Consider the following 57,671-nt stretch of genomic DNA (forward strand, 5'->3'; position numbering starts at 1 on the left):
CCGTCACGGTTGAGCAGGCACAACTGCAGATCGCTCCAGCCGTTCAAATGCTGGGCGGCGGCGCTGACCACGGCCTGGCGGTCGGTGGCGGCGGTGAGTTTGCGCGACAGGTCGAGCAGTTCGCTGGTTTCTTCCTGAGTGTCGCGCAGGGCCTCCAGTTGCCGGCGTTGCCGCGCCGCGAGATTGCCGGTGAGCGCCGCCATCAGCAGGAAAAACAGCAAGGTCAGGACGTCTTCTTCGCGCTGGATGGCGAACGAGAAGTTGGGCGGGATGAACAGAAAGTCGTAGGTCAGAAACGACAACGCCGCACAGGCCAGCGCCGGGCCAAGGCTGCTGCGCACCGCCACCAGCAACACGGCGGCGAGGAACACCAGGGAGATATTGGGCAGCGGCAAGACACTGGCCACTGCCCAGGCCAAAGCACTGGCCAAAACGGTTGCCACCAAGGCCAGCGCGTAGTCGAACCAGACCAATGAATGCGCCGAACGCTGACGGGTTGCGGGCACTTCATGGTCACTGTCGAGGACGTTGATTTCCAGCCCGCGGGCATCGCGCAACAAGCGTGACGCCAGACCTCCGCCGAACAGGCGCCGACGCAAACGCTGACGGGACTGACCGACCAACACCAGGCTGGCGCGGCGTTCGGCGGCGTGCTGGATCAAGGTTTTCGCCACCTCGCCGGCCCGCAGCAATACCACTTCGCCGCCAAGGCGCTCGGCCAGTTGCTGGGCGCTTTGCAGGCGCAGGCGCGATTGCTCATCGCGCACGCTGCCGTTGTCCACATGCACCAGGCTCCACGGTAAATGCCGACGCTGGGCAACGCGGCTGGCGTGACGCACCAGACGTTCGGCCTGAGCATCGCCATCGACCCCGACCAACAAGCGACCGCGCACCGCTGGCGCAGCCTGGCCGAGCTGGCGATAACCCTGGGCCAGATCATCATCGACCTGGGCCGCAGCGGTTTGCATGGCCATTTCACGCAGGGCGGTGAGGTTGGTTTGCGTGAAGAACGCATCGATGGCCGCACGCGCCTGCTCCGGTACGTAGACCTTGCCATCGCGCAAACGCTCCAGCAGTTCGCGTGGCGGCAGGTCGATCAGCAGTAGTTCGTAGGCTTCTTGCAGGACCCAGTCCGGCAGGGTTTCGCGGACCTGGACGCCGGTGATGCCGCGCACCTGGTCGTTGAGACTTTCCAGGTGCTGGACGTTGACGGTGGTGTACACGTCGATGCCAGCGGCCAGCAGTTCCTGGATGTCTTGCCAGCGCTTGGCGTGGCGACTGCCGGGGGCGTTGCTGTGGGCCAGCTCATCGACCAGCACCAGTTTCGGCTTGGCTTTGAGCAGGCCGTCGAGGTCCATCTCTTCAAGCATGACGCCGCGGTATTCCGTGCGCACCAATGGTTGTTGTGGCAAGCCACCGAGCAGCGCTTCGGTTTCGGCGCGGCCATGGGTTTCGACCACGCCAGCAATGACTTTCACGCCCTGGCGCAGTTGGGTGTGGGCCGCTTGCAGCATGGCGTAGGTCTTGCCGACACCCGGCGCGGCACCGAGGAAAACCTTGAGCCGTCCACGGCCATCCCGAGGCAGGTCTGCTAACAACGCATCGGCGCGGCCGGAGTCACTCATCTGTTATTGCCTTGTTCGACTTGGAATTGGGGTGTTGCGTTAAAAGATCGCAGCCTTCGGCAGCTCCTACGGAGATCGCGGCGTCGACACGGTCTGTGCAGGAGCTGGCGAAGCCTGCGATCTTTTGATCTGTAGGAGCTGCCGCAGGCTGCGATCTTTTGATCTACAGCTTTTCCAGCGCCACATTCAACTCAAACACATTCACCACCGGCGGCCCCACCAGCGGCCGCTCAATGTTCGCATTCATCAACTGCTCAAGCGTAGACACCGGCAGATTACGCGCCGCTGCAACACGCGCCAGTTGATAGGCAATCGCTGCCGGTGGCAAGTGTGGATCGAGGCCGCTGCCGGAGGTGGTCAGCATGGCCAATGGCACCGGACCCTGGCCGGGCACAATCAGTTTGTTGGCATCGTCGATCACCCGAGTGGCCAGGGCCGGGTTGCTCGGCGAGAGGTTGCTGGCGCTGCTCGACACGGTGGCAAACGCACCGGCCGATGGCCGTGGATGGAACCAGGCATCGCCGACGAAATCCTGGGCAATCAGCGATGAGCCACGGACCTTGCCGTCGGCGTCGTGCACCAGGCTGCCGTTGGCTTGATCCGGAAAGGCAACCTGGGCTACGCCAGTGACGACCAAAGGATAGGCGACGCCGGTGATCAGGGTCATCAGCACAAGCAAGCTCAAGGCCGGACGTATTATTGTGGACATTTCAAAATCCTCGAATTCGGTAAGCAAATACAGTGTTCAGTCAGGTGGACCGTGTCGGGCTCATCGCGAGCAGGCTCGCTCCCACAGGGAATGCATTTCAAATTGTGGGAGCGAGCCTGCTCGCGAAGGCGGTGTGACGGGCACACCGCGCAAGGTCAAACCAAATGCAACGCCGTCAACACCATGTCGATCGCCTTGATGCCCACGAACGGCACCAGAAGCCCGCCCAGGCCGTAGATCAGCAGGTTGCGACGCAGCAACGCCGCCGCACTCGCCGCCTGCACCCGCACACCGCGCAGGGCCAGGGGAATCAACACGACGATGATCAAGGCGTTGAACACGATCGCCGAGAGGATCGCGCTCTGCGGGCTGGTCAAATGCATGACGTTCAGCACACCCAATTGCGGGTAGATCGAGGCGAAAAGCGCCGGCAGGATCGCGAAGTATTTGGCCACGTCGTTGGCGATGGAAAAGGTCGTCAGCGCGCCGCGGGTGACCAGCAACTCTTTACCGATCTGCACCACGTCCAGCAGCTTGGTCGGGTCGCTGTCGAGGTCGACCATGTTCGCCGCCTCGCGTGCCGCTTGCGTGCCGTCGTTCATCGCCATGCCGACGTCTGCCTGGGCCAGGGCCGGGGCATCGTTGGCGCCGTCGCCGCACATGGCGACCAGACGACCGTCGTTTTGCTCGTGACGAATGCGCGCTAGCTTCTTCTCCGGCGTGGCTTCGGCCAGCACGTCATCGACGCCCGCTTCAGCCGCAATTGCCGCAGCGGTCAGCGGGTTGTCGCCGGTCACCATGACGGTGCGGATGCCCAGCTTGCGCAGCTCGGCAAAACGCTCGCGAATGCCAGGCTTGACCACGTCCTTGAGGTGGATTGCACCCAACAACTTACCGTCGGCGCAGACCAGCAACGGGGTGCCGCCGCTCTGAGCGATCTTGTCGATTTCCGGGACAGGGAGGGTGCCAGGTCCGCGCGTTTCAGGCCGACAAAGGCCAGCAGCGAATCCACCGCGCCTTTGCGGTACACGCGCCCCTGATAGTCGACACCGGACAGGCGAGTCTCGGCACTGAACGGTACGGCGGTCAGCAGTTCAGGGCTTGGTTCTGGCTGCGGATGCAGACCGCGCAGGAATTCGACGATGGATTTACCTTCAGCGGTGTCGTCGGCCAGCGAAGCAAACAACGCACCTTCAGACAGCTCTTTTGCGCTGACGCCCGGTGCCGCATACACAGCGGTGCAGCGACGGTTACCAAAGGTGATGGTGCCGGTCTTGTCCAGCAGCAGGACGTGCACGTCCCCCGCCGCTTCCACGGCGCGACCGGATTTGGCGATCACATTGAGCCGAACCAGGCGATCCATCCCGGCGATACCGATGGCCGACAACAAACCGCCGATGGTGGTCGGAATCAGCGTGACCAACAACGCCACCAGGAACACCAGCGGCAGGCTGCCGTTGGCGAAGTGGGCGAACGGTTGCAGGGTCACGACCACCAGCAGGAAAATCAGCGTCAGGCCGATCAGCAGGATGTCGAGCGCCACTTCGTTCGGGGTTTTCTGGCGTTTGGCGCCTTCGACCAGAGCGATCATGCGGTCCAGCGTCGACTCGCCCGGTTGGCGGTGATGCGCACCAGCAGCCAGTCGGAGACCAGGCGAGTGTTGCCGGTGACGGCCGAGCGGTCGCCGCCGGATTCGCGAATCACCGGCGCGGATTCGCCGGTAATCGCCGCTTCGTTGACCGCCGCGATACCTTCAATCACCTCGCCGTCGCCGGGGATCATTTCCCCGGCTTCGACGCGTACCACATCATCCTTGCGCAGGCTGGTGGCGGGCACCATCTGAAAGGTGCCATTGGACGTTTTGCGCCGGGCGCTCAAGCCTTCGCTGCCGGCCTTGAGGCTGTCGGCACGGGCCTTGCCGCGACCTTCAGCCAAGGCTTCGGCGAAGTTGGCGAACAGCACGGTGAACCACAGCCACAGCGCAATTTGCGCCGCGACGAAAGTCGGCACACTGCCGTCGGGAATGAAGCACAGCACGGTGGTCAGGATGGCGGTCAGTTCGACCACCAGCATCACCGGCGCACGTTGCAATTGCCGTGGGTCGAGTTTGACGAAGGCTTGCACCAACGCCGGACGCCACAGGGCCGAGATCGCGGTTTTCGGTTGTTCCGGTGCCTTGATGAGCACCGGCTTGTTTACGGGCATATTCATCATCTGCTCCTTAGAAGCCCATGCTCAAATGTTCAGCGATAGGACCCAACGCCAGGGTTGGCAGGAAAGTCAGGCCGCCCACCAGCAAGATGGTCACGGTCAGCAAGGTCACGAACAGCGGGCCGTGAGTCGGGAAGCTGTTCTGGCCGATCGGTGCGGTTTTCTTCATCGCCAGGCTGCCGGCCAACGCCAGAACCGGGAGGATGTAACCGAAGCGACCGATCAACATGCCAAGGCCGAGCATCAGGTTGTGGAACGGGGTGTTGGCACTCAGGCCGCCGAACGCCGAACCGTTGTTGGCACTGGCCGAGGTGTAGGCGTACAGCAACTGACTAAAACCATGCGGGCCAGGGTTACTGATGGCGCCGGCAGGACCAGGCAGACTGGCAGCAATCGCGCCCAGCACCAGCACGCCAACTGGCATCACCAGCAAGGTCACCACCAACAGTTGCACTTCCTTGGCTTGCAGTTTCTTGCCGAGGTATTCCGGGGTGCGGCCGATCATCAGGCCGGCGAGGAATACCGCGATCAACACGTTCAACAACATGCCGTAGAGCCCGGCACCGACGCCGCCGAAGATCACTTCGCCGACCATCATGTTGACCAGTGCAACCATGCCGCTCAGCGGGTTAAGGCTGTCGTGCATGCCGTTGACCGAACCGTTGGACGCCGCAGTGGTGGTCACCGACCAGAGCACGGTGGCAGTGGTGCCAAAACGCGCTTCCTTGCCTTCCAGCGGTGCGGTCTGTTCGACGGCAGCGTTGGCCAGGGCAGGATTGGGTTGGTACTCGGCCCACAGCGAGGTCGCGCCGCCGATCAGGAACAGTGCCAGCATGCAGGCGATGATCGCGCGGCTCTGACGCAGGTCTTTCACGTAATGACCGAAGGTGAACACCAGGGCGACCGGGATCAAAATGATCGAGCTCATTTCGAACAGGTTGCTCCACGCGGTCGGGTTCTCGAACGGATGCGCTGAGTTCACGCCGAAGAAACCACCACCGTTGGTGCCCAGTTGCTTGATCGCTATCTGGCTGGCAGCCGGACCGAGCGGGATCACTTGATCGACGCCTTGCAGGGTCACCGCATTCACGTAGTGCGCGAAGGTTTGCGGCACGCCCTGCCAGACCAGGTACAGCGCCAGCAGCAGACACAACGGCAGCAGGCCGTAGAGGGTGGCGCGGGTCATGTCGACCCAAAAGTTGCCCAGGGTCTTGGTGGACTTGCGACCGATACCACGGCACAAGGCAACCAGCACGGCGAGGCCGGTGGCGGCGCTGACGAAGTTCTGTACGGTGAGGCCAGCCATCTGACTCAGGTAGCTCAGGGACGCTTCACCGCTGTAGGACTGCCAGTTGGTGTTGGTCATGAAGCTGATGGCGGTGTTGAATGCCAACGTCCACTCCTGGCCCGGCAGGTTTTGCGGGTTGAGCGGCAAGTGGTCCTGGAACAACAGGATCGTGAACAACAGCAAAAAGCCCGCGAGGTTGAAGGCTAGCAAGGCCAGGGTGTATTTCTGCCAGCTCTGTTCGGCATGCGGGTCAACGCCAGCCACCCGATAGCAACCGCGCTCTACCGGGCCGAGGATCGGCGAAAGCCAGGTGCGCTGGCCTTCCATGACCTTGTAATAGAAACGCCCCAGGAACGGTGCCGGAATCAGCACCAGGGCGAAGAAGGCCAGGATCAGCCAATAGTCATAACTGTGCATAGCCGCTCCTAATTCCGATCCGCGCGCAACAGCGCAACCAACAGATAAATGAACAGCCCCACTGCCAGTAGCAGTGACACCCCGTCCAGAACGCTCATGGAAGTTCTCCGTGTTACGGCGTATTGCCGCGTGTGGAGTCATTGTCGGCAGGGGGGCTGTAAAGGAACGAGACCGAGGGGTATGGCAGGGCATAAAGAAAGCGTAAAGAGTGGCTTTATGCCGGCGTTACTGCGGGGTTGTGTGGTGTTTTTGCGGGCCTCATCGCAAGCAGGCTCGCTCCCACAGGGGATCGGGGTTGCATGAACGACTGCAGACCAAATGTGGGAGCGAGCCTGCTCGCGATGGCGGCATGACTGACAATGCTGCTCTCGTCTGGCGCACAAAACGCTGACATCGCGCAATGATCATCCCCGATACGACAGCTTTCCGCGCTTTACGACGCACAAATACAAAATGGCACGCCCACTGCAAAGCCCTCCGCGAGCTTTCAAACCGTTCAGGGAGCAACGCATGAACACACAACTCAAACCCACGCTGGGCACGCTGCACTTGTGGGGCATCGCTGTCGGGCTGGTGATTTCCGGTGAGTACTTCGGCTGGAGTTACGGCTGGGGCGTAGCCGGGACGCTGGGCTTTCTGGTGACTTCCTTTATGGTCGCCACCATGTACACCTGCTTTATCTTCAGCTTCACCGAACTGACCACGGCAATTCCCCATGCCGGCGGTCCCTTTGCCTACAGCCGCCGCGCCTTTGGCGAGAAAGGCGGATTGATCGCCGGGATGGCGACACTGATCGAATTCGTCTTCGCCCCGCCCGCGATCGCTTTGGCAATTGGTGCTTATCTGAATGTGCAGTTCCCGGCGCTTGATCCGAAACACGCGGCCGTCGGTGCCTACATCGTGTTCATGGGCCTCAACATTCTAGGAGTGAAACTTGCGGCGACCTTCGAATTGATCGTCTGTGTATTGGCCGTGGCCGAACTGCTGGTGTTCATGGGCGTGGTCGCCCCGGCGTTCAGCTTCAGCAACTTTGCGCTTAACGGATGGGCCGGCTCTGATGTGTTCAGCATGCCGGCGATTGCCGGGATGTTTGCGGCAATCCCGTTTGCGATCTGGTTTTTCCTGGCCATCGAAGGCGCGGCCATGGTGGCCGAAGAAGCCAAGGACCCGAAACGCACGATTCCGAAGGCTTACATCAGCGGCATCCTGACCCTGGTGCTGCTGGCCATGGGCGTGATGTTCTTTGCCGGCGGCGTCGGCGACTGGCGCACCCTGTCGAACATCAACGACCCGCTGCCGCAAGCGATGAAAGCGGTAGTTGGCGAAAGCTCCGGCTGGTTGCACATGCTGGTGTGGATCGGCCTGTTCGGGCTGGTGGCGAGTTTCCACGGGATCATTCTTGGCTATTCGCGGCAGTTTTTTGCACTTGCCCGGGCCGGTTACTTGCCGAAATCCCTGGCCAAGCTGTCGCGTTTTCAAACCCCGCACCGGGCTATCATTGCCGGCGGCCTGATCGGCATCGCAGCCATTTACAGCGACGGCTTGATCAACCTCGGCGGCATGACGCTGACGGCGGCGATGATCACCATGGCGGTGTTCGGTGCAATTGTGATGTACATCATGAGCATGCTCAGCCTGTTCAAATTGCGTAAAACCGAGCCGAACCTGGAACGGACTTTCCGCGCGCCATGCTATCCGCTGGTACCGATGATAGCGCTGGTGCTGGCGGTGGTGTGCCTGGTCGCGATGGCCTGGTTCAACGCGTTGATCGGGGTGATCTTCCTCGGCTTCATGGCAGTGGGGTTCGTGTACTTCATGCTCACTGCGCAATTGCGTGCCGATGCGCCGGCGGATGCGATGCTCACCGGGCTGTAACGACACAACCCACGTAGGAGCTGCCGAAGGCTGCGATCTTTTGATCTTCAGCGGTCGTAATGACGCCAAGATCAAAAGATCGCAGCCTTCGGCAGCTCCTACGGGGGTGTTTCGAGCGGCCGTGACATGAGGCAGGTTTACGAGGCTTAACAGGCATAGAATGGAACCACTGCGATTTCCCATCGCTCAAAGTGGTATGCACGATCGGTTGGCGAACACCGCCAACCGGCCTGCCCCTCAAGGAGAGCCCTATGCCCTGGTATGCCTGGTTGATTCTGGTCGTTGCAATCGGCTCGATCGTTGGTGGTTTGATGATGTTGCGCGACACCGCCACCAAGGTCGACATGACCGAAGAGCAACGTAAACGCGTCGCCGAACGCAATGCGCAAATGGATGCCAAGGAAGCGCAGGACCGCTAGATCACAAAAGGTCAAAAGATCGTCCGAACGCGGCCCGAGCCTTCGGCAGCTCCTACGCGCCCGTGGGCGCCGCCGAAGTCTCGGGCCGCGTTCGGACGATCTTTTTGCTGTTACTTTTCCCAATCGGCCTTGGCGATGTGCAAGCCATGCAGACCTTTGTACGCAGCACGCTCAGGCTGGCTCCAGCCTTCGAGCAACGAGTCTTCCAACCGATAAATCTCAACCCCAAGCGGTCGACACACGCTCAGCGGATCCTGTGCGTCCGGCCCCCACATGGCCAACGACAGATCGCCACCCGGGCAGGTCGACAGCGCACATAGCAAATCGATTTCCGCGAAGAACTCCAGGTAGTCGCCCTTCTGCGCCGGGCAAGCCTTCATGAAATACATGTCGTCATGGTTCAGCCCAGTGCACTGGAAAATGTTCAGCACGTCATGCACGTCAAATTCGGTCAGCCCATGGGGCAGCACGGCGCGGGTCAGATTGGAGTGGCAGTGATGATGGAAGTCCTCGCCCGTAAGCATTTTGTTCACGTAAGGATCGCAACGCGTGCCCAGCAAGTCGTGCAAGCGACCACCGTGTTCGTCGATGCCATAACCGGCCAGGCTGTCATCAGTGATGGTCACCAGCGGCCGCAAAAACGGCAGGTTCGACCAGAGCCGGTCATGGGTGCTGACGTGAGCGCCTTGCAACTGGCGAGTGCGCGCGGCCCATAGGCGTTCCCGTGGATCATGGGCATTCCAGACGTTGAAATCCCCGACCTGCGGGCCGACCGGCGTGGTCACCCGAAACACATGCCCGGCCGGCACATGCCAGGCGCGGCCGGTGCGGATCGGCACGTCGAATTGCTCGATCAGCGTGCGCCCGTCCTTCGCATCGCGGACCCGCTCATAGAACGCCTTGTCCACCTGCAATGCCGAACCTTTGCTAACTTGATAAGCCGCCGGATAGTCTTTGTACATGGCACAAATCCTCAATCAGTGATGGGAAACAGGGGTCAGCATCTGCAACAGCAGTTGCTCGGAATCGTCGAGATACAGGCTCATTTCCTCCAGAGCCAGCGCTTTATTACCGTCTGCCAGCAAGTCATGGACCAGACGGTCGCGGGCCAGCCACGGCGCTTGAAAACGCGATTCATCGGGGGCGCTGCAAAACACCAGCCGCAGCTGAGCGACGACGTTGGTGAAGAACTCATCGAACAAGGGGCTGCGCAACAACCCGACGATGTGTTGATGAAAGGCCAGGCTGTGGGTACCGACGGCGCGCCAGTCTTCACGATCCCGGGCCAGTTCGGTGGCCTCCAGGGCTTCGAGCATCCGGTCAGACTGGTACTCACGCAGCGGTTGGCTGGCGCTGATGGCTTGCAATTCCAGGGTGCGGCGCACGTTGAACAGATCCCGCACATCTTCGACGCCGACCCTGCGCACCATCACGCCTTTGTTGCGCACATAGCGGGTCAGGCCCTCCTGCCCCAGACGGTGCAGCGCTTCGCGAATGGTATTGCGCGATGCGTTGTAGGCCGACACCAGATCGTTTTCCACCAGCGCCATGCCCGGCAGCAAGCGACCGCCAATGATGTCGGCGCGCAACTCCCGGGTGATGTGGTCGGCCAGGGACAGTCCACTGTTCATATTCATCGCCTCATGATTGTTCAACAATCGTTGACGAGAAAGTAATCACTATTCATGCCAGGTAGCTGAGCAGCTCTGGACCGAGTCAGACGCATCTGCATGCTTTTTAGAAGTAGAAGTACAGTCACCATTCAACATTCATTGGTTAATATGGCGCATTGTTGTGGAGAATAAAGATGCGTTACTCGCAGGACCATAAAGCCCAGACCCACCAACGCATCATCAAGGAAGCATCAGCACGCTTTCGCCGCGACGGTATCGGCGCGACCGGCTTGCAACCGCTGATGAAAGCGCTGGGCCTTACCCATGGCGGCTTTTACTCACACTTCAAATCCAAGGATGAGCTGGTTGAAAAGGCCTTGGTGGCCGCTGGCGAAGAAGTCGAGGGATTGTGCGCCGAGCTGTTCGCATCGGAGCATCCGCTAGACGCGTTCATCGACACTTATTTGTCCGAATGGCACCAGACATCGCCCCATCAAGGGTGCCCGCTGCCAACCATGTCGTCGGAACTCGGGCTGCGCGGGCAGCCGAGCCCGACCAGCGATACGGTGCTCAATGCACGACTCGAACAGGTGCAAGGCACCCTTGAAGGCGAAGATGCCGCCGAGCGCAGCATCGTCATCATGTCGACTCTGATTGGCGCACTGCTGCTCTCACGCAGTGTCGAGAACCCCGAGCTCGCTCAGCGGATTCTCGACGTCACACGCGATCACCTCAAGCAGTCCAAGGACTAGCCCTGCCAGCGCCTGAACAACACGCTGGCATTGACCCCACCAAAGCCGAAGCCGTTGGACAGCGCGTATTCGACAGGCATCGAACGTGCCTGGCCATGGACGATGTCCACCCCTTGCGCCGCCGGATCCGGGTTATCGAAATTGAGCGTGGCCGGTACGATCTGATCGCGGATAGCCAATAGCGTGAAGATCGCCTCGATCCCGCCGGCCGCACCCAGCAGATGCCCGGTGGCCGACTTGGTCGATGTCACTGCGATCTTGTTATCCGTCCCGAACAACGACTTGATCGCTGCCAACTCACCCAAATCACCGACCGGTGTCGAGGTGGCGTGGGCGTTCAGATGCTGGACCTGCGCCGGCGAAATACCTGCCTGCGCCAATGCCAACGACATCGCCCGACGCGCTCCGCTGCCATCCTCCGGGCCGGCGGTCAGGTGATAGGCATCAGCGCTGGTGCCGTAGCCGACCAGTTCTGCGATGGGCCGGGCACCACGGGCCAACGCGTGCTCAAGGGATTCGATCACTAGAACACCGGAGCCCTCCCCCATCACAAAGCCATCGCGACCACTGTCGAACGGCCGCGAGGCGCGCTCCGGGGTTTCGTTGTAGCCGCTGGACAAGGCTCGAGCCGCAGCAAAACCGGCCAGGCTGACGCGATCGATTGCCGCTTCCGCCCCACCGCACACCGCAATATCCGCCTCACCACAACGAATCAGCCGCGCCGCATCACCGATCGCCTGAACACCCGCCGCACAGGCGGTGACCGGTGCACCCAACGGACCTTTGAACCCATGCTGGATCGATACATGGCCGGCCGCGAGATTGACCAGAAACGATGGAATGGTAAACGGCGACAAACGTCGCGGCCCGCGACTGTCAGTGGTGCGCACCGCATCGGCGATCGCGCCGAAACCGCCCACACCGGAGCCGATGATGGTCGCCGTGCGTTCCTGAGCGTTGGCGTCCAGGGCTTGCCAATCGGCTTGCTCCAGCGCCTGGCGCGCGGCTTCCATGGCAAACAGGATGAAACGATCCATCTTCTTCTGTTCTTTGGGCAGTGTGGCCCGATCCGGGTCGAAACCCGCTTCGGCATCTTCAGCCAGGGTCGGCACCGGACCGCCGACCCTGGCCGGCAGATCGACGACCACTTCTTCCGGCAACGCCCGTATCCCCGACCGTCCGGCCAACAGACGCGCCCAGACCGCTTCGACACCACTACCCAGCGGCGACACCAGGCCCATCCCCGTTACAACCACTCGACGATCACTCATACCGCATTCACCTCAAGCCGATTCATGGCGCCTCACTTATAGCGTGCGGCAGCTTTATCTCGGGACAAGTTCGGCGCCATCACATGACGGGCCGCAACGAAGGCTTCCCATTCGGACGTTTCCGGCAACGAAGGAATGGTGACCAACTCACCCTGATCCAGGCCAGCCAAAGCAGCGTCGACCATTTCCCCTGCTTCCATGATCATTTGCGCTGGGATGCCACTGGCGTCGATACCGGAACGTTCCCAGATTTCGGTGCGTGTTACCCCTGGCAACACCGCCTGAACCTGGACCCCGGTGCCATTGAGCTCAGTGTTCAACGACTGGGTCAGACTCAGAACATACGCCTTGCTCGCGCTGTAAGTCGCGTTGAACCGTTCAGGGAACAAGGCGACTACCGACGCGATATTGATGATCGTCCCCCGCCCGGCCTTGGTAAAACTGGCCGCGGCGGCCGAAGCCAGGCGCGTGACGGTGATGACATTGAGCTGAATCAGGCGCTCCAGTTGCTCCATATCGGCGTTGGCCAGTAAACCATCGGCCGCAACGCCGGCGTTGTTGAGCAGCAGGTTGATACTGGAGTCACTGCGCAGGCGCTGCTCGAGTTTGAGCACTTCATCCTTTTGCGTCAGGTCTGCCTTGAGTACTTCGACCTGAACGCCATACTCGGCGCGCAACTTGCTCGCCGCGGCTTCCAGTCGCTGCTCGTCGCGAGCGACCAACAACAAATCAAAACCACGGGCCGCCAACCGCTCGGCGTAAATCGCCCCGATACCGGACGAAGCACCGGTGATGAGGGCCGTACCTTGGGACTGGGTGGAAGTCATGACTGTGCTCCTGAGTAAGGCTTGAGAATGGCGAGCGTCAGAGCGCTTCGGTTTTTATTATAGGCATAATCAAAACAACATATGATAGTCGTAATTTTTTAAATTCGGACGAAAGGAGCAGGTTTACGCTTTCGCCAGAATGCAAAAAGGCCGGTCAATGACCGGCCTCTTGGCGTTGATCTACAAGCTTAGTTCACCTGAAGCTTTTCACGATTTCTGTCCAGAATCTCCTTGCCGATCCCCTTCACTTCCAACAACTCATCCACAGATGCAAACGGCCCATTTGTCTCACGATACGCAACAATCGCCTTAGCCTTGGCTTCACCGACGCCGGCCAGTTCGCGCTGCAACGTCGGGGCATCGGCACCATTGAGATCGACTTTCGCCGTCGGGGCCTTGGCCGCAACGTCTCCCACCAAGGGTGCAACAACAGCCTCAGGCTTAGCTGCCGGAGCCGCAATGGCGGCAATAGAGGCGCTGCTGAGCAGGGCAAAAACCAAGGAATAAAAATAGCCTGTACGCATAAGTGACGCTCCATGACATCAATGGGAAGAAGCAGCTTTTCCGAAGCTGCCTTCCAAACTTAGGCGATGTCGCGGAGCTGTCAAAAGTGTGTCAGTTACAGGATGTGAAACAATCAGGGTTCGAGTCGGCGTTGCTGGTAGATCCAGTGTAAGTGAACGGGGGAGCCAGCCAAGACATCAACCTTACGCTCGGCCGGCTGGACCGGTCTTCCTAGACAGCACCGGTCCGCGCTATCTCAGCGTCTATCAGAGCATGATCGTGCTGGTTGAGCACGTAGAGCGGGGCGCAGACTCGACAATGACAGTAGGCTGCCAGCCTTCAATTGCCAGGCAACCAGCCAAAGAAGTTTTTCGTCAAAAGGCGCGCCATTCGTGGTATATTTGCGTGCAAATGACAGCCAGCAGACTTATTCATAGCTTTTGCTAGCATGGCTGTTGCTTTCCAAGACTCATTTCGCTGGATCAGAGCAAATCTGGTCAGTACTCAGAGAATAGATCCCGTGGCTACCTCATCGGCCCCTCCCGTTTTCGAACTCGACGGAACCTTGCAGCGCCCTGATCTGCCGCTAGACACTGGAGTGCTGCATGTTACGGTACTGATGTGTTCCTATAATGGCAATGGCGAACGCTTTCTTACTGAGCAACTTAACTCATTTGAGCGGCAAACCCATCATAACTGGACACTGGTAGTTTCTGACGACGACTCTCAAGATGGGACGTTGAAGCTTGTGCAGGCATACAGTAGAAGTTGGGGGGCAGACCGTCTTAAGGTGGTGCTAGGCCCACAGCGAGACTTCGTTACCAACTTTCCCTCCCTGACTGTCCGAACAGACATACAGGCAGACTTCTATGGTTGGTCAGATCAGGACGATATCTGGTGCGAGAACAATCTTCATACAGCTTTAGCCTGGTTACGAACAATCCCCAAACATATTCCCGCGCTTTACTGTGGTCGGACCAAACTGATTTATGAGTCAGGCATTACTGTCGGGTACTCACCAAGGTTCTGCCCTCTGCCTTACTCCTCCAATGCCTTGGTTCAAAATATTGGTGGTGATAACACCATGCTTTTTAACCAAGCTGCACGTGATCTTCTGCAAGAAGCTGGCGATAACCTGATTGCTCCATCCCACGACTGGTGGGTATATCAGCTGATCTCCGGCGCAGGAGGTGCAATCCATTACGACCCTCAGCCCAGAGTGCCATACCGCCAGCACGATGGAAATCTGGTCGGTAGTAACTCCAACTGGTCCGCGCGCTTCCAGCGGTTACGCACGGTTTTTAAAGGGCGCTTTTATCATTGGAGGCTCAACGACATTATGACTACCCGACCGACATTGTCGGCTAAAGACCTATCAGTACCTTTATTTCTAGACGCAGAGAGATTTTCATGAATCCGCATGCCCTGAGCTCAACATCGCCCATCTATTTATTACACCGGCTCCAGCAGCATTGGCAGCTCATTATTCAGATGACCAAGCGTGATGTGGTAGGGCGCTACAAAGGCTCAACAATGGGATTGTTGTGGTCATTCCTCAACCCCCTATTTATGCTGATAGTGTACACATTCGTTTTTTCGGTTGTGTTTAAAGCCAGATGGGCAGGGAATGGCGAAGAAACCAGAAGTGAATTTGCCGTAGTTCTATTTACAGGAATGATCGTCCATAGTCTGTTTGCTGAAATAATTAACAAAGCCCCGCTAATAATATTGAACAACGCAAGCTATGTAAAACGCGTCGTATTTCCGCTGGAAATTCTGCCTGTCATCACTGCAGGAGGGGCGTTGTTCCATACGCTTATTAGCCTGATAGTATTGATCGGAGCGATTTTTTTCGCGGGAGGTACGCTTCACCTGACAATACTTTTAGTTCCTGTAGTCATATTCCCCCTACTCGTATTCACTTTAGGTTTGGCTTGGTTCTTTTCCTCGCTGGGCGTTTATCTTCGAGACGTAGGGCAAACCGTGGGAATTTTTACGACTATTATGCTTTTTCTGTCGCCTGTGTTTTTTCCAGTTTCTGCACTCCCTGACTACATGCAACCCTATATGATATTTAATCCGTTAACTTTCATTATTGAGCAATCAAGGGCTGTCTTAATTCTCGGAAAGCTTCCAGACTGGCAAGGGTTAGGAATATATATGGTGATTGCTTTGATTGTTGCGTGGCTTGGATTTGCCTGGTTTCAGAAAACCCGCAGAGGATTTGCCGATGTCCTCTGAAAAAATTGCAATCTCAGTCCGGTCTGTTAGTAAGTGCTACAGAACCTATGCAAATCCGAGAGATCGCTTGAAGCAAGTGTTCATTCCACGAGTCCAGCGCTTGGTCGGCACCCCCCCCTCGCAGTATGGTCAAGAGTATTGGGCATTAAATGACATTAGCTTTGACATATATAAGGGCGAGACTGTCGGCATTGTCGGTCGTAATGGTTCTGGAAAATCTACGTTACTCCAAATGATTTGCGGCACACTGACCCCGACCCTAGGTGAAATCCAGACCAATGGACGTGTCGGAGCGTTGCTCGAGTTAGGATCTGGATTCAATCCTGAGTTCACAGGTCGTGAGAACGTTTATTTAAATGGGGCTGTTCTAGGCTTAACTCGAAACGAAATTGACGCCCGTTTTGATAGTATTGCGGCGTTTGCCGACATCGGAAAATTTCTGGATCAACCAGTAAAGAACTATTCTAGCGGGATGGGTGTCAGGCTTGCGTTTGCAGTGCAAGCCCAGATAGATCCCGACATCCTAATTGTAGATGAAGCATTGGCGGTTGGTGACGCGCGCTTCCAGGCGAAGTGCTTTGAGCGACTTAGGCAGCTGAAAGAAAACGGGACCAGCATATTGCTCGTCACGCACTCAGGTGAGCAAGTTGTTACGCACTGTTCTCGCGCATTACTGCTGGATGCTAGTGAGCTAAAAATGGTTGGAGAACCGCGCAAAGTGGTAAACCACTATATGGATCTGTTGTTCGGTAGAGAGAAGAAAGCCACTTCCAACAACGGGATTGACGCTCCCGTCAAGGACGCAGTTGAAGATGACGAAAACACCTTTACTAGTAGTAAGGACGCAGATCTTTATCACACCAGAGCCCATTACAACTCTAACGAATATCGTTGGGGCGATGGTGCAGCTACGATTCTCGACTTTGATATCAGAAGCAATGGAAAGCGATTCAGTTCTGCTAGTGACTCATCGTCCGTTATTACAATCGACCTCTCAATTAAATTCAACAAGCTTATAATTTCTCCAATTCTTGGTTTCAATATAAAAACTAAAGAAGGCGTTACTATATTCGGATCCAACTCTGCTCTTCTAGAATGTTCAAACTTTGAAACTAAAGGGGAAGCAGGCTCCGTAATCTCCGCAAGGCTGAAATTTGATAATTTCCTCGCGAGCGGAGATTATTTTATCTCCATAGGTGTAGCGTCAAAAAACGGAGATGAAGTCGTACCCCATGATCGCAGGTATGATTCAATCCATCTAACGGTGACTCCTACAAATCATCTTTTTGGACTCGTAGACCTTAAACTATCCATGGATATAGAGCAGGTGGCCACTTATGTTCCAGCTTGAAAAATATGGCTATAGCTTTGACGATTATAATAAAATTTGGATACGATCTGATTTTTCGGGAATTGCCTATAATGATGGTGATGCATCGGAGCAAAAGCTTGCAAAGATTATAGAAGATACAGACGATGTATCTGTTTTTTCCGTAGATCTCCGCCGCCAATGTACTGAATGGGCGATCCATTATCATTTAAGCTCTCAGCGCGGGAACATACTCCGTCCATTCGAACACCTTCTTCAAGGCTCCGTGCTAGAAATTGGTGCGGGCTGTGGTGCAGTCAGCAGATATTTAGGAGAGTCGGGCGGCCAAATCCTATCGCTAGAGGGTAGTCCCAGACGAGCTAGTATTGCGGCGAGCCGCACGCGAGATTTGAAAAATGTTACAGTCCTTGCGGAACGTTTTGATGATTTCGAATATCATGAACAGTTCGACGCGATTACGTTAATTGGCGTGCTCGAATATGCCAGTATGTTTAGCGATGGTGAATCTCCCGCGCTTAATATGTTGACAAAAATCAGAAAAATGCTGAAGCCTGATGGGCACCTATTCATCGCTATTGAAAACCAGCTTGGACTAAAATATTTTGCTGGCGCACCTGAAGACCATATCGGGGAAGCGATGTATGGCATTGAAGGTCGCTATCAGAAAACTGGTCCCGCCACGTTTGGCAGACAGGCGTTAGAGCAACTTATAAATAATGCAGGGTACGAGGGCGTTGAGTTTCTGGCCCCGTTCCCCGATTATAAAATGCCTCGTTCGATACTAACTGAGGAAGGCTGCCAGTCGGGAAGCTTCGATGGCGCTGCGTTTGCTTGGCAAAGTGTGAAGGCGGACCCACAGTTACCGAAGTCTGTAAATTTTGATCTAGGACTGGCATGGCCAGTCATTTTTAAAAACGGCTTAGGCATGGAATTATCTAACTCATTTCTAGTAGTCGCTAGTCTAAGTCGCGATAAAGCCGTGGATGAAAATTCGTTAGCCTTTCACTACAGTACCGAACGTACAACCGCCTACTGCAAAGAAACCAGCTTTCTTAAAGTGGGTGAAGAGAAGATAGCAGTTAAATACCGACTTTTTGCCGGTGATGCTGCTCTCTCAACATCACAATATATACTCAGCCTACAGCCCCAAGATAAGTACTATCATGGCCATGTACTAAGCCAGTCATTTATAGAGTTACTATCATCTAAAAACTGGTGCATCCAAGACGTCGCTGACTATCTAAGTGTATATTTGGTGCACCTATCAAATATGTTAAAAGCGCGGGGCCACGACCTTAGCCCCACCCTTCGTATTGACTCAAAAATCCCTGGGGATTTTATTGACGCCGTACCACAAAATATCATTATTGACGAGTTCGGCAACCCCAATTTAATCGACATGGAATGGTGTTCGCTAGAAGATGTTCATCTAGGACATTTGATTTTTCGTAGCTTACTACTACTCCTGAACCAAACATCCAACCTTCAGATCACGAAAGAAAATCCTGCACTCACTCGCAAAGAGTTTTTATCTACCCTTTATTCCCTGTTGGGGATGCCAGTAACTGATGAAGATTTAGATAGATTTAACGCGAGCGAAGTAAACTTTCAAGAAATAGTAACCGGGCTACCATTGGAATCGCTAATCAATTGGTTCCCCTACCATCCGCTGGTTACAACCTACCTCTCCGCAAGTATTTTCTACGCATTCAATGGCGAAGATTTTTCAGAAGATCGAGCAATGCATCAACCTCTGCAGGTTGGCAGACAGAAAATCACTTTCCCATTATTATTAGCCGAACTTGACTCTTCCTTGACGGTCCGATGCGATCCTGTAGATCAATCGCAGTGGTTCAATCTATACGAACTGACTATCAGTGACAGTTCCGGATCCATTATATGGGCCAATGTGAGTGATGACAGCGACACGATAAAACCTGGACTTTTAGAGATTACGACCGACGGGCAAGGCATTCTTTATTACGCCTATAACGACGACCCACAATTTATTACTCCAGAGTTGAAGCTACAAACTTCCAGGGAACTGTATATTACTCTGGACATTGAGATACTCGACGGACTGCAAACCACCCACGAAGTTCTGCGTCTAGGCGAGTCTTTTTCACAGCTACATCAGCAAGCCAATTTAAGCAAGGCAGAAAACCACCAACTACACAAACAGTTGGATTTTGCTAAGCAAGAAAATATATCTTATCGAGACAATCTGCATCTGTTACAGAACTCGATAAATTCGCTGACAAATGCGATAGAGCTTTCAAACGTCAATCTCGATCTTCGCGACTCAGAGATTCGGTCTTTGCACGAAAGCACAGATGCATACCGGGCTGAAGCGATCTCGTTAAGCAATACTGTTGCAGCACAAAACGATCAGATAGCTGACCTGCTGACGACAATATCAAGTAAAGATTCCAGCATCTCTGATTTGAATGCTATAATTTATACCAAAACTGATACTACGGAAAATTTAAATGGAATATTGTCTGGGCTCGGCAATCAGCTGTCCGAGTTAACGGCAATTATTTTAGAACGAGACAATGAGATATCCAAGCTTCAATCAGCTATAACTGAACTGCTCAACTCTAATAGTTGGGCAGTCACCCGTCCGCTGAGAAAAATGAAACGCATTAAAGGAAATATGCGCAACATGACGAGCATGAAACACTCCCTGGGCCGATTTGCAAAGCGTGTTTATGATAATTTGCCCTTTAGCCAACGAAATAAACTACGCGTAAAGTCTGCCCTGTTCACAACCATGACGCCTCTGCTCAAGCAAACAAATAGCTACAAAGCTTGGGCAAGAAACCACGTCAATGATTCACCCGCCGTCGCTATTTCAGAAGAGTTTCAAACATCGAGCACTGAGGCAGGATTGACGGGCAGCGATGTAGCTGCGCGTTATATTCAAAACATGATGAATATGCCTGGCCCTGCTGATCAGGATTACTGTGCGATCTCAGAGGCCCCAATCGATCATTCGGCGCTACGCGCCCGAGCAATCGCATATTATCTGCCGCAGTTTCATCCGACGCCCGAAAATGATGAGTGGTGGGGCAAGGGCTTCACGGAGTGGACTAATGTTTCCAAAGCTGTCCCACAGTTCATCGGCCACTACCAGCCTCATCTACCGGGAGAGTTGGGATTTTATGACCTGAGGCTCGTTGAGGTCATGGAACGGCAAGCTGAGCTTGCCAAGCTGTATGGCGTGGAGGGCTTTTGCTTCCATTATTATTGGTTCGGAGGCAAGCGGATACTGGAACGGCCGCTTGAACAGCTTGTTAAGTCCAACATTGATATGCCTTTCTGCATCTGCTGGGCTAATGAAAATTGGACCCGCCGTTGGGATGGTCTGGATAATGAAGTTCTCTTGGCACAAAATTACAGTGCTGAAGATGATCTTGCGTTCATAAAATCTTTAGAACCATTACTGAAAGACAAGCGTTATATACGCGTTGATGGCCAGCCTTTGATCATTTTATACAGGCCTTCGCTATTACCTGATGCCGCTGCGACTTTGGTACGCTGGCGTGAATACTGCCGCGAAGTCGGTATTGGTGAACTCTTTTTGTGCATGGTTCAATTTGATAAATTGGATCCGCGCGAGTATGGATTTGATGCGGCGGTAGAATTCCCCCCTCATAAAGTAGCTGCGAATCTCCCTTGTATAAATGACAGCTTAGAGATTGCCAATGCTAATTATGCAGGCTATGTCGTTGACTATCAGGATGTGGTGGACCGCGCCGCGGTGGAACCTGTTTCGGAATTCCCACTCATCCGAGGCGTCTTCCCGTCATGGGATAATGATGCGCGGAAGCCTGGACGCGGATATACCGTAGCAAATTCGACTCCGGCGAAATACAGAACTTGGCTTCGCTCATCGATAGAATATGCACGTGCGAACCCAGTCAAAGGTGAAAGCCTCGTATTCATCAACGCGTGGAATGAGTGGGCAGAGGGCGCGCACCTGGAACCAGATCGCCGTTACGGCTATGCGTATCTAGAAGCTACAAAGCAAGCGCTCAAAACGCCACCCTCCATGTTGCCAAGTCCCCTGGCGAGTAAAGTTTGTGTAGTTGTGCACGCGTTTTACCCTGAGTTGCTTGCTGAAATTTTTGATTATCTTAAGCAATGGTCAACGCCTTATCGCTTGGTCATCACCACTATCCCAGAAAAATCTCAAGCCGTTCATGTCGAATTGGATAAGCATTCAATGAAGGCGGACGTTTTGGTGCAGGAAAATCGCGGCCGCGATATCCTCCCGTTCATCAAAGCACTGCAGACTGCTGTCAAGGACGAACACCTGATATTGAAGCTGCATACCAAGAAATCTCTGCATAGGGAAGACGGCGATACATGGCGCAAAGATTTGTTGAGCAAATTACTGGCACCTGAAAAAGCCAGCAAGGTATTTGCCGCATTTGCTGAACATAATGATTTGGGACTGATTGCTCCAGAGGGCCATATTCTGTCGATGAGCACCTACTGGGGATCAAACGCGGATACTGTCCATAGGCTGACTAAACAAATGGGCGGAGATGTTTTCCTACCGGAATCCACCTTATTTGCCGCAGGATCGATGTTCTATGTACGCAGTACGGCGATTCAATCCATAATCGAACTTGGCCTTCGAGATGTTGATTTTGAAGAAGAAGCTGGCCAAGTCGATGGCACTCTAGCCCATGCGATAGAACGGTGTTTCAGCGTCGCGACCTGGTTATCAGGTTACTATCTGGCATCGAGTGAGCATCCGGAAGTCGTAGCTTATCGCTCCGCGGAAACGTATGCCTATGCACGACCGAGCATCTAGGGAAGCTCCGAACAATTCCAATTTTTACTCGGATAGTCAGCTGGAGCCCTTGTCATTACTGGAGGGAAACCTTCTCGAAATGACATGTTCGGAGGGTTCCTAGGTAGCACATTAGAACCCTACCCTAGTGGTAGGGTTCTACGTTATCCGCAGAGCAAACCTCCTGTGTGCTGTTCTCGAATTAACATTTCTCCGATATTGGCTACATTTCCGGTGTCATCTGTAGTGGTCAACTAATCACGGACACGACGTTAAGTTTTTCCTCGGCCCGAGCTGGCGTCAGCCCACCGTTGAATTGGTGAGGCCGAATCCAGTTGTACCGATGCATCAAAAAATTGCTGATGTCGCGCTGTGCTTCCTGCGCAGTCCTGTAGCCTAAGGTCGGTATCCATTCAGTTTTCAAACTCCGGAACACTCGCTCCATCGGTGCGTTGTCCCAGCAATTTCCCCGGCGACTCATGCTTTGGCGTATGCGGTATCGCCACAACCGCTGGCGAAATAAGCGGCTTGCATATTGCGACCCTTGGTCGGTGTGAAACAGCAGATCCGAAGGCCTGCCACGCTGCTCGTAGGCCATATCCAGGGCCCGGATCACGAGTTCGGCGTCCGGCTTTTCCGATAGTGCCCAGCTCACTATCCGGCGCGTGCAGAGATCCAGAACGACAGCCAGGTAATGCCACTTCCCTTGTGCCCAAATATAGGTGATGTCGCCGCACCAAACCTGATTGGGGGCTGGCACATCAAACTCACGGTTCAAGGTGTTCGGGATATCGAGTCTTTCTACTGTCGCTCGTTTATAGGCATGTGAACCGGGTTGTTTACTGACTAAATCGAGCTCGCGCATCAAACTGCGCACTTTGAATCGACCGAGTTGCTCACCGTCTTCACGCATCAGTGCCAGGATGCTGCGACTGCCCGCAGCACTGCGACTTTGCGAGAACAGCTCACTGACCCGGCTACGTAACCGAAGCCGTTCAACATCGAGCGTGCAGCGCCGCAGGCGCTGGGCGTAGTAGCACGAGCGGGTAACTTCAAACACCTTGCACAGCCAATCAACCGGCTCATGGGCACTCAACTGATCAATCAGCGCAAACGCTCGTGATCTTCCGACATCAAGAGCGCGGTAGCCTCTTTTAGGATGGACTTTTTCGCTCAAGCCGGGCGATCCGAGCTTCCAGCTCCTGAATTTTCTGCTGCTCCGGGGTCAGCGCCTTGCTCTGCGGAGTGATGCCTTGGTGCTCTTTCTGAACCTGGTCAACCCAGCGGCGCAGCGCTGACTCACCAATGCCGAGTGAGCGGCTGGCTTCGATGTAGCTGTAGTTTTGCTTGAGCACGAGGTCGGCAGCCTCGCGTTTGAATTCAGCAGTAAAGGAGCGGCGTTGTTTGGTCATCTGACACCTCAGCCTGGCGAGCATTCTCGCCTAAATGGGTGTCCGATTTCATTAGACCACTACAATGGGTGGCCAAGGCCGGCTGCAAAAGAGCTTTTTTCCGGTAATGCCACCAAAACTTGCGTCTGAACAGGAATGGCGTTAGCCATGCCCGCTAAGATTCGGCGCCGCGTTGCTGGTGGATCCAGTCGACAATATCGCCATCAGGCATATACCCGCTGACCGTTCCGCGGAGCACCTGACGAACCCGGCAATAATCATCACGTGCTACAGCGTCCAGGAGCTCTGTCAGCCTCAGCTTAAGCACGTCCCAAGGTAGGTGGTCCTCGCTTGCACTCATAATCATTGGATGCTGGGTGGCAGCTACGCTGTCACCAATCAGTAGTTCTTCGTAGAGTTTTTCACCTGGCCGCAGCCCCGTGAATTCAATCGAGATATCCCCTTGCAGATTTTTCTCAGATCGAATACTTAAACCGGACAGATGGATCATTTTTTCAGCGAGCTCGACAATCCTCACAGGCTCACCCATATCAAGGACAAAAACCTCCCCTCCTTGTCCCATTGAACCAGCCTGAATGACTAACTGCGCCGCTTCAGGAATGGTCATGAAGTAGCGGGTCATTTTGGGGTGAGTGACCGTAAGCGGCCCGCCTGATTTAATCTGGCTATGGAACAGCGGTATGACTGACCCCGACGACCCCAATACATTACCGAACCGCACCATGGTAAATCTGGTTTTGTTGACTCTGGACACGTTCGCTTTATCATCAAACAATACCGGAGCAACTTCCCTACTCAGTGCTTGCAGAGTTAGTTCCGCAAGGCGTTTAGTACTTCCCATTACATTTGTTGGGCGCACAGCCTTATCGGTAGAAACAAGAACAAAATTTTCCACACCTGTTTGCAATGCTGCTTGTGCGGCATTAAGCGTCCCTATGACATTGTTGAGCACGCCTTCTGCGATGTTGTGTTCGACCATCGGAACATGTTTATAAGCGGCAGCGTGGTAGACCGTATCTATGCACCACACTTTCATAACATCAACCAGTTTATCGGCGTCACGAATAGAACCCAGTATCGGCAACAAACGCACGGTCAACGACTCTCGCACAACACGCTTTTCAAGTTCGCACAAAATGGTATAGAGATTGAATTCACTGTGGTCAAACAACAAAAGTGTCGCCGGTGCAAGGGAGAAAATCTGTCGACACAGCTCGGCGCCGATCGACCCCCCTGCCCCCGTCACCATTACTGCCTTGCCCTTGACACAGCGCTCCAGCAATTCGGGCTGCGCCGGCACTGAGTCTCGCCCTAGCAGATCCGCAATGTCGACCTCCTGAATATCTTCCACCTTTACCCTGCCACTGGCCAGATCGGTAAAGTTTGGAACGCTTCTGACATGTAATGGAAATCCCTCCAGCAAATTGAGAATCTCCCGCCTTCGAGCACGTGTAGACGATGGCAAGGCAAGAAGAACTTCTTCAGCCCCCGTTACATCTATCATTTGCTGAATATGCTTAGGCTTATAAACCTGTAATCCGGAAATTGACCGATCAGCAATACTGGCATCGTCATCTATAAATGCGACCGGGCGCATTACCCGGCCCATCCGTAGAGCAGCAACAAGCTGATTACCAGCTACGCCAGCACCATACACAGCTACCTTAGTCGCTCCGTCATCACGATTGGCAAAAGGCACGTGCTGAGCTGCTGTAAACCAATCGCCCATGAAATACTGGCGCATAGCCAATCGTAACCCACCAATTATTACAAGGCTTAGCCACCAATAGTTGAAGATTATGGACCTAGGGACGACAGCTTGATGGTTGCTGTACCAATACACGACTACCGCGAGAATCAACGATGAGAGGCTGACGGCCTTGATGATTGCAATGAGGGCGTCATTGCCAAAGTAGCGCATGACGGCCCGGTACATTCCAAAACGTATAAAGAGTGGAATCGCAATCACAGGGGCAAAGGCAAAAAGCCAGAAGTGTGCCTTAAGCGGGTTGTACATGTCATCGATGCCGAGACGAACGATGAACGCCAACCACAAGGCGACCCACACCAATACGGCATCAGTGGCGACTTGCAGCAGCCGCTTTTGGCTACGCGGCAACCCCAACAAAAATGATCGTACGTTAACCATCGAATCGCCCGGACACAATTTCCACTCCTTGAACTGAGTAACCCTCGCCATTGTATCCTCCTTCACGAGGCGAATACGACTCCAGAATCACCTCAGACTCTCCCCGCCCCTATGCGTCGGGTTCCGGACACCTCGCGCTCGTCAACGAGTGCCGCCCCCTGTTAACATCTCAGCACCCGAGTAGACCAGCAGCATCAATTCGCAAGTACGATAAAGCTGGATCCTGCCGCGCCCCCCTCCTTTGTGCAAAACCCGCTTCAGTATTGGTTTGCAAGAGATCAAGATCATGGAAATGCAACACACCGCTTCCACCTCCCAAGCGACGTCGAGCCAGAATCACATACCTGTTGCTGATGCGGCAAAAGTGGCGATACTTATTTGCACCTACAATGGGGAGTGTTTTTTAAAGGAACAGCTTGACTCACTTATCAGGCAGACCCATAAAAACTGGACAATCTACGCTTCAGATGATGGATCCAGTGACAAGACGCTCCAGATTCTGCAGCAATATCAAGCCAAGCTGGGTGCCGACCGACTATTTATTCTAGAAGGTCCACGTAAAGGCTTCGGCAAAAATTTTTTATCTTTAGTTAACAATCTAGAAATAGCAGCCGACTATTTCGCTTTCGGCGACCAAGATGACGTTTGGCACGACGACAAGCTAAAAAGAAGCATTTCCAGCTTAAATTCATGCAAAACCAAAAGTCCATCTCTTTATTGCTCGCGAACACGATTGGTTGATACTAATGGCCAACCAACGGGTTATTCGCCTCTCTTTACAAAGGAACCAGGCTTCCGTAATGCATTGGTACAGAGTATTGCAGGTGCAAATACCATGTTGATAAATAAGCCTGCACGGGAACTTATGCAGCAAGTAGATGGGCGCGCGACCGTAGTCGCACACGACTGGCTAGCCTATCTTTTGGTGAGCGGGTGCGGTGGCGAGGTCGTCTATGATGCGGAGCCTACTTTAGACTATCGTCAACATGGCGGAAATCTCATCGGTGCCAATGCGAACTTTAAAAATCAGATTTCAAGATTCCGCAAAATGCTCACGGGCAGATTCAAGGAATGGACCTCAAAAAACCTAGAAGCCCTAGACTCAGTTAAACAACACCTCACCACTGAAAATGAGCAACGACTCCGAGACTTTGAACTCGCAAGACGAAGCGGATTACTAACTCGCTTTCGACTGATGAAAAGAACGGGAGTATACCGGCAAACACTCAAGGGCAATATTAGCTTGGGGATAGCCATCGTTTTTAATAAAATCTGATTGTTCGCCCCCCCAATAGCGCTGAATAATTATCTATTGGGGATTCCTGCCTTGAATTTCCATGCCAACACCATTAGTGGACAATAAGCAAACAGAACACCCCAAGAGCCTGCCAACCATCCTCTGCCTACTAATAAAGCCAAAGGAAGCAAGAACAAGACGTTTATGCTCACCACACCCAGTGTTACCAACACGTGGTGCTTAAACCGATCGGTTGCATGTTGATAGCAGTGACTGCGATGGGCTTCATATACTTTGTCTCCGCGTATAAGACGCTGTACTAAAGTCCATGTCGCATCAACAATGAATACACCAAGCAGAATAATCCAACTCCAAAACAGCTCGGGAGAACTCCCCGCGACCTGAATAGCCAAGACCCCGAGCACAACCCCCAAAAACCCACTCCCCGCATCCCCCATGAAAATCCGCGCCGGAGGAAAATTCCACCAAAGAAACCCTGCCACCGCCGCTGCCAGAATCAACGGCGTCCAGAACAGCTCAACGTATCCGCTAAACCAATAAACTAGACACATCCCTAGACAGACGCTGATCGCTTCAGCGCTGGCCAAACCATCGATGCCGTCCATGAAGTTATAAAGGTTGAGCATCCAGACCAGATACACCAACGCCACGATGTTGCCAAACCATCCCAAATCAACTACGACACCGAAAAACTCAATTGGAGAAAGACCGTTAAGCCAAAATAGCGCCCAGCCCGCAGCAATGAAATGCCCCAGCAACCGCCATCTGGCAGCAATATGCCCATGGTCATCGGCGAACCCGATAACCGCAACGAGAAGACCCGAGCCAAGCAAGCCATACAAGACCGCCGGGCTCAGCAGATCAAGCCCCGTAAGGACAGGAAGCGCCAGGAGAAAGGAGACAACAATGGCTGCCCCTCCCCCACGCGGCGTAGGGATCGAATGAGAGCTGCGCTCGTTGGGTATGTCCATCAAGCGCTTGGCCAAGGCGTAACGAAGCAACAAAAACGTCAAGGCCCAGGAACCAGCGAATACCGCGAGGAGCAACCACCAAACAGTCATTTCGTTTGCTTTTCCAGATAGTGGCCAGCGGTCTGACGCATGGCTTTGTCCATGTTGATAGGTGGTATCCACCCTAGTAACTCTCGGTTTTTGTTGATATCGACTTGCAGCGAGCCACATATGCGTTGAGCGACGGCCTGCTTGCCCACTGTCGAGGCTGCCAGCTTCAACAGCCACTCAGGTAGAGGCAAGAGTCGGGCAGGCTTGCCTAGCGCCTTGGATAGACGACGCAGCAGTTGAGTTGTAGATAAATCTTCGCCATCGCAAGCCAGAAAGGTCTGGTTGGCCGCCGCGGGATGATCAATACACGTGACAATAAGGCTCACCAGGTTTCCGATTGCAACCAGGCTTCGCTGATTTCGAATCGCACCCAATGGCAGTGGAATGCCCTTATTGAGCCACCTCAGCATGCTCAGAAAGTTGGCTTTTACACCGGGACCATAGACCAGTGGTGGACGAATGATCACCACTTCCATGCCAGTATCGCGCCCCAATTGCTTCAGCGCCTCTTCGGCTTCGTACTTGGATACACCATACGGATCCAGCGGATTCGGATGATCATCGGATTTGAACGGTTTACCTGGGAGGGTGCTTTCACCGTTTACCTTTATCGAGCTGATGAAGATAAAGCGCTTTACCCCTGACTCTGCGGCACGTTGTGCAAGCCTAAGGGTGCCTTCCACGTTGACCTTACGAAACTCGGCCAGGGCATCCACGGAGGTTTCATTCATGACATGCACTCGGGCAGCGGCATGAATGACTACCTGGACATCATCAAGCGCAGGCAAGACCTTGGCGTGGGTCAGATCGAAGGACACCACCGGGCACAACCCGTGTAACCGAGTAGCACCACGTGCCGCCGCGATCGGACAAAATCTCTTGTCCACCAACAGCCTGAACACCAACGCTTCCCCAACGAAACCGCTTGCCCCTGTCACCAATACCTTCGGGGCGGTCATTTGACTTTTTTCCCGATCAACGCCGCAGCCCAGCAAATACAAAAGAAAAACACTTTATCCCGCACACGCCGTCGGCAATGCCATGCACTGAAGGAGAGCTTCATGAGTTGTCGGCGGCGTAATTTCAGCCAGATCCGCACAAAAGGTTCATCACCCTGCCCCACTAGCCGTGCGATCAATTGCACTTGATTGAACCACCAACCATCATGGATCGTTTTGTAGCGAGCAATCAGCGGGCTCAAGCCTTTGTTGGCGCCCACCTGGTTATGCTCGTGCTGGCGATAGTCCATGGAGGGCACAGGGTCGATATACCAGCGGTAGCCATGGCTACGAGCGAAAGCGTAGCAATACCAGTCATGCAAGCTGACATCTTGTAGTGGCTGCCAGTTGGCGAGCACCGAAGCCTTTAGCGACTCCACGAGACTTTTGCTCATGACGTAGGTACAGCCAGGTCCAGCCGCTTCGAACAGAAAATCCCACGCAACCTGAGGCTGCGCCTTGTCCAGTAGATGAGTGCTACCGCCTGGCCAGAAAGCCATGACATTACTGGAGCAGGCATCTACGCGACGGGTTTGAATGGCTTGGGTCGCACGCTGGAGCTTGTCCGAGTGCCAAACATCATCCTGATCGGCAAAGGCAACGAAGTCGCAACCGTCGAGATCAACATCGCGGATCAACCTGAAGAAGTTGCGCGAAGCTCCGCCGAAGGTACCAGCGGGAGGAAGCATGATAACGCCAGGATGCTGAGCAGCATAAGCCGCGCACCAAGCTTCGGTACCGTCAGTAGAAGGATCAATACTGATGTAAACGGTTACGTCGACAGCTGACTGGCCGAGAATCGAGGCCAACTGCTCCTCGATCCATTGCATGCCATTGAAGGCAGCCAGCAAAACCGCAACCTTGGGATGTTTTACTGGCATGCCATTCCTGCTTGCACCGGTTAAACGCTACTGTTCGAAAGCATTCAGCTTTCGAGTCAGTGGGAAGGCGAGTCCAGCAACTTCTGCAGATACTGACCGTAGCCAGTCTTCTTCAGGGCGTCGGCTTGAGCACCCAACTGCTCGGCAGTGATCCAGCCGTTGTGGTAGGCAATCTCTTCCAGGCAAGCCACTTTCAGCCCTTGGCGCTGTTCGATGGTATGCACAAAGTGACTGGCTTCCAGTAGCGAATCATGGGTACCGGTATCCAGCCAGGCGAAGCCACGGCCAAGCATTTCAACGTTGAGGGCCTTCTGCTCAAGATAAGCAAGATTGACGTCGGTAATTTCCAGCTCGCCACGTTCGGACGGTTTGATGTTCTTGGCGATCTCGACAACCTGGTTGTCGTAGAAGTACAGACCGGTCACCGCGTAGTTGGATTTTGGCATCAGAGGCTTTTCTTCGATGCTCAGGGCACGGCCGGAGGCATCGAATTCAACCACACCAAAACGCTCAGGGTCGGAAACGTGGTAACCGAATACAGTCGCGCCGTGCTCTTGAGTACTGGCGGAACGCAGGTTGTCCGAGAAGTGCTGACCGTAAAAAATGTTGTCGCCCAGGATCAGGCAGCAAGGATCCTTGCCGATGAACTCTTCCCCGATGATAAACGCTTGAGCCAAGCCGTCCGGGCTAGGCTGTTCAGCGTAAGTCAGCTTGATGCCGTACAAGCTGCCGTCACCCAGCAACTTTCGAAAGCACGGCAAGTCTTCAGGAGTGGAGATAATCAGGATCTCACGCATACCTGCCAGCATCAGCACCGACAGCGGATAAAAGATCATTGGCTTGTCGTAGATCGGCAGCATCTGCTTGGACACGCCAAGAGTCAACGGATGCAGGCGTGTGCCCGAGCCACCAGCGAGGATGATGCCTTTACGATTTGTCGTGGTCATTTGTTCAGAACTTCCCTAAGCATTCGGGTTACACCACTTTGCCAATCCGGCAAGTGTAGAGAAAAATTGTCACGCAGCTTCTGAGTATTCAAACGCGAATTCAGAGGACGACGGGCAGGGGTTGGATACGCAGTTGTTTCGATCGGGCTAATGGCCTTGACGGCAAGTTGTTCACCATTAGCCTGGGCAAATTTAATCACATGGCTGGCATAACCATGCCAGGACACTTCGCCACTGGCTGCAAGGTGATACAAGCCAGCCAGCTCAGGACGTTGCAGGACTTGCTGAACGGCCAACGCAGTTACGTCGGCGATTAAGTCTGCACCCGTCGGGGCTCCGATCTGGTCGGCAATGACGCTCAGGTTTTCGCGATCCTTGGCCAGGCGCAACATCGTCTTGGCGAAATTGTTGCCACGAGCGCCATAGACCCAACTGGTGCGGAAGATCAAGTGCTTGCAACCCGATGTGATAATCGCTTGTTCACCAGCAAGTTTGCTGGCGCCATAGTGATTCACCGGTGCGACCGCATCAACCTCTTGCCAAGGTGTCGAACCCTGGCCGCTGAATACATAGTCGGTTGAGTAGTGAATCAACCAGGCACCCAGGGACGCGGCCTCTTCAGCCATGACCCCACTAGCCTGGCCGTTCACCCGATCAGCCAGCTCGGTTTCGGACTCGGCCTTATCGACGGCGGTATAGGCTGCCGCATTGACGATCACGTCAGGCTTGACCTGGCGGATAGCCGCACGCAATGCATCGAGGTCTGACAGGTCGCCGCACAAACCCTCGACCGCATGACGATCCAGAGCAATCAACTCACCCAGTGGGGCCAGGGAGCGTTGCAGCTCCCAGCCGACCTGGCCGTTTTTTCCCAACAGGAGGATTTTCATGCCTTGCTCGAACGGTCCGCGTAGTTCTGATCGATCCACTGCTGGTAGCTGCCACTCTTCACGTGAGCAACCCACTCAGTATTATTGAGGTACCACTCGACCGTCTTGCGGATACCCGTATCGAAAGTCTCTTCCGGGGTCCAGCCTAGCTCACGCTGGATTTTGCTGGCGTCGATTGCGTAACGCTGATCGTGGCCCGGACGATCTTGAACGTAAGTGATCAGACTGGCGTGAGGACGATGTGCGGAATCAGGACGTAGTTCATCAAGCAGTGCACAAAGGGTGTTTACCACTTCGATGTTTTGCTTTTCGTTATGGCCACCAATGTTGTACGTCTCGCCGATGACACCTTCAGTCACGACCTTGTACAGAGCACGAGCGTGGTCTTCGACGTAGAGCCAGTCACGCACCTGGTTGCCCTTGCCGTAGACCGGCAGCGGCTTGCCTTCCAGTGCATTGAGGATGATCAGCGGGATCAGCTTCTCGGGGAAGTGGCACGGGCCATAATTGTTCGAGCAGTTGGTGACCAGCGTCGGCAGGCCATAAGTACGGGCCCAAGCGCGAACCAGGTGATCGGAGCTGGCCTTGCTGGCCGAGTACGGCGAACTTGGCTGGTACGGGGTAGTTTCAGTGAAGAGGTCTTCCGGGCCTTCAAGGTCTCCGTAAACTTCATCAGTCGAAATATGGTGAAAGCGGAAGTTGGCTTTGCGTGCATCATCCAGTGCAGCCCAGTAGTGGCGTGCAGCTTCCAGCAAAGTGTAAGTACCAATGATATTGGTCTGGATAAATTCAGATGGACCAGAGATCGAACGGTCAACATGGGACTCTGCGGCCAGGTGCATGATGGCATCTGGTTGGAGCTCACGCAGGACACGGTCGATTTGATCACGGTCGCAGATGTCTACGCGCTCAAACACATAACGCGAGCTCTGGCTCACTTCGGCCAGCGACTCAAGGTTACCGGCATAAGTCAGCTTATCGACGTTAACGACAGAGTCGGCAGTATTGGAGATAATATGACGGATGACTGCCGAGCCGATGAACCCGGCGCCGCCGGTTACTAGAATTTTCACGCGAAACCATACCTTTGAGCTGCTGACAGAGCTGAAAACCGAGCGCTGTCTGATCCATGAATGCAAAAGCCGACGATTCAACCACGACTTCTGACAGTGTCAGTATGAACGGAACGGCAGATGCCGCTCTCCGGACGAGCGGAGCATTTTACAGCTTAATGAAGGTTTTACTAATGGATATAGACAAACTGTGTTGCAAATTCGATGCGCACTTACGTTTTCGAAATCAAACAAGGCGTTTGCGCGAAATCCTGGAGGCACGCTTCACAAACCAGCCCAGAATCGGCCCGACCAGCATGCCGATCAGCAGCGCGAGAACCGTGATCAGCGATACCGGCAATTGTGGTCCGGCCCAGCCAAGAAACAACAACGAAACCGACTGTTGATTTTCGAGGACAAAGGCCAACACCGCCAAAACCAGCAGCAGAACAAACACACCGAGGAGTACACGCTTAAGGTTGCGCATGCATTAAACCTTTAGTTATGGAGGTCAAAACCTTCCTCCTCTTCCTCATTCACCCGGTCGCGCAACTCTTTGCCCGGCTTGAAATGCGGAACAAACTTGCCATCGAGGCTGACGGACTGACCGGTTTTTGGATTGCGACCTACGCGCGGCGCGCGGTAGTGCAGGGAGAAGCTGCCAAAACCACGGATCTCGATACGATCCCCGGTGGCCAGGCATTGGGACATTTGCTCAAGCATGGTCTTGATGGCCAGCTCCACATCCTTGGATGAGAGCAGCCCTTGATGGGTGACAATTCGTTCGATCAACTCCGACTTCGTCATATTTTTCCCTTCTTTTTCAAGCAGCTAGATCAGCGCTTCAAAGGTTTTAGCATGCCCGGATGAATTTGAACAGCCCGAGTATTGACATATATTTACCAAGGATGTGATGACCATTTACGGAGCACCACAACACGACAAAGTCATTACGCCCTCACCGACAAATAACCAACATGGTGCGAGTCACAAGCCCGGCAGGATTGAAGCCGAACGGATACTCATCCTCGTCCTTGGCTTCATCAGACCTGGCGATAACCTTGTAACCGCCCCCCTTACACTCCCTGTCAGCCCGTTTGCGGCACTTTTCCCAACCAGAACCCAAACCGGAACAATCGACCTCGATGCCACTGACACCACGCACGACGTGAGTCTTGGCATTAGTGGTACAACCTGCCAGCGTCAATAACGCTACTGCGACAATGAGCCTGTTCATTCACTTCCTTATACCGGGCGCTCCGCCCTACCGTCACTCGTATCAAGCCTAAGCCTAGCTGCAAATAAACGATTGATCCTGTTAAATAAAGAGACAACAGGTGAAAGGGATTGGTTTCATAAGGGTCGTTTTGGGGACGTTAGCAAGATTACCAGGATTGCAGTTTTCGCCCCCCTCCAAGCGACTCCGGGGAAGTAGCCAAATCGCAGGCACAAAAAAGGGCGACCGAAGTCGCCCTTTTTCTATGGTCTGACAGAACTTAGTTCTGTTTTTCCATTTGTGCACGCAACAGGTCGCCCAGAGTGGTAGGACCAGCAGCAGGTTCCGAAGTCGCTGGCTTGTCGCGCAGGCTCTGGATTGCTTCTTTCTCTTCAGCATCGTCTTTCGACTTGATGGAGAGCTGGATTACGCGGCTCTTGCGGTCAACGCTGATGATCTTGGCTTCTACTTCCTGGCCTTCTTTCAGAACGTTGCGCGCGTCTTCAACGCGGTCACGGCTGATTTCGGAGGCTTTCAGAGTCGCTTCGATATCGTCGGCCAGAGTGATGATGGCGCCTTTAGCGTCAACTTCTTTCACGATGCCTTTAACGATTGCGCCTTTGTCGTTCTCTTGAACGTACTCGGAGAACGGATCGCTTTCCAGTTGCTTGATACCCAGGGAGATGCGCTCGCGCTCTGGGTCAACCGACAGGATAACGGTGTCCAGCTCGTCGCCCTTCTTGAAGCGGCGAACGGCTTCTTCGCCCACTTCGTTCCAGGAGATGTCGGACAGGTGAACCAGACCGTCGATGCCACCGTCCAGACCAATGAAGATACCGAAATCGGTGATCGACTTGATGGTGCCGGAGATTTTATCGCCCTTGTTGAACTGGCCAGAGAAATCTTCCCATGGGTTAGATTTGCACTGTTTGATGCCGAGGGAGATACGACGACGCTCTTCGTCGATGTCCAGAACCATAACTTCCACTTCGTCGCCGACTTGTACGACTTTCGAAGGGTGGATGTTCTTGTTGGTCCAGTCCATTTCGGAAACGTGTACCAGGCCTTCAACGCCTTCTTCCAGCTCAGCGAAGCAGCCGTAGTCGGTCAGGTTGGTTACACGAGCGGTAACGCGAGTGCTTTCTGGGTAACGGGCTTTGATAGCAACCCATGGATCTTCGCCCAGTTGCTTGAGGCCCAGGGAAACACGATTGCGTTCGCGATCGTACTTCAGAACCTTGACATCGATCTCGTCGCCAACGTTGACGATTTCGGAAGGATGCTTGATACGCTTCCAAGCCATGTCGGTAATGTGCAGCAGGCCATCGACGCCACCCAGATCGACGAATGCGCCGTAATCGGTGAGGTTCTTGACGATACCTTTGACTTGTTGGCCTTCCTGCAGGGATTCCAGCAGAGCTTCACGCTCGGCGGAGTTCTCGGCTTCGAGGACGCTACGACGGGAAACGACAACGTTGTTGCGTTTCTGGTCGAGCTTGATGACCTTGAATTCCAGCTCTTTGCCTTCCAGGTGCGTGGTGTCGCGCACTGGACGGACGTCAACCAGAGAACCTGGCAGGAACGCACGGATGCCGTTAACGTCGACAGTGAAGCCGCCTTTAACCTTACCGTTGATAACGCCCTTGACCACTTCTTCGGCTGCGAAGGCTGCTTCCAGAACAATCCAGCATTCAGCGCGCTTGGCTTTTTCACGGGACAGCTTGGTTTCACCAAAGCCGTCTTCAACCGAGTCCAGAGCAACGTGAACTTCGTCACCGACGTTGATAGTCAGTTCGCCAGCATCGTTGTAGAACTGCTCAAGCGGGATGAGTGCTTCAGACTTCAGGCCAGCGTGAACGGTTACCCAGCGAGCTTGGTAATCGATATCAACGATAACACCGGTGATGATGGAGCCTGCCTGAAGGTTCAGGGTTTTTAGGCTTTCTTCAAAGAGTTCCGCAAAGCTTTCGCTCATTTTAATTCCTGTTGAATAAGGGCGAAGGATACGCCCATCTCCACATCCCAGACGACGTGGGTTACGTTCATTAGAAGAAGCATCGCAAGACTATGACTGGTCCCCTGCGAAGCTTCTTGGTCACCCGACGATATCGCGAATGGCGATCTCGCTCATGATGCGTTCCAGCACCTGATCGATGGATAATTCCGTGGAATCCAGCAGTATGGCGTCAGCCGCCGGCTTGAGCGGGGCTACCGCTCGCTGGGTGTCACGCTCATCGCGGACACGTATCTCATCTAGCAGACTCGACAGACTAACACCATCGACTTTGCCCTTCAACTGCAAGTATCGACGGCGCGCACGCTCCTCGGCACTGGCAGTCAGGAATATCTTCAGCGGCGCATCCGGAAATACCACCGTGCCCATGTCGCGACCATCGGCTACCAGGCCCGGTGGTTCCTGGAACGCCCGCTGGCGCTGCAGCAGCGCATCGCGCACCGCCGGCAGTGCGGCGACCTGAGAGGCCCAGGCGCCGACTTGCTCATTACGCAGGTCGTCGGTGACATCGTCACCTTCGAGAATGATCCGTTGCGGATGACCTTCCGTCGCGCCGACAAACTGCACGTCCAGATGAGCGGCCAACAGCTTCAGCGATTCTTCATTGGTCAGGTCGACGCCATGGTTGCGTGCCGCAAATGCCAATAAACGATACAACGCACCGGAATCCAGCAGGCACCAGCCCAGGCGCTTGGCCAGAATCCCGGCAATAGTGCCCTTGCCCGAGCCGCTTGGCCCGTCGATGGTAATGACCGGTGGCTTGATAATCACGACTGAGCCTCTTGCGCTACACGGATACCGACCTGCGCGCACAGCGCGAGGAAGTTCGGGAACGAGGTCGCGACGTTGGCACAGTCGTGGATACGGATCGGTGCAGTGGCGCGCAGCGAGGCAACGCTGAATGCCATCGCAATCCGGTGATCGCCGTGACCATGCACTTCGCCGCCGCCGATCTGGCCGCCGTCGATGATAATGCCGTCCGGGGTCGGCTCGCACTTGACGCCCAGCGCCAGCAAGCCATCAGCCATGACCTGAATCCGGTCCGACTCTTTGACTCGCAGCTCTTCGGCGCCGCGCAACACCGTGCGCCCTTCGGCGCAGGCCGCGGCCACGAACAATACCGGGAACTCGTCGATGGCCAGCGGAACCAGCGCTTCGGGAATCTCGATACCTTTGAGTTTAGCCGCCCGCACGCGCAAGTCTGCAACAGGTTCACCACCCACTTCACGCTGGTTTTCCAGGGTGATGTCGGCGCCCATCAGGCGCAGGATGTCAATCACGCCAGTACGGGTCGGGTTGATGCCAACGTGCTCGAGCACCAACTCCGAACCTTCGGCGATCGACGCGGCCACCAGGAAGAACGCCGACGACGAGATGTCGCCCGGCACTTCAATGTGGGTCGCGGTCAGTTTGTGGCCGGACTCGACCGATGCGGTAGCGCCGTTGACGGCCACCGGGTAGCCGAAGCCACGCAGCATGCGTTCTGTGTGGTCGCGGGTCGGCGCAGGCTCGGTGACGGTGGTCTTGCCTTCGGCATACAGACCCGCCAGCAGCAGGCAGGATTTAACCTGGGCACTGGCCATCGGCATGGTATAGCTCAGGCCTTTGAGCTTGTTGCCGCCACGAATGACCATCGGAGGACGACCTTCTGCGGCGGTCTCGATCACGGCGCCCATTTCACGCAGTGGATTAGCCACGCGATTCATCGGACGCTTGGACAGCGAGGCATCACCGGTCAGGGTGCTGTCGAAGCTTTGCGCAGCCAACAGGCCGGACAGCAAGCGCATCGACGTACCGGAGTTGCCCAGATAGATCGGACCCGGCGCAGGTTTCAAGCCATGCAGGCCGACGCCGTGAATGGTCACGCGACCGTGGTGCGGACCTTCGATCACAACACCCATGTCGCGGAAGGCTTGCAAGGTCGCCAGGGCATCTTCGCCCTCAAGGAAACCTTCCACTTCGGTGGTGCCTTCGGCCAGGGAGCCAAGCATGATCGAACGGTGGGAAATCGATTTGTCGCCCGGTACACGAATCCGCCCAGTCAGGCGGCCACCAGGTTGTGCCAGGAAAATCAGGTCGTTGGAGTTCATAGCGTCCACATAAGCCCGGCGGGCCAGGATTTTACTGAAATGTTCGCGGGCAACCCGGGCGCGAGTGAATACGCCCAACAATTGGTGCCCATCCCCTGCATCGACCGCGTCGCGCAAGGCGTCGAGGTCGCTGCGAAATGTATCGAGTGTGCGCAGGACAGCTTCGCGGTTGGCGAGGAAGATGTCGTGCCACATGACCGGGTCGCTACCGGCGATTCTTGTGAAATCGCGGAAACCGCCCGCAGCGTAACGGAAGATATCAAGATTTTCATTGCGCTTGGCCAATGAGTCGACCAAACCGAATGCCAGCAAGTGTGGCAAATGGCTGGTTGCCGCCAACACTTCGTCGTGGCGCTCGACCTGCATGTGCTCGACGTCGGCGCCCAATTCGCGCCACAAACGGTCGACCACCGCCAGGGCTGCCGGATCGGTCTGATCCAGCGGCGTCAAAATCACTTTATGGCGGCGGAACAGCTCGGCATTGGAGGCTTCCACCCCGCTCTGCTCGGAACCGGCAATCGGATGCCCCGGCACAAAACGTGCCGGCATACCGCCGAACGCTTCAGTCGCCGCACGCACCACGTTGCCTTTGGCACTGCCAACGTCAGTCAGGATCGCTTGCCCCAGATCCATGCCAGCCAGTTGGCCGAGCATTTTTTCCATAGCGAGGATCGGCACGGCCAACTGAATCACGTCCGCGCCCTGACAAGCAGCTGCCAAGTCTTCCTCACAGCGATCCACCACGCCCAACTCAACCGCCAGCTTGCGCGACTGCGGATCGAGATCGACCCCGACCACTTCGCGGCACAGGCCACTTTCACGCAAGCCCTTGGCAAACGAACCGCCGATCAACCCCAGACCGACCACCACCAGGCGACCGATCATAGGTTCAGCAGATTGCAGAGCAGTGACATCAACCACGAGCCAGGACCTTGGTCAGCGCCTCAAGGAAGCGGCTGTTTTCAGCCGGCAGACCGATGGTGATGCGCAAGTGGTTCGGCATGCCGTAATTGGCTACCGGACGCACGATCACACCTTCACGCAGCAAGCCCTGGAAGACTGGCGCAGCGACCTGCCCCAGATCGACACAGATGAAGTTGCCTTTCGAAGGAATCCAGCTCAGCCCCAGCGCACGGAAACCCGCTTGCAGTTGCAGCATGCCGGCTTCGTTCAAGCGACGGCTTTCAGCCAGATAGTCAGTATCCTGCAGGGCAGCACAAGCAGCGGCCAGGGCCAGGCTGTTGACGTTGAACGGCTGGCGCACCCGGTTCAACACATCGGCGACCACGGCGCCAGACAAGCCATAACCCACTCGCAGCGCCGCCAGGCCATAGGCCTTGGAGAACGTACGCGAGACCAGCAGGTTCGGGTACGCCGCCAGGAAGTCCAGACCATCCGGCAAGTCGCTGCCTTCGGCGTATTCGATGTAGGCCTCGTCCAGCACCACCAGCACATGGGCCGGCACGTCCTGCAGGAATTCGTCCAGCGCTTCGGCACCAAACCAGGTCCCGGTCGGGTTATTCGGGTTGGCGATAAACACCACACGCGTATCAGCATCGATCGCGGCCAGCATGGCGGGCAAATCATGCCCCCAGTCCTTGGCAGGGATAACGCGCGCATCGGCACCCACCGCCTGGGTCACGATCGGGTAAACCGCAAACGCGTGCTCGCTGAACACGGCGTTCAGGCCCGGCGCCAGATAGGCACGACCGACCAACTCAAGAATGTCGTTGGAGCCGTTACCCAGCGTCACTTGATTGAGCTCGACGCGGCACTGCTCGGCCAGCAAGGTCTTGAGCGCAAAACCATTTCCATCCGGGTAACGGGTCAGCTCAGCCAATTCTTCGCGAATGGCTGCCAACGCCTTTGGACTCGCGCCCAACGGGTTTTCGTTGCTCGCCAGTTTGACGATTTTGGCCGGATCAATGTCCAGCTCGCGTGCCAGTTCGTCCACGGGCTTTCCCGGAACGTAAGGCGAAAGTTGTTGCACGCCCGGCTGTGCCAGAGCGAGGAAGTCGCCACTCATTTGCTACCGCCCTTAGAGAACTGCTTTCGGGTAGGAACCCAGCACTTTGAGTGCTACTGCTTCCTGACTGATCTTTTCCAACACACCTTTGACCAGCGGGTCGCGGTGGTGGCCGACGAAGTCGATGAAAAACACGTAGGTCCATTTACCGCTGCGCGACGGACGGGTCTCGATCCGTGTCAAATCGATGCCGTTGTCATGGAACGGCACCAGCAACTCGTGCAGTGCGCCAGGTTTGTTGCTCATGGAGACGATGATCGAGGTCTTGTCGTCGCCGGTCGGCGGCACTTCCTGGCTGCCGATCATCAGGAATCGCGTGGAGTTGTCCGGGCGATCCTCAATTTTCTCGGCCAGACGGGTCAGCCCGTACAAGCCTGCGGCCATGTCGCCGGCAATCGCCGCCGAATTCCACTCACCTTTGACCCGCTTGGCTGCTTCGGCATTGCTGGAGACTGCCACGCGCTCGACATTCGGGTAATGGGCGTCCAGCCACTTGCGGCACTGGGCCAGGGACTGGGCGTGGGAGTAGATGCGACTGATGCTGTCAGTCTTGGTGTTTTCACCGACCAACAGGTGATGGTGAATCCGCAGTTCGACTTCGCCGCAGATCACCATGTCGTGCTCAAGGAAGCTGTCGAGGGTGTGGTTGACCGCACCTTCGGTGGAGTTTTCCACCGGGACGACGCCAAAGTTCACCGCACCGGCCGCCACTTCGCGGAACACTTCGTCGATCGCCGCCATTGGCTTGCTGATCACAGCGTGGCCGAAGTGCTTCATGGCCGCCGCCTGGGTGAAGGTGCCTTCAGGACCGAGGTAAGCCACTTTCAGCGGCTGCTCGAGAGCCAGGCACGAGGACATGATTTCGCGGAACAGCCGCGCCATCTCTTCGTTACCCAGCGGCCCCTGGTTACGCTCCATCACGCGCTTGAGCACCTGAGCTTCACGCTCGGGACGATAGAACACCGGCACTTCGCCTTCGGCCAGCGAGGCCATCTTTACTCGCGCAACTTCCTGGGCGCAGCGTGCACGTTCGCTGATCAGCTCCAGGACTTTAGTGTCCAGGGCATCAATGCGAACGCGCAGTGCCTTGAGTTCTTGCTCAGACATTAGCCGTGTTCCTTCTCGAACTCTGCCATGTACGAAATCAGTGCGTTGACCGCAACGATGTCGACGGCGTTATAGATGGAGGCGCGCATGCCGCCCACGGAACGGTGCCCCTTGAGGTTCAGCAGGCCGCGCTCGTCGGCACCGGCCAGGAATGGCTTGTCCAGGCGATCGTCAGCCAGGCGGAACGGTACGTTCATCCACGAGCGGTCCGGCAGGTTGATCGGGTTGCTGTACAAGCCGCTGGCGTCGATAAAGTCGTACAGCGTGCGCTGTTTTACTTCATTGAGCTTGCCGATGGCCTCAACACCACCCTGCTCTTTCAGCCACTCGAATACCAGCCCCGACAAGTACCAGGCCAGGGTCGGCGGCGTGTTGTACATCGAGCCGTTATCCGCTGCGACCTTGTAGTCGAGCATGGTCGGGCACAGGGAGCGGGCGTGACCCAGCAGGTCTTCGCGAACGATGTTCACGACAATGCCGCTCGGGCCGATGTTTTTCTGGGCGCCGGCGTAGATCATGCCGAAGCGCGACACATCGACCGGACGCGAGAGGATGTCGGAAGACATGTCAGCGACCAGCGGCACATCACCGGTTTGCGGGATCCACTGGAATTCCAGGCCGCCAATGGTTTCGTTCGGCGCGTAGTGAACGTAGGCCGCATCTTTCGACAGCTTCCATTCGTTCTGACCGGGAATTGCGAAATAGTCGTAAGGCTTGGCGGTAGCGGCGACGTTGACGTGGCCGTAACGCGAGGCCTCTTCGATGGCTTTCTGCGACCAGATACCGGTGTCGATATAGTCGGCCGAGCCGCCTTCAGGCAACAGGTTCAGAGGGATCTGAGCGAATTGCTGGCTGGCGCCGCCTTGCAGAAACAGCACTTTATAGTTCGAGGGGATATTCAGCAGATCACGCAGATCCTGCTCGGCCTTGGTGGCGATGGACACGAACTCATCACTGCGATGGCTCATTTCCATGACCGACAAGCCCTTGCCGTGCCAATCAAGGAGTTCACCCTGGGCGCGCTTCAGGACAGCTTCAGGAAGTGCCGCAGGACCGGCACAGAAGTTATAGGCTCTCTTGCTCACATCCAATCTCGCTCTGATTTGGTGGTATCACGCAATAAATCTGAAAATTCGAAACTCTGAAATCCCGAAATCCCGTAGGAGCTGTCGAGTGAAACGAGGCTGCGATCTTTTCCTGGATCCTACAAAGCAAGATCAAAAGATCGCAGCCTCGTTTCACTCGACAGCTCCTACGGGTCCTACATTCCATATTCAAACAGGAGAAACAAGAAGGGGCGAATCTTCATCCGCCCCCCTGTTTGTCCACTTATTCCTGCGGTTCTTCGTCGGCGGCGGCGTCAAGTTGCTGGTCTTCGACAGCGTCGTCGATCACGACCTCACCGTCGAACACTGCACCCTCTTCACCTGCTTCACCTTCAAGCTCTTCGCCCTCGACTTCCGACGGCTCCTGAACCCGCTCCAGACCGACCAGCGTTTCATCGCTGGCGAGTTTGATCAGGGTCACGCCCTGGGTGTTACGCCCCAGGCTGGAGACTTCGTCGACACGCGTACGAACCAAGGTGCCCTGGTCGGAAATCAGCATGATTTCCTCGCCGTCGAGCACCTGAACGGCACCGACCAGACGGCCGTTACGCTCGTTGCTGACCATGGCGATAACGCCCTGACCGCCACGTTTGTACTCAGGGAACTCGGTGATCGCTGTACGCTTGCCGAAACCACGGGCCGAAGCAGTGAGGATCTGGCTGCCTTCTTCCGGGATCAGCATGGAAATCAGCTTCTGGCCTTCCGGCAGACGCATACCACGGACACCGCGAGCGGTACGACCCATGGCGCGAACGTCGGTTTCCTTGAAGCGAGTCACCTTGCCACCGTCGGAGAACAGCATGACTTCGCGATCGCCATCGGTAATGGAGGCGGAAATCAGCACGTCGCCTTCGTCCAGCTCCAGCGCGATCAGACCAACGCTGCGCTGACGGCTGAAGGATTCCAGCGGGGTCTTCTTCACGGTGCCGTTAGCGGTGGCCATGAAGATGAAGTGACCTTCGGTGTACTCATCGACCGGCAGCATGGTGGTGATGTATTCACCATCGCCCAGCGGCAGCAGGTTGACCAACGGACGACCACGGGCAGCGCGGGACGCTTCCGGAATTTCGTAGGTTTTCAGCCAGTACACTTTGCCTTTGCTGGAGAACAGCAGCAGCGTGGTGTGGCTGTTGGCGACCAGCAGGTGAGCGATGTAGTCCTCATCCTTGACGCCGGTGGCCGACTTGCCTTTACCGCCACGACGTTGAGCCTGGTACGCAGCCAATGGCTGGGTCTTGGCGTAGCCACCGTGGGAGATGGTCACGACGCGCTCTTCTTCCGGGATCATGTCACCCAAGGTCAGGTCGAGACGGGCATCGAGAATTTCGGTGCGGCGCACGTCGCCGTATTCGGCGCGGATCACTTCCAGCTCTTCGCGGATCACTTCCATCAGGCGCGTGGCGCTGCTGAGGATGCGGATCAGCTCGCCGATCTGGTTGAGAATCTCTTGATACTCGGCCAGCAGCTTCTCGTGCTCCAGACCGGTCAGACGGTGCAGACGCAGCTCCAGAATGGCTTGCGCCTGTTCTGGCGAGAGGAAGTACTTGCCTTCGCGCAGGCCGTATTGCTCGTCCAGGGTCTCCGGACGGCAGGAATCGGCACCGGCACGCTCAACCATTGCGACGACGGCGGAAGATTCCCATGCGGTCTTGATCAGCGCTTCCTTGGCTTCCGACGGCGTCGGCGAAGCCTTGATCAGGGCGATGACCGGGTCGATGTTCGACAGGGCAACCGCTTGACCTTCCAGAATGTGACCCCGTTCGCGAGCTTTACGCAGCTCGAACACGGTACGGCGGGTAACGACTTCGCGACGGTGACGAACGAAGGCTTCCAGCAGGTCCTTGAGGTTCAGGATCCGCGGACGGCCGTCGATCAACGCGACGATGTTGATACCGAATACGGCTTGCAACTGGGTCTGGGCGTAGAGATTGTTGAGGATGACCTCAGGCACTTCGCCGCGACGCAGCTCGATCACGACGCGCATACCGTCCTTGTCGGACTCGTCGCGCAGTTCGGTGATGCCTTCCAGCTTCTTCTCTTTTACCAGCTCGGCGATCTTCTCGATCAGGCGGGCCTTGTTCAACTGGTAAGGGAGTTCGGTGATGACGATCTGCTGGCGACCACCGACCTTGTCGATGTCTTCGATCATCGAGCGGGCGCGCATGTAAATACGGCCGCGACCGGTGCGGTAGGCTTCGATGATGCCGGCGCGACCGTTGATGATCGCCGCGGTCGGGAAGTCCGGACCCGGGATGTATTGCATCAACTCATCGATGGTCAACTCGGGGTTGTCGATGAGGGCCAGGCAACCGTCGATGACTTCACCGAGGTTGTGCGGCGGGATGTTGGTCGCCATGCCCACGGCGATACCGCTGGAGCCGTTGACCAGCAGGTTGGGAATACGGGTCGGCATGACCGCCGGGATCATTTCGGTGCCGTCGTAGTTCGGCACCCAGTCCACGGTTTCCTTGTGCAGGTCAGCCAGCAGCTCGTGCGCCAGCTTGGTCATACGCACTTCGGTGTATCGCATGGCCGCGGCATTGTCGCCGTCCACCGAACCGAAGTTGCCTTGACCGTCTACCAGCAGGTAGCGCAGGGAGAATGGCTGCGCCATCCGAACGATGGTGTCGTACACCGCGGTATCACCGTGAGGGTGATACTTACCGATCACGTCACCGACAACACGGGCAGATTTCTTGTACGGCTTGTTGAAGTCGTTGCCCAGCTCGCTCATCGCGAACAGCACACGCCGGTGCACGGGCTTCAAGCCATCGCGCGCATCCGGCAGGGCCCGCCCGACAATTACGCTCATCGCGTAGTCGAGGTAGGACTGCTTCAGCTCGTCTTCGATATTGACCGGGAGGATTTCTTTGGCCAGTTCGCCCATGAGAAGCTCGATTCCTTTTTCTGGTGAAACTTCGTCACATCCATATGGGACGAACGAAGCTCGCCGCTGCAGGCTGAGTGCCATGCACCGACTTACGACAAATCAACAATTTATGCCATGGATTTGCGCAGTAAAGACAACCCCGCGGGAGTGCCTCGGAAAACGCCGGATGTTATCACAAGAGCCGCCACGCACCTATCCCCCAGATGCGCATGGAGCATAGTTAGTTGACCGATGACAGGCTTAACGGGGACGAGAGAGGCTTAGAGCCAGGATCAGCTGGCAATGGCTGGCGTTTTATTAACCATCCAGAACCGATATTCGATTGGTAACACCGGCCCGTAGGAGCTGCCGAAGGCTCGGGCCGCGTTCGGACGATCTTTTCGGGCGCGCCACCGACTAACGTCGAGAAGATCAAAAGATCGTCCGAACGCGGCCCGAGCCTGCGGCAGCTCCTACGCCGATCACGTCATCCTTAATGCAGACGCTTGCGGCACATCAACTGCGCCATTTTCGCGGTATCCGGGCGCTCGACGATGCCCTTTTCGGTGACGATCACATCGATCAGGTCCGCCGGCGTCACATCGAACACCGGGTTGAAGGCATCGACATCCGCCCCGATCCGCTTGCCGCCGACGTCCAGCAACTCGCTGCCGTCGCGCTCCTCGATAGGAATGTCGTCGCCGCTGGCCAGGTTCATGTCGATGGTCGAACTCGGCGCCACCACCATGAACCGTACGCCGTGGTGCATGGCGCTTACCGCCAGTTGATAGGTACCGATCTTGTTGGCCACGTCGCCATTGGCAGTGATCCGGTCGGCGCCGACGATGACCCAGGTAATGCCCTTGGTCTTCATGATGTGCGCGGCAGCAGAGTCAGCATTGAGGGTTACCGGAATGCCTTCATTGGCCAATTCCCACGCGGTCAACCGCGAACCTTGCAGCCAGGGACGGGTTTCGTCGGCGTAGACGCGCTCGACCATGCCCTCGATAAACGCGCCGCGAATGACGCCCAGTGCCGTGCCGAAACCGCCAGTGGCCAACGCGCCAGTGTTGCAGTGGGTCAGGATCGCCTGGGCGTTGCCCTGGTGCTTGCGGATCAGGTCGACCCCCAACTGCGCCATGGTCAGGTTGGCTTCGCGATCACTTTCGTGAATGGCGATGGCCTCCGCCTCCAGCGCCGCCAGAGGGTCTGCATCTCCCTTGAGACGATCCAGACGGTCACGCATGCGACTCAAGGCCCAGAACAGATTCACCGCCGTTGGACGGGAATCGGCCAGCACCGCGTAATCCTCCTCCCACGCTGCCTGCCAGTCACCGCCCTCGGCAATTCGGGTGCGGGCTGACAACACCATGGCATACGCGGCACTGATGCCGATCGCCGGGGCACCGCGCACCACCATCGAGCGAATGGCCTCGGCCACGCCAGCGGCGCTGGTGTAGGCGATCCAGGTTTCCTCGAACGGTAAAATCCGCTGATCCAGCAGGTACAGGGCGCCATCACGCCAATCGATGGCCTTCACCTTCTCCGCAGCCAACAGTCGATCGCGCATCCTATACCCCGCACTCATGAACAAAAGCCGCCGATTATAGCGATCCCCCCGCGAAGACGCTCGGGTATACTTCGCCATCCTTTACAAAAGCACTGGAACCGACCCTCGATGCCGAAACCTGCCGTTGCGCTCGACTTATTATTGCTGCCGACCTGGCTGGTACCCGTCGAACCCGCTGGCGTGGTCCTCAAAGAGCACGGCCTGGGCATCCGCGACGGTCGCATCGTGTTTATCGGCCCGCGCGCCGAAGCACTCAAGTGTAACGCTACCGAAATTCGTGAGCTGCCGGATGTTTTGCTCAGCCCCGGCCTGATCAACGCCCACGGCCACGCGGCGATGACGCTGTTCCGCGGCCTGGCCGATGATTTGCCGTTGATGACCTGGCTGGAAAACCACATTTGGCCGGCCGAGGCCAAGTGGGTCGATGAAGCGTTTGTGCGCGATGGCACGGACCTGGCGATCGCAGAGCAGCTAAAAGGTGGCATCACCTGCTTCTCTGACATGTATTTTTTCCCGAAGGTTGCCAGCGAGCGCGTGCATAACAGCGGTATTCGGGCGCAAATCGCGATTCCGATCCTCGATTTCCCGATTCCAGGTGCTGCCACGGCGGATGAAGCCATTCGTCAGGGCGTCGAACTGTTCGGCGATCTCAAGCACCACGAGCGGATCAAAATAACCTTCGGGCCCCACGCCCCCTACACCGTGGGCGACGAAAACCTGGAGAAAATCCGGGTGATCGCCGAGGAACTGGACGCGGCGATCCACATGCACGTCCATGAAACCGCCTTCGAAGTGCAGCAATCGATCGAGCAGCGCGGCGAACGCCCGCTGGCCCGTCTCGGTCGCCTGGGCTTGCTCGGTCCGCGCTTCCAGGCTGTTCACATGACCCAGATCAGCGATGAAGACCTGGCCTTGCTGGTAGAAAGCAATACCAATGTGATTCATTGCCCGGAATCGAACCTGAAACTGGCCAGCGGCTTCTGCCCGGTGGAACGCCTGTGGCAGGCCGGGGTTAACGTCGCCGTCGGCACCGATGGCGCGGCCAGCAACAATGACCTGGATCTGCTCGGCGAAACCCGTACCGCCGCGTTGCTGGCCAAGGCCGTCGCCGGCTCGGCCACGGCGCTGGACGCGCACCGCGCCTTGCGCATGGCCACACTCAACGGTGCCCGCGCGCTGGGCATCGAGGCTGAAGTCGGCTCGCTGGAAGTCGGCAAAGCCGCCGACATCGTCGCTTTCGACCTGTCCGGCCTGGCACAGCAACCGGTCTACGACCCGGTTTCGCAACTTATCTACGCCACCGGCCGCGACTGCGTGAAACACCTTTGGGTCGCCGGCAAGCAACTGCTCGACGACCGGCGCCTGACGCGTCTGGATGAGGAACAACTGTGCGCCACGGCCAAGGCCTGGGGCCAACGCATCAGCGGCCACACCGAATCGTAAGCACCCCGGCTCAAACCCGGGCAACAGGATTTTTCAAGTTTTAGAGGACTTAAACCATGAGCAACGTCGACTACGCCGAAATCGCCAAATTCGAAGCCCTGGCCCATCGCTGGTGGGACCGTGAAAGCGAGTTCAAACCGCTGCACGACATCAACCCACTGCGGGTTAACTGGATTGACGAACGGGTCAACCTGGCCGGCAAGAAAGTCCTCGACGTCGGTTGCGGCGGCGGCATTCTCAGCGAAGCCATGGCTCAACGCGGTGCTACCGTCATGGGCATCGACATGGGCGAAGCACCGCTTGCGGTCGCGCAACTGCATCAGTTGGAATCCGGCGTGACGGTCGAATACCGGCAGATCACCGCCGAAGCCCTGGCCGAGGAAATGCCCGAGCAATTCGACGTGGTCACTTGCCTGGAAATGCTTGAACACGTACCGGACCCTTCCTCCGTGATCCGTGCCTGCTTTCGCATGGTCAAGCCTGGCGGCCAGGTGTTCTTCTCCACCATCAACCGCAACCCGAAGGCGTACCTGTTCGCCATCATCGGCGCCGAATACATCATGAAGCTGCTGCCGCGCGGCACCCATGACTTCAAGAAATTCATCCGCCCTTCCGAACTCGGAGCCTGGAGCCGCATGGCCGGCCTAACCGTCAAAGACATCATCGGCCTGACGTACAACCCGCTGACCAAGCACTACAAACTGGCGGCCGACGTGGACGTCAACTACATGATCCAGACCTTGCGCGAGGAGTAAGCCGATGCGAATCAGAGCAGTCCTCTTCGACATGGACGGCACTCTGCTCGACACCGCGCCGGACTTCATTGCCATCTGCCAGGCGATGCGCGCCGATCGCGGCTTGCCGCCGATGAATGACAAGCACATCCGCGACGAGATTTCCGGCGGCGCCAGGGCGATGGTCGCGGTGACGTTTTCCATGGACCCGGAATCACCGGGGTTCGAGCAATTGCGTCTGGAGTTTCTGGAGCGCTACCTCAAGGATTGCGCAGTTCACAGCAAACTCTTTGACGGCATGGGCGAACTGCTGGCCGACATCGAGAAGGCCAACCTGATCTGGGGCGTGGTCACCAACAAGCCGCTGCGCTTTGCCGAACCGATCATGCAGCAGTTGGGGCTGGCCGAGCGCTCTGCGCTGCTGATATGCCCGGATCACGTAAAGAACAGCAAGCCCGACCCGGAGCCGTTGATCCTCGCGTGCAAGATGCTCAGCCTGGACCCGGCCAGCGTGTTGTTTGTCGGTGATGATTTGCGCGATATCGAGTCCGGTCGCGATGCCGGCACCAAGACTGCCGCGGTGACGTATGGCTATATCCATCCGGACGATAACCCGCGGCATTGGGGGGCGGATGTGGTGGTGGATCACCCGCTGGAGTTGCGCAAGGTTCTGGATAGCGCGCTCTGCAGCTGCTGATCCGCTTTTCGTAGGAGCAAGGCTTGCCTGCGATGGCGGTTTTGATGACGCCATCGCGGGCAAGCCATGCTCCTACAGGGTTCGCTTTCTGATTTGTTGAGGTTTTTTATGTTTGATTATTCCGCCCGCCCTGAATTGCTCAAGGACCGGGTCATCCTGGTCACCGGTGCTGGCCGAGGTATCGGTGCTGCTGCCGCGAAAACCTATGCCGCCCATGGTGCCACCGTGCTGCTGCTGGGCAAGACCGAAGCCAACCTGACTCAGGTCTACGACGAAATCGAAGCGGCCGGTCACCCACAGCCAGCTGTGATCCCGTTCAATCTGGAAACCGCCCTGCCCCATCAATACGATGAGCTCGCAGCGATGATCGAGACCGAGTTCGGCCTCCTTGATGGCCTGCTGCACAACGCCTCGATCATTGGTCCGCGCACGCCGATCGAGCAGTTGTCCGGCGAAAACTTCATGCGGGTCATGCACGTCAACGTCAACGCCATGTTCATGCTCACCAGCACCTTGTTGCCGCTGCTCAAGTTGTCTGCGGACGCCTCGGTGGTGTTCACCTCCAGCAGCGTCGGACGCAAGGGTCGGGCGTATTGGGGCGCTTATGGCGTGTCCAAGTTTGCTACCGAAGGCTTGATGCAAACCCTGGCCGACGAGGTCGACACCGTGGCACCGGTACGCTCCAACAGCATCAACCCCGGCGCGACCCGCACCAGCATGCGCGCCCAGGCGTATCCCGGTGAAAACCCGCAGAACAACCCAACGCCTGAGGAGATCATGCCGGTCTACCTTTACCTGATGGGCCCGGACAGCACCGGCATCAACGGTCAGGCATTCAACGCCCAGTAACGGCCGTGCGTCGCTTTTGTGCTGCGGCATTTTATTGCCGCGGCATGCTTCAACCGCTGTAACTCCTGCCCTTTCAAGTCAAACAAATGCCGCCGAACCGCGCGGCACTTTCTCAAAAGCGTTCTAACCAAATGATTTAGAACTGCTTTTATCCGAATGAACCGAATGGCACGACTTTCGCTCTAATTTTGTTCAGACACGCAGTGTGAAAGCAGTTGGCAGCGGCGCCTGAGTCGTAGGTTACTAATCTTCGACAAAGCGGACTAGACTCGTACCAAATGTCCTACGGGACTGATGGACCAGTATGACGCGCAGCCCAAAGCCGCTCTCACCCAGCCTGTAAGACAGCCTTACTGCTTAGGGGCTCACGCCATATGAAATCACCTTCCCAGACCAACGCAATTGACTTCGATAGCGCCAAATTGCAACGCCTGGGCTTTGGTCAGCAGCCTCCTCTTCTGGAACGGCCGGTCAGTCTTGCGCAATTGCGTCAGCAACTGAGCCTGAAGCTGCAAACCAGTCTTGAGCCGCAACGCATTCTGGGGCTCTTTTTTCGTGAAATTCAGCGTCTGGTACCGCTCGATGCCCTGAGCTATCAGCACCAGGCCAGTGACTTGCGGCTGGAGTTTGGTCTTCGCGGTCATCATTCGGTCAGCTACAACCTGAGCCATGAAGGTGAACATCTGGGTGAACTGGTGTTCCGCCGCAATCAGCGTTTCAGCGAGCAGGAACTGGGCAACCTGGAGTCGCTGCTGTCTGCGCTGCTCTATCCGATGCGTAACGCCCTGCTCTACCGCGCAGCAACCCAAAGTGCCTTGCGTGACCCGCTCACCGATACCGGCAACCGTGTCGCCATGGACCAGACCCTGCAGCGGGAAATCGACATGTCGCGGCGGCATTTGCAGCCCTTGTCGTTGCTGATGCTCGATATCGACCACTTCAAACGCGTCAATGACAGCCATGGGCACAGCGCCGGTGATGAAGTGCTCAAAGCGGTTGCCGCCTCGATCAAGGGCCAATTGCGCAACGTGGACATGGTGTTTCGGTTTGGCGGCGAGGAATTTTTGATTCTGCTGTCCAACACCACTCGGGAAGCGGCGGCCATGGTCGGCGAGCGTCTGCGGTTTGCCGCCCAGGCTCAGGATTATCACGCCGATGGCCAGTTGATCGCGCTGACCGTTAGCCTGGGTTGTTCGACCCTGCTGCCCGGCGAGTCCGCCGAGAGCCTGTTGCGCCGAGCCGACAGTGCGCTATACGTGGCCAAGCGCGAGGGGCGCAATCGCCTGGCAATGGCGGGCTGAGCCCGTGAAGGCTCATGTAGGAGCTGGCGAAGCCTGCGATCTTTTGGCGACCTTGAGACCGCAGAGGATCAAGATCAAAAGATCGCAGCCTGCGGCAGCTCCTACAAGGTTTGATGACCTTTAGCTTTCAGCCAGTGCCATCCGCCCACGAACTACCGGCGCCCGTTCCGCGAGCTCCTGCTGCATACAGCGCTCCAGAAACAGGAACATGTAGTCGTAGCTCTTGCACACGGCCTGGCGCAATTCCGTTTGCAGTGATTTGCTCGGGCTCATGCCCGCCAGGGTGCAGATGATTTCCAGCGCTTCCCACGGGTGGGCATCGTCGTACTGGGCGTGCATCTTCAGCCACTTCATGGCCCGCTTGCGATCTTCCTCCGGGAAGGCTGCCGCGTACACGCCACTGGAACAGACCAGCGCCGACCACTCCCCGGTCGCGCCCTCAATGGCGTAGTTAGTAGCGGCGATGGCCACGATCAGCGAATCCGCTGAACTGGTGTGCCAGCACCAGTGACTCAACGCATGAAGCTCAGGGGCAACCTGTTGCGCTTGCAGATCTTCCAGGCTGACACCATGAGCCCGGCTCCAGTGCACCCAGTAATCGGCGTGGTTCAGTTCGACGCGAATGTTACGCATCAACCAGCGACGCGCCATGTCTTCACCAGGATGGCGGGCAAAGCGGGTTTTAGTCAGGTTTTGTGCCATATACAAAGCGAACTGCTCGACTACCGGCCAGCCACCTATCAGGTACTGACGCATCGTCTTGGCGCTGAGTTTGTTATCTCGCATGCGCTGATACAGTTCGTGCTCGACAACCCGTCGCTTACTCTCGCTGCAATCCTGGATCAGTTGCTGAGCCCAGGCGGGATAACTTGCGGCTTCCATGAGTGGTCCGGTTCGGTTGAATGTGTCGATCACTGTTCGGCTCCTTTTGATTTGTGATTGTAAGGATCAGCAAGAGATTTCAACGGAACGTGCCAGGCGCCTTGAATAACAGCGGTTGTGGCCTGGCGGGACGACTTTGCAAGCTGTCGCAGGTAAACAGTTGCGGGCGTTCTATGACATACCCTTGAGCGTAATCCACACCGATTTCGAGCAATGCCTGCTCGATCTGGGGTGTCTCGACAAACTCGGCAATGGTGCGTTTACCCATGACATGGCCGATGTGATTGATCACCTCGACCATAGCGCGGTTAATCGGGTCGTCCAGCATATCCTTTACGAAACTCCCGTCGATCTTCAAGAAGTCTACAGGTAAATGTTTCAAGTAAGCGAACGAGGACATTCCGGCGCAAAAGTCATCTAGCGAGAAATGGCAACCTAAACCTTTGAGTTCATTAATAAATCTGATTGCACTTCCTAAATTCGCAATAGCGCTGGTTTCTGTAATTTCAAAACAAATCATTTCAGGAGGAATAGCGTAAGTAACAAACTGTTCACGCAGGAAGTCCAGGAACGCCTCATCTCCGATAGTAATGCCTGACAGATTTATCGCACACATGGCCAACGGGCCTTTGCGCTGTTCGGCAATACATTGGGCAATGATCTTGAATACGTTCTCCACAACCCAGCGGTCCAGAGACGTCATCAGCCCATAACGCTCAGCGGCCGGGATGAAACTGTCGGGCAAAATCATCCGCCCGGCCTCGTCATGCAGGCGCAGCAGTATTTCGATATGCCCACCGCCCTGCTCGACATGCCCCAAAGGGGCGATTTCCTGGGCGTACAGGCAGAACCGGTTTTCTTCCAGCGCCATGTGCAAACGCTGCACCCAGGCCATTTCACCAAAACGCAGGGACAATTCCGAGTCGTCGGCATGGTAGACCTGAACCCGGTTGCGACCCTTTTCCTTGGCCATGTAACAGGCCATATCAGCGGCACGCAGCGAGGATTCGAGCGTGGTGGGCGTCTGCGCCACATGGACCAGGCCAATGCTGACGGTGGTCAGGAACGGCCGGCCTTTCCAGACAAAATGCAGGTTTTGCACGGTCTGGCGCAGTACCTCGGCAATTTTCTCCGCATGCTCCGGTGCGCAGTTCTCCAACAGGATGCCGAACTCGTCGCCCCCCAATCTGGCCAGGGTGTCACCTTCGCGCAAACCGGATTGCAGCAAGGCGCAGATATGCCGCAGCAGTTCATCGCCTGCCGCATGGCCGCAGGTATCGTTGACCAGTTTGAATTGGTCCAGGTCGAGGAACATCAAGGCATGGCGCCCCGGCTGCCGTGTCAGGTTGTGCAGCGCCTGCTCCAGGCGGTATTCGAATTCGCGACGGTTGGCCAGCCCGGTCAGGGCGTCGTGGGTGGCCTGCCAGGACAGATTGGCGATGTACTGCCGTTCCTGGGTCATGTCATGCAGCACCAGCACCGTGCCGCTGACCTTGCCAGCGTTGCGGATCGGCGCGCCAACCAGGGTCACCGACACGGTGCTGCCATCCAGGCGCTGGATCAGTTTGGAATGCTCGCTGCCGCCGCTGAGCTGGCCACTCAAGATGTGCTCGATCAAGGTAAAGCCGTCGGCCTGGGCGTTTTCGTCCAGCAGATTGAACAGCGCCGCCAAGGGCAACCCGGTGGCTTGCTCGGCTTTCCAGTGAGTCATGGCCTCGGCGGCCGGGTTCATGTAGGCAATCGCCCCTTCGACATCCGTGGTAATTACGCCATCGCCAATCGACTGCAAGGTGATCTGCGCCCGATCCTTCTCCAACTGCAGGGCTTCGGCGAACGCATGCCGCTGCTTGAGCAGTTTGTGGGTACGCAGCAGCGCCAGCACGATCAACCCCAACGCCGTGGCCAGGTTGGTCACCAGCAACAGCCGCAGAATCAACCGCGAGCCCTCGCCCAGCGCATCGCTGAATGCCTTGGCGGCCGGGGTTACGCCGTCGTTGATCGCGAAAATCTGATCCTTCCAGCGCTTTATATCGGCCGCATTGGCCTGATTCTCGACCACGCGTTGGTGCATCTCCCGCGCAACGTCATCAAGTTGCACCAGGTAGCCATCGCCCACAGTCCAGCGATCGATAGCTTTTTCCAGATAACTGAAATGCCGGAAATTCAGGTACAGCCAGATCAGGCTGGAGACATCGTCCGGGTGATTGCCTCCCTTGAGGATCCCCACCCGTGCGGCTTCAAGGTCCGGCGGCTGCTTGTCCAGGGCCAGACGCAACTCATGCCCGCCCTGAGGCACGGCAATGGCGTTCTGGTATTTGAGAAAGATCGCCTCGTCGCGGCTGTCGGCATAGAGGTTGAGGTAATAGATGGCGTCTTTCTGGCCTTTTGACCACAAGCTTTCCCCGGCCACATAGCCGCGGACTGCAGACAGTACATAGAGGCTGACACCACCGAGCAACGCTTGAAACAGCACGACGGCGATAAACGGCCAGACAATGCCCAACAACCGTGGCGTTCCGAGAGTCCGTTTTGGCTTCATGAGGTCCCTTGCATAGGTACTGCCTGATCGTCATCCAGATTCGACCGCTCCCGCAAGACTAGGAGGCGTTCCCTCTCCCCGCAAGGGGCAAGACGTGTGCCGGTGTAAATGACCTATAACTGCTGCAAATGCCCGTAAAGTTTGGCGTATAACCCACCCTCGGCAATCAGTTGCTGATGGTCGCCATCCTCGGCTATGCGCCCGCCATCGAACACCAGCACGCGATCGGCCTGCTTCACGGCTGACAGCCGATGGGCAATGATCAATGTAGTGCGTTCACTGAGGAATCGCGTCAGCGCTTCATGCAGGTTGTATTCGGTGGCGGCATCCAGCGCCGAGGTGGCCTCGTCGAGGATCACCACTTTGGGCTGGGCCAGCACCATCCGCGCAATCGCCAGGCGTTGGCGCTGACCGCCAGACAGGCGCACGCCGGAACGCCCGACAATGCTGTCCAGGCCTTGGGGCAATGCGCGAACAGTCGCGTCGAGCTGGGCGATTTCCAGAGCCTGCCAGCACGCCTCGTCGCTGCGTTCGCGACCCATGGTCAGGTTGGCCCGAACCGTGTCGTTAAACAACGCCGGATGCTGCAGCACTACCGCGACATTCTCTCGTACGGTCTCCAGGCCAATCTCCTGCTGGGTCGAGCCGCCGAAGCGGATCGTCCCTGCCAGCGGCGAGTACAAGCCCAGCAGCAATTGCACCAGGGTGCTTTTACCGCCGCCACTGGCGCCGACAATCGCGACTTTTTCACCCGCAGCGATGGTCAGGTTCATCTGATCCAGCACCAACTCATCGCCGTAGCTGAAACTCAAGCCCTGAACCTCGATGCCCACCGTATCGCGCCCCTGGAACGGATCGACGCCGCCCGGGTATTGCGGCTCATCGGCTCGGGCCAGCAACTCGTTGATCCGTGACAGCGCACCACCGGCGGCGTAGTAGGCATATTGCAGGTTCAGCAATTGCTCCACCGGTCCGATCATGAACCACAGGTAGCTGAACACCGCGAGCATCTGGCCGATGGACAGGTCGGAGAACAGCACAGTGAGCATCGCCGCCGCGCGGAAAATATCGATACCAAACTGGAACAGCAAGCCGCTGGCGCGGTTCGATGCATCGGTTTTCCATTGGGAATTTACCGCGTAATCGCGTACTTCCCGGGCGCGCAGGCCGAGTCGTCCGAGGAAGAAGCCCTGACGATTGCCCGCGCGCACTTCCTGAATCGAATCAAGGGTTTCAGTCAACGCCTGGGTGAAGCGCGAGGTGCTGTCGTTCTCCAGCTTCTTCAGGTGCTTGACCCGCTTGCCCAGTTGCACCGTGGCGTAAATCACCAGCGGGTTGAACAGCATGATCAACAGCGCCAGTTTCCAGTGCATCCAGAACAGAATGCTCGCGGTGCCGACCAGGGTCAGCATCGCCACGAGGAAACGACTGAGGGTTTCGCCGACAAATTTGTCGAGGGTGTCCAGGTCGGTGACCAGGTGCGTGGTCACCGTGCCGCTGCCCAGGCTTTCGTATTCGCCCAGGGAAATACGCTTGAGCCGTTCGATCAGTCGCACGCGGATCCGATACACGATGTCCTTGGCCAGACCTGCAAACAACTTCGCCTGCACCACGTTGAAGGCCAGGGCACCACAACGCAGAGTAAAGGTCACCAGCAGCATCAGCCCAATGTAGCCAGCGGCTTTCTGCCAGGCATCGGGCAGTGCGTGGTTCATGATCTTCAGGGCCGAGTCGCCGTGCCCCAGCAACACTTCGTCCACCAGCAACGGCAAAAGCAGAGGAATCGGCACACTGCACAGGGTCGCCAGAACGGCGACGCCGTTGGCGATCCACAGGGATTTCTTGTGATGCAGGGCCAGTCGACGGATTTGCGCCCAGCTCAGTCGATCGAGGCGCGGTGGAGTTGGGGCGTCATCGGGCAGGTCATGCACAGGCAGCGCGCTCCAGCCAGCGGCCGAGCAGCGGTGACAGGACACTCAGCGGCTGATAGCCGTTGGTCAATAACGCCAGTTGACCATCACGTTCGGCCAGCAAGGTCGGGAACCCGGCAATACCGAGGTCCTGAACCCAAGTGAAATCGGCCGCGGTGGCGGCGTGTTGGTCGGCGCGGTCGAACGCGGCGGCGAACTCGATACGCGGCACACCGGCCTGCTCCGCCAACTCCACCAGCACGCTGGCATGAGTAACGTCGCGACCTTCAGCGTAAAACGCGTGTTGAATCAGCCCCAGCAGCGTCCAGGCGCAATCCGGCGCCAGGCTGCGCGCCGTCACCAAGGCCCGGCAAGCAGGCTCGGTGTCGTAGACAAAACCGTCAGGCAGCGCGCCGTCGAGCTTGAACGGTTGGCCGGTAGCCTCGGTGACCGCCTGCCAGTGCTCAAGGATGTAGCGCCGGGTGGTCGGTTCCAGAGCCGCGCCACTGCCGGTGCGCAAGCCGCCTACAACCAGATGCAGCTCCACTCCCGCCGCCTGCGCCTGCTCGACCAGCGCTTTGGCCACCGGTGCAAAGCCCCAGCACCAGGAACACATCGGGTCCATCACGTAGAGCAGGCGGGCAGACATGGATTCAAGCCTCGGAAGGTGATTGCTTGTAGTTGTAACCGATCGGGTGCGGCAGGTTGCGCGCCTTGGCCAGTTCGATCTGCTTCTGCCGGTCGATGGCGCTGCGACGGGTTTTCTCGCTCAGCTTATCCCAGC

At 56.5% G+C, this 57,671-nt stretch carries 46 protein-coding genes and 1 pseudogene (2 of these 47 only partly in view); 13 read left to right on the forward strand and 34 right to left on the reverse strand.

Annotated features, from left to right (window positions below):
- The 5 genes and pseudogenes from JFV26_RS08215 to kdpF all read right to left on the reverse strand — a co-directional run.
- Window positions 1-1,625: the 5' portion of a sensor histidine kinase gene (locus JFV26_RS08215; RefSeq protein ID WP_201191351.1), read on the reverse strand. Its footprint begins 1,027 nt before the window's first position; only the first 1,625 of its 2,652 coding nucleotides appear in the window; its start codon is at window positions 1,623-1,625; the stop codon falls past the left edge of the window.
- 163 nt (window positions 1,626-1,788) lie between these two features.
- Window positions 1,789-2,334 (reverse strand): potassium-transporting ATPase subunit KdpC, encoded by a 546-nt coding sequence (gene kdpC / locus JFV26_RS08220; RefSeq protein ID WP_201191353.1) that lies wholly within the window; start codon window positions 2,332-2,334, stop codon window positions 1,789-1,791.
- A gap of 155 nt (window positions 2,335-2,489) precedes the next feature.
- Window positions 2,490-4,545: pseudogene (gene kdpB / locus JFV26_RS08225) on the reverse strand (potassium-transporting ATPase subunit KdpB).
- Between the two features lie 10 nt (window positions 4,546-4,555).
- The gene (gene kdpA, locus JFV26_RS08230) at window positions 4,556-6,250 is read right to left on the reverse strand and encodes a potassium-transporting ATPase subunit KdpA (protein WP_201191355.1); all 1,695 of its coding nucleotides are present in this window, start codon (window positions 6,248-6,250) and stop codon (window positions 4,556-4,558) included.
- A gap of 8 nt (window positions 6,251-6,258) precedes the next feature.
- Window positions 6,259-6,348, reverse strand: a complete 90-nt coding sequence (kdpF, locus tag JFV26_RS08235) for a K(+)-transporting ATPase subunit F (protein WP_007899818.1) — start codon at window positions 6,346-6,348, stop codon at window positions 6,259-6,261.
- Between the two features lie 412 nt (window positions 6,349-6,760).
- On the opposite strand from kdpF, the gene eat reads away from it, so the two are divergent.
- Both eat and JFV26_RS08245 read left to right on the forward strand, forming a co-directional pair.
- The gene (gene eat / locus JFV26_RS08240; protein WP_201191357.1) at window positions 6,761-8,125 is read left to right on the forward strand and encodes an ethanolamine permease; all 1,365 of its coding nucleotides are present in this window, start codon (window positions 6,761-6,763) and stop codon (window positions 8,123-8,125) included.
- Window positions 8,126-8,376: 251 nt separating this feature from the next.
- Window positions 8,377-8,544, forward strand: coding sequence for a DUF2897 family protein (locus JFV26_RS08245; RefSeq protein ID WP_201191359.1), 168 nt, complete (start codon window positions 8,377-8,379; stop codon window positions 8,542-8,544).
- Window positions 8,545-8,654: 110 nt separating this feature from the next.
- On the opposite strand, the gene JFV26_RS08250 is transcribed toward JFV26_RS08245, so the two are convergent.
- Together JFV26_RS08250 and JFV26_RS08255 are read right to left on the reverse strand one after the other, a co-directional pair.
- Entirely contained in the window at window positions 8,655-9,506 is an 852-nt protein-coding gene (locus JFV26_RS08250; protein WP_201191361.1) for an urea carboxylase-associated family protein, read from the reverse strand.
- Window positions 9,507-9,521: 15 nt separating this feature from the next.
- Window positions 9,522-10,175: a GntR family transcriptional regulator gene (locus tag JFV26_RS08255; protein ID WP_201191363.1), complete on the reverse strand. Its 654-nt coding sequence runs from the start codon at window positions 10,173-10,175 to the stop codon at window positions 9,522-9,524.
- A 176-nt stretch (window positions 10,176-10,351) separates the two neighbouring features.
- On the opposite strand from JFV26_RS08255, the gene JFV26_RS08260 reads away from it, so the two are divergent.
- Window positions 10,352-10,909, forward strand: a complete 558-nt coding sequence (locus JFV26_RS08260; RefSeq protein ID WP_201191364.1) for a TetR/AcrR family transcriptional regulator — start codon at window positions 10,352-10,354, stop codon at window positions 10,907-10,909.
- On the opposite strand, the gene fabF is transcribed toward JFV26_RS08260, so the two are convergent.
- The 3 genes from fabF to JFV26_RS08275 form a co-directional block, all read right to left on the reverse strand.
- A complete protein-coding gene (gene fabF, locus JFV26_RS08265) occupies window positions 10,906-12,180 on the reverse strand; it encodes a beta-ketoacyl-ACP synthase II (protein WP_201191366.1) in 1,275 nt (424 codons plus the stop codon). The two genes, JFV26_RS08260 and fabF, sit on opposite strands and share 4 nt — an antisense overlap.
- A gap of 32 nt (window positions 12,181-12,212) precedes the next feature.
- On the reverse strand, window positions 12,213-13,007 hold the full coding sequence (locus JFV26_RS08270) for an SDR family NAD(P)-dependent oxidoreductase (RefSeq protein ID WP_201191368.1): 795 nt from the start codon (window positions 13,005-13,007) through the stop codon (window positions 12,213-12,215).
- A gap of 188 nt (window positions 13,008-13,195) precedes the next feature.
- Entirely contained in the window at window positions 13,196-13,531 is a 336-nt protein-coding gene (locus tag JFV26_RS08275; protein WP_201191370.1) for a ComEA family DNA-binding protein, read from the reverse strand.
- 500 nt (window positions 13,532-14,031) lie between these two features.
- On the opposite strand from JFV26_RS08275, the gene JFV26_RS08280 reads away from it, so the two are divergent.
- Genes JFV26_RS08280 through JFV26_RS08295 form a run of 4 tightly spaced genes read left to right on the forward strand, consistent with a single transcriptional unit; the run spans window position 14,032 to window position 21,907 of the window.
- Window positions 14,032-14,925, forward strand: coding sequence for a glycosyltransferase (locus JFV26_RS08280; RefSeq protein WP_342215439.1), 894 nt, complete (start codon window positions 14,032-14,034; stop codon window positions 14,923-14,925).
- On the forward strand, window positions 14,922-15,752 hold the full coding sequence (locus JFV26_RS08285; RefSeq protein ID WP_201191372.1) for an ABC transporter permease: 831 nt from the start codon (window positions 14,922-14,924) through the stop codon (window positions 15,750-15,752). Before JFV26_RS08280 ends, JFV26_RS08285 begins: the two co-directional genes overlap by 4 nt.
- Window positions 15,742-17,103 (forward strand): ABC transporter ATP-binding protein, encoded by a 1,362-nt coding sequence (locus JFV26_RS08290; protein ID WP_201191374.1) that lies wholly within the window; start codon window positions 15,742-15,744, stop codon window positions 17,101-17,103. Before JFV26_RS08285 ends, JFV26_RS08290 begins: the two co-directional genes overlap by 11 nt.
- Window positions 17,090-21,907 (forward strand): glycoside hydrolase family 99-like domain-containing protein, encoded by a 4,818-nt coding sequence (locus tag JFV26_RS08295; RefSeq protein ID WP_201191376.1) that lies wholly within the window; start codon window positions 17,090-17,092, stop codon window positions 21,905-21,907. Before JFV26_RS08290 ends, JFV26_RS08295 begins: the two co-directional genes overlap by 14 nt.
- 229 nt (window positions 21,908-22,136) lie before the next feature.
- Here the strand turns inward: JFV26_RS08295 and JFV26_RS08300 are convergent.
- Both JFV26_RS08300 and JFV26_RS08305 read right to left on the reverse strand, forming a co-directional pair.
- Window positions 22,137-23,298, reverse strand: a protein-coding gene (locus tag JFV26_RS08300; protein ID WP_201191378.1) for an IS3 family transposase whose coding sequence is annotated in 2 segments (ribosomal slippage) — window positions 22,137-23,043 and window positions 23,042-23,298 — 1,164 coding nt in all. Because the reading frame shifts where the segments join, the coding sequence is not laid out codon by codon here.
- Between the two features lie 154 nt (window positions 23,299-23,452).
- Window positions 23,453-25,447, reverse strand: a complete 1,995-nt coding sequence (locus JFV26_RS08305; RefSeq protein ID WP_201191698.1) for a polysaccharide biosynthesis protein — start codon at window positions 25,445-25,447, stop codon at window positions 23,453-23,455.
- 286 nt (window positions 25,448-25,733) lie between these two features.
- On the opposite strand from JFV26_RS08305, the gene JFV26_RS08310 reads away from it, so the two are divergent.
- Window positions 25,734-26,723 (forward strand): glycosyltransferase family 2 protein, encoded by a 990-nt coding sequence (locus tag JFV26_RS08310; protein WP_242487768.1) that lies wholly within the window; start codon window positions 25,734-25,736, stop codon window positions 26,721-26,723.
- Window positions 26,724-26,752: 29 nt separating this feature from the next.
- Here the strand turns inward: JFV26_RS08310 and JFV26_RS08315 are convergent, their stop codons facing one another.
- From JFV26_RS08315 to mtnA, 17 genes are all read right to left on the reverse strand, one after another.
- On the reverse strand, window positions 26,753-27,766 hold the full coding sequence (locus JFV26_RS08315; protein WP_201191702.1) for an MraY family glycosyltransferase: 1,014 nt from the start codon (window positions 27,764-27,766) through the stop codon (window positions 26,753-26,755).
- Window positions 27,763-28,725, reverse strand: coding sequence for a UDP-glucose 4-epimerase family protein (locus JFV26_RS08320; RefSeq protein WP_201191380.1), 963 nt, complete (start codon window positions 28,723-28,725; stop codon window positions 27,763-27,765). Before JFV26_RS08320 ends, JFV26_RS08315 begins: the two co-directional genes overlap by 4 nt.
- On the reverse strand, window positions 28,722-29,645 hold the full coding sequence (locus JFV26_RS08325; protein ID WP_201191382.1) for a glycosyltransferase: 924 nt from the start codon (window positions 29,643-29,645) through the stop codon (window positions 28,722-28,724). Before JFV26_RS08325 ends, JFV26_RS08320 begins: the two co-directional genes overlap by 4 nt.
- 56 nt (window positions 29,646-29,701) lie before the next feature.
- On the reverse strand, window positions 29,702-30,592 hold the full coding sequence (rfbA, locus tag JFV26_RS08330) for a glucose-1-phosphate thymidylyltransferase RfbA (RefSeq protein WP_201191384.1): 891 nt from the start codon (window positions 30,590-30,592) through the stop codon (window positions 29,702-29,704).
- The gene (gene rfbD / locus JFV26_RS08335; RefSeq protein WP_201191386.1) at window positions 30,589-31,482 is read right to left on the reverse strand and encodes a dTDP-4-dehydrorhamnose reductase; all 894 of its coding nucleotides are present in this window, start codon (window positions 31,480-31,482) and stop codon (window positions 30,589-30,591) included. The genes rfbA and rfbD overlap by 4 nt, the downstream gene beginning before the upstream one ends.
- A complete protein-coding gene (rfbB, locus tag JFV26_RS08340; RefSeq protein ID WP_201191388.1) occupies window positions 31,479-32,555 on the reverse strand; it encodes a dTDP-glucose 4,6-dehydratase in 1,077 nt (358 codons plus the stop codon). The genes rfbD and rfbB overlap by 4 nt, the downstream gene beginning before the upstream one ends.
- A gap of 226 nt (window positions 32,556-32,781) precedes the next feature.
- A complete protein-coding gene (locus JFV26_RS08345; RefSeq protein ID WP_201191390.1) occupies window positions 32,782-33,021 on the reverse strand; it encodes a LapA family protein in 240 nt (79 codons plus the stop codon).
- An 11-nt stretch (window positions 33,022-33,032) separates the two neighbouring features.
- A complete protein-coding gene (gene ihfB / locus JFV26_RS08350) occupies window positions 33,033-33,341 on the reverse strand; it encodes an integration host factor subunit beta (RefSeq protein WP_054051920.1) in 309 nt (102 codons plus the stop codon).
- Between the two features lie 151 nt (window positions 33,342-33,492).
- Window positions 33,493-33,771 carry a hypothetical protein gene (locus tag JFV26_RS08355; protein WP_201191392.1) on the reverse strand — a complete coding sequence of 93 codons (279 nt, stop codon included), beginning with the start codon at window positions 33,769-33,771 and terminating at the stop codon, window positions 33,493-33,495.
- 259 nt (window positions 33,772-34,030) lie between these two features.
- Window positions 34,031-35,725, reverse strand: coding sequence for a 30S ribosomal protein S1 (gene rpsA / locus JFV26_RS08360; protein ID WP_123406822.1), 1,695 nt, complete (start codon window positions 35,723-35,725; stop codon window positions 34,031-34,033).
- A 120-nt stretch (window positions 35,726-35,845) separates the two neighbouring features.
- Complete coding sequence (cmk, locus tag JFV26_RS08365) at window positions 35,846-36,535, reverse strand: (d)CMP kinase (protein WP_201191394.1); 690 nt, start codon at window positions 36,533-36,535, stop codon at window positions 35,846-35,848.
- Entirely contained in the window at window positions 36,532-38,739 is a 2,208-nt protein-coding gene (locus JFV26_RS08370; RefSeq protein ID WP_242487769.1) for a bifunctional prephenate dehydrogenase/3-phosphoshikimate 1-carboxyvinyltransferase, read from the reverse strand. Before JFV26_RS08370 ends, cmk begins: the two co-directional genes overlap by 4 nt.
- A 28-nt stretch (window positions 38,740-38,767) precedes the next feature.
- Window positions 38,768-39,880 (reverse strand): histidinol-phosphate transaminase, encoded by a 1,113-nt coding sequence (gene hisC / locus JFV26_RS08375; protein WP_201191398.1) that lies wholly within the window; start codon window positions 39,878-39,880, stop codon window positions 38,768-38,770.
- Between the two features lie 12 nt (window positions 39,881-39,892).
- Window positions 39,893-40,987, reverse strand: coding sequence for a prephenate dehydratase (gene pheA, locus JFV26_RS08380; protein WP_029298704.1), 1,095 nt, complete (start codon window positions 40,985-40,987; stop codon window positions 39,893-39,895).
- Window positions 40,987-42,072 carry a 3-phosphoserine/phosphohydroxythreonine transaminase gene (gene serC / locus JFV26_RS08385; RefSeq protein ID WP_201191400.1) on the reverse strand — a complete coding sequence of 362 codons (1,086 nt, stop codon included), beginning with the start codon at window positions 42,070-42,072 and terminating at the stop codon, window positions 40,987-40,989. Before serC ends, pheA begins: the two co-directional genes overlap by 1 nt.
- Window positions 42,073-42,316: 244 nt before the next feature.
- Window positions 42,317-44,980 carry a DNA gyrase subunit A gene (gene gyrA / locus JFV26_RS08390; RefSeq protein ID WP_201191402.1) on the reverse strand — a complete coding sequence of 888 codons (2,664 nt, stop codon included), beginning with the start codon at window positions 44,978-44,980 and terminating at the stop codon, window positions 42,317-42,319.
- A 475-nt stretch (window positions 44,981-45,455) separates the two neighbouring features.
- On the reverse strand, window positions 45,456-46,532 hold the full coding sequence (mtnA, locus tag JFV26_RS08395) for an S-methyl-5-thioribose-1-phosphate isomerase (protein WP_201191404.1): 1,077 nt from the start codon (window positions 46,530-46,532) through the stop codon (window positions 45,456-45,458).
- A gap of 108 nt (window positions 46,533-46,640) precedes the next feature.
- On the opposite strand from mtnA, the gene JFV26_RS08400 reads away from it, so the two are divergent.
- The 5 genes from JFV26_RS08400 (at window position 46,641) to JFV26_RS08420 (ending at window position 51,556) form a co-directional block, all read left to right on the forward strand.
- Window positions 46,641-47,975 (forward strand): TRZ/ATZ family hydrolase, encoded by a 1,335-nt coding sequence (locus tag JFV26_RS08400; protein ID WP_201191406.1) that lies wholly within the window; start codon window positions 46,641-46,643, stop codon window positions 47,973-47,975.
- A 56-nt stretch (window positions 47,976-48,031) separates the two neighbouring features.
- Entirely contained in the window at window positions 48,032-48,730 is a 699-nt protein-coding gene (ubiG, locus tag JFV26_RS08405) for a bifunctional 2-polyprenyl-6-hydroxyphenol methylase/3-demethylubiquinol 3-O-methyltransferase UbiG (RefSeq protein WP_201191408.1), read from the forward strand.
- 4 nt (window positions 48,731-48,734) lie between these two features.
- Window positions 48,735-49,406: an N-acetylmuramic acid 6-phosphate phosphatase MupP gene (gene mupP / locus JFV26_RS08410; RefSeq protein ID WP_201191410.1), complete on the forward strand. Its 672-nt coding sequence runs from the start codon at window positions 48,735-48,737 to the stop codon at window positions 49,404-49,406.
- Between the two features lie 108 nt (window positions 49,407-49,514).
- Window positions 49,515-50,255, forward strand: a complete 741-nt coding sequence (locus JFV26_RS08415; protein WP_201191412.1) for a YciK family oxidoreductase — start codon at window positions 49,515-49,517, stop codon at window positions 50,253-50,255.
- A gap of 374 nt (window positions 50,256-50,629) precedes the next feature.
- On the forward strand, window positions 50,630-51,556 hold the full coding sequence (locus tag JFV26_RS08420) for a GGDEF domain-containing protein (protein WP_201191414.1): 927 nt from the start codon (window positions 50,630-50,632) through the stop codon (window positions 51,554-51,556).
- A gap of 120 nt (window positions 51,557-51,676) precedes the next feature.
- Here the strand turns inward: JFV26_RS08420 and JFV26_RS08425 are convergent, their stop codons facing one another.
- From JFV26_RS08425 to trhO, 5 genes are all read right to left on the reverse strand, one after another.
- Complete coding sequence (locus JFV26_RS08425; RefSeq protein WP_207203888.1) at window positions 51,677-52,438, reverse strand: TenA family transcriptional regulator; 762 nt, start codon at window positions 52,436-52,438, stop codon at window positions 51,677-51,679.
- Window positions 52,439-52,517: 79 nt separating this feature from the next.
- Window positions 52,518-54,977, reverse strand: a complete 2,460-nt coding sequence (locus tag JFV26_RS08430) for an EAL domain-containing protein (RefSeq protein WP_201191419.1) — start codon at window positions 54,975-54,977, stop codon at window positions 52,518-52,520.
- Between the two features lie 113 nt (window positions 54,978-55,090).
- A complete protein-coding gene (locus tag JFV26_RS08435) occupies window positions 55,091-56,908 on the reverse strand; it encodes an ATP-binding cassette domain-containing protein (RefSeq protein ID WP_201191421.1) in 1,818 nt (605 codons plus the stop codon).
- Window positions 56,901-57,503, reverse strand: a complete 603-nt coding sequence (locus JFV26_RS08440; protein ID WP_201191704.1) for a DsbA family protein — start codon at window positions 57,501-57,503, stop codon at window positions 56,901-56,903. The genes JFV26_RS08435 and JFV26_RS08440 overlap by 8 nt, the downstream gene beginning before the upstream one ends.
- A gap of 37 nt (window positions 57,504-57,540) precedes the next feature.
- A protein-coding gene (gene trhO / locus JFV26_RS08445) for an oxygen-dependent tRNA uridine(34) hydroxylase TrhO (RefSeq protein ID WP_201191423.1) crosses the window boundary here: on the reverse strand, window positions 57,541-57,671 show its final stretch. It continues 811 nt past the right edge of the window; 131 of the gene's 942 nt are visible here — the last part of the coding sequence; the start codon falls outside the window, past its right edge; it ends in the stop codon at window positions 57,541-57,543.

It is taken from the genome of Pseudomonas sp. TH31 (genome assembly GCF_016650815.1).
GTDB lineage: Bacteria > Pseudomonadota > Gammaproteobacteria > Pseudomonadales > Pseudomonadaceae > Aquipseudomonas.

Coding starts and splice junctions, on each gene's coding strand:
- kdpC (WP_201191353.1), bottom strand. CDS start 2,334: ATGTCCACAATAATACGTCCGGCCTTGAGCTTGCTTGTGCTGATGACC.
- kdpA (WP_201191355.1), bottom strand. CDS start 6,250: ATGCACAGTTATGACTATTGGCTGATCCTGGCCTTCTTCGCCCTGGTG.
- kdpF (WP_007899818.1), bottom strand. CDS start 6,348: ATGAGCGTTCTGGACGGGGTGTCACTGCTACTGGCAGTGGGGCTGTTC.
- eat (WP_201191357.1), top strand. CDS start 6,761: ATGAACACACAACTCAAACCCACGCTGGGCACGCTGCACTTGTGGGGC.
- JFV26_RS08245 (WP_201191359.1), top strand. CDS start 8,377: ATGCCCTGGTATGCCTGGTTGATTCTGGTCGTTGCAATCGGCTCGATC.
- JFV26_RS08250 (WP_201191361.1), bottom strand. CDS start 9,506: ATGTACAAAGACTATCCGGCGGCTTATCAAGTTAGCAAAGGTTCGGCA.
- JFV26_RS08255 (WP_201191363.1), bottom strand. CDS start 10,175: ATGAACAGTGGACTGTCCCTGGCCGACCACATCACCCGGGAGTTGCGC.
- JFV26_RS08260 (WP_201191364.1), top strand. CDS start 10,352: ATGCGTTACTCGCAGGACCATAAAGCCCAGACCCACCAACGCATCATC.
- fabF (WP_201191366.1), bottom strand. CDS start 12,180: ATGAGTGATCGTCGAGTGGTTGTAACGGGGATGGGCCTGGTGTCGCCG.
- JFV26_RS08270 (WP_201191368.1), bottom strand. CDS start 13,007: ATGACTTCCACCCAGTCCCAAGGTACGGCCCTCATCACCGGTGCTTCG.
- JFV26_RS08275 (WP_201191370.1), bottom strand. CDS start 13,531: ATGCGTACAGGCTATTTTTATTCCTTGGTTTTTGCCCTGCTCAGCAGC.
- JFV26_RS08285 (WP_201191372.1), top strand. CDS start 14,922: ATGAATCCGCATGCCCTGAGCTCAACATCGCCCATCTATTTATTACAC.
- JFV26_RS08290 (WP_201191374.1), top strand. CDS start 15,742: ATGTCCTCTGAAAAAATTGCAATCTCAGTCCGGTCTGTTAGTAAGTGC.
- JFV26_RS08295 (WP_201191376.1), top strand. CDS start 17,090: ATGTTCCAGCTTGAAAAATATGGCTATAGCTTTGACGATTATAATAAA.
- JFV26_RS08305 (WP_201191698.1), bottom strand. CDS start 25,447: ATGGTTAACGTACGATCATTTTTGTTGGGGTTGCCGCGTAGCCAAAAG.
- JFV26_RS08310 (WP_242487768.1), top strand. CDS start 25,734: ATGGAAATGCAACACACCGCTTCCACCTCCCAAGCGACGTCGAGCCAG.
- JFV26_RS08315 (WP_201191702.1), bottom strand. CDS start 27,766: ATGACTGTTTGGTGGTTGCTCCTCGCGGTATTCGCTGGTTCCTGGGCC.
- JFV26_RS08320 (WP_201191380.1), bottom strand. CDS start 28,725: ATGACCGCCCCGAAGGTATTGGTGACAGGGGCAAGCGGTTTCGTTGGG.
- JFV26_RS08325 (WP_201191382.1), bottom strand. CDS start 29,645: ATGCCAGTAAAACATCCCAAGGTTGCGGTTTTGCTGGCTGCCTTCAAT.
- rfbA (WP_201191384.1), bottom strand. CDS start 30,592: ATGACCACGACAAATCGTAAAGGCATCATCCTCGCTGGTGGCTCGGGC.
- rfbD (WP_201191386.1), bottom strand. CDS start 31,482: ATGAAAATCCTCCTGTTGGGAAAAAACGGCCAGGTCGGCTGGGAGCTG.
- JFV26_RS08345 (WP_201191390.1), bottom strand. CDS start 33,021: ATGCGCAACCTTAAGCGTGTACTCCTCGGTGTGTTTGTTCTGCTGCTG.
- ihfB (WP_054051920.1), bottom strand. CDS start 33,341: ATGACGAAGTCGGAGTTGATCGAACGAATTGTCACCCATCAAGGGCTG.
- JFV26_RS08355 (WP_201191392.1), bottom strand. CDS start 33,771: ATGAACAGGCTCATTGTCGCAGTAGCGTTATTGACGCTGGCAGGTTGT.
- rpsA (WP_123406822.1), bottom strand. CDS start 35,725: ATGAGCGAAAGCTTTGCGGAACTCTTTGAAGAAAGCCTAAAAACCCTG.
- JFV26_RS08370 (WP_242487769.1), bottom strand. CDS start 38,739: ATGATCGGTCGCCTGGTGGTGGTCGGTCTGGGGTTGATCGGCGGTTCG.
- hisC (WP_201191398.1), bottom strand. CDS start 39,880: ATGAGTGGCGACTTCCTCGCTCTGGCACAGCCGGGCGTGCAACAACTT.
- pheA (WP_029298704.1), bottom strand. CDS start 40,987: ATGTCTGAGCAAGAACTCAAGGCACTGCGCGTTCGCATTGATGCCCTG.
- gyrA (WP_201191402.1), bottom strand. CDS start 44,980: ATGGGCGAACTGGCCAAAGAAATCCTCCCGGTCAATATCGAAGACGAG.
- mtnA (WP_201191404.1), bottom strand. CDS start 46,532: ATGCGCGATCGACTGTTGGCTGCGGAGAAGGTGAAGGCCATCGATTGG.
- JFV26_RS08400 (WP_201191406.1), top strand. CDS start 46,641: ATGCCGAAACCTGCCGTTGCGCTCGACTTATTATTGCTGCCGACCTGG.
- ubiG (WP_201191408.1), top strand. CDS start 48,032: ATGAGCAACGTCGACTACGCCGAAATCGCCAAATTCGAAGCCCTGGCC.
- mupP (WP_201191410.1), top strand. CDS start 48,735: ATGCGAATCAGAGCAGTCCTCTTCGACATGGACGGCACTCTGCTCGAC.
- JFV26_RS08415 (WP_201191412.1), top strand. CDS start 49,515: ATGTTTGATTATTCCGCCCGCCCTGAATTGCTCAAGGACCGGGTCATC.
- JFV26_RS08420 (WP_201191414.1), top strand. CDS start 50,630: ATGAAATCACCTTCCCAGACCAACGCAATTGACTTCGATAGCGCCAAA.
- JFV26_RS08425 (WP_207203888.1), bottom strand. CDS start 52,438: ATGGAAGCCGCAAGTTATCCCGCCTGGGCTCAGCAACTGATCCAGGAT.
- JFV26_RS08430 (WP_201191419.1), bottom strand. CDS start 54,977: ATGAAGCCAAAACGGACTCTCGGAACGCCACGGTTGTTGGGCATTGTC.
- JFV26_RS08440 (WP_201191704.1), bottom strand. CDS start 57,503: ATGTGTTCCTGGTGCTGGGGCTTTGCACCGGTGGCCAAAGCGCTGGTC.